The organism is Streptomyces sp. NPDC059534 (genome assembly GCF_042743475.1).
Taxonomy (GTDB): Bacteria; Actinomycetota; Actinomycetes; order Streptomycetales; family Streptomycetaceae; genus Streptomyces.
Genome location: NZ_JBHWAQ010000002.1, coordinates 106,285 through 160,876 on the forward strand (window position 1 = coordinate 106,285; position 54,592 = coordinate 160,876).

Sequence of the window (54,592 nt, forward strand, 5' to 3'; positions counted from 1 at the left end):
CACCGTCAAGATCTCCCGCGAGGCGACCTACATCGACGAGGACGGCGGCGTGCACTCCGCGTTCCAGGAGAACCTCGTCCTCCTGCTGGCCGAGGCGTACTACGGCTTCGTCCTCGGCGACGTCGAGGCGTTCGTGAAGTACCTGGCCGCCGGCGGCGCTTCCTGATGCCGGGCGTGGAGGGTGGCCGGGCGCCGATGCGGATCGTCGCCCGGCTGCACGGCTACCCGCCGCGCCACAACGCCGGGGCGGAGTGGATGGCCCACTCGATGCTCCGGGCTCTGGTCGAGCGGGGCCACGAGGTGTCGGTGTGGCTGTCGCGGTACACGGGCGACCGGGAGGCATACGACCTCGACGGCGTCCATGTGGTTCCGCTGGAGACGCGCCTGGACGCTGCCTCTGCCATCCGGCATGCCGACGTGGTCGTCGCACACCTGGAGAACGTGCCGTCGGCGGGCGCCCTGGCCCGCGGCTACGGCAAGCCGCTGGCCGTGATCGTCCACAACACGCACCTGCCGTCGTTTCGGCACATGGCCGCCGGCGACACGGCCCTTGCGGTCTACAACTCCCAGTGGATGGCACGCGAGGCGGAGCTGTTCTTCGCCGAGTACCCCAAGAGCGTCCGTCCGGCCGGCGAGATCATCGTGCGGCCGCCGGTGTTCGCGGAGGAGTACCGGGCGAAGCCCGGCTCCAAGGTCACGCTGGTCAACCTCAACGAGGAGAAGGGCGGCCGGCTCTTCGAGAAGCTCGCTCGCCGCATGCCCGACGTCGAGTTCCTGGCAGTCCGTGGCGCCTATGGCGAGCAGGTCGTCCCCGATCTGCCGAACGTCGAGGTGCTGGACCACATGTGCGGCCACGACATGCGGGAGCGGGTCTACAAGTGGACCCGGCTGCTGCTGATGCCGTCGTCGTATGAGTCGTGGGGGCGTGTCGGTGTCGAGGCCCTTGCATCCGGTATCCCAGTGGTCGCGCACCCGACGCCGGGGCTGTGCGAGTCGCTCAGCGAGGCGGGCATCTTCGTCGACCTGCATGATGTCGACGGCTATGAGGCGGTCGTGCGGAAGCTGCTTTCGAATCCGGCGGAGTACCGGCTGGCGGCCAAGCGAGCGAAGGCCCGCTCGGCCGAGCTCGACCCGACGCCCGATCTGGCGGCCTGGTGTGAGGCCGTGGAGGCCCTGGCCCGATAGGAGGCGACGATGACGTTCGTGCCGCCCACCGCCGAGGAACTGGCGCTCTATCTCGGGCTCGCCGAGATCCAGGGCGAACGGGCTGACCTCCTGATCGCCCAGGCTGTCGCGCTTGCGGAGTCGGTGGTCAAGCCGCTACCGGACCAGGCCACCGCGGTGGTTCTGTCTGTCGCTGGCCGCGCCTACACCAACCCCCAGCAGGTCACTTACGAGACGATCGGCCCGCAGTCGATTCAGCGGCCGGCAGGCTCTGGGGGCCTGTACTTGGGGAAGGCGGACAAGGCGGCCCTGAAGGCTCTGGCTGGTCGAGGCGGCGCGTTCACAGTCGACCCGACGCCGGCGGACGCCGACCCCTCGCCTACGTGGCCGGTCGATGTTCGCTACCCGGGGGAGCCTTACGAGCCGGGCTGGGGGCACTGATGCCAGGCCCGTACCCCTTTGGTGAGGACGTGGTGCGGCTGCGGCGCGGGTCGTCGCCGGGCCGGGACCCTCGAGGCCAGCCGATCCCGGGGCCGCTCGTTGAGACCACGGTCGCCGGGTGTGTGGTGACGCCGCGGCAGTCGACTCCGCAGGTCGGAGGCGATGAGCAGCAGGCCCGGGACACAGTGGTCGTCGGCTGGACGGTGTACGCGCCGTCGGGGTCGGACTGGCTCACCACCGACCAGGTCCGCATCCGAGGGCAGGTGTGCGAGATCACCGGCGAGCCGGGCGACTGGGGCCGCAGCGTGTTCACCGGCACCCCGGGCCCGGTGCAGTTCGCAGCGGACCGGGTTACTGGCTAGCCGCGCACCTGCTTGACGTCCATATCGCCCCCTGGTGAGTAGAGGTGGTCATGATGCCCGCGAAGTTCAAGATGTCCAAGCGGGGCGTCGGGCAGCTGCTCCGCAGCGACAAGGTGCTCGCGGAGATGGTCCGCCGCGCCGAGGTCATCAAGGGTGTAGCGGAAGGCATCGCGCCGGTCGGTGGGCCGGGCGACCCGCACCGCGGCCAGTACAAGGCATCGTTCTTCGTGCAGCCGGTTCGCCGCGGCGGCCGCCGGAAGGACCGGGCCGTCGCGATCGTCGGGAACACTGCCCCGTGGGGCGCCCATGTCGAGTACGGCACCGAGAGGGTCACGGCCCATCACGTGCTGTTGCGTGCGGCCCAAGCGGGAGGCCGCTGATGGCCGGTGTCGGCAGCGTGGATATCGAGCTGGAGCTCATCCAGTGGCTGCAGGCCAAGGCCGCCCCCGGCGTCGTCGTCCGGGACGAGGTCGACAACCAGTTGCTGGCCGAACTGCCCACGATCCAGGTGCAGCGACTCGCGGCGGGCGGCGACGACGGCTTCCGCCTGGACCGGGCGCTGGTCGACGTGGACGTCTACCACTCCACCCGCGGTGAGGCCATCGCCCTGGCCGCTCAGGTCCGCGGCTGGCTGCTGACGGACCTGCCGGGGGCCGTCACCGCGGCTGCCGTCTTCGGCCGCGTCAGCACCGCCTCACCCCCAGCGGTGCGCCCCTACGAGAACACCGCCCTACGCCGTGTCGGCGCCACCTACCAGATCTACAGCCACCCGGTCTCCTGACCGGTTCAGGGCCCGCGCCGGACCCACCACAACCCGCCCGAGCGCGGGCCTCTTCCATGTCTGGAGACACCATGGTCAACATCACCCGCGCCGCAGATCTCACGATGGTCGGCGCAAACGGCGGCGGCTGGGTCGCCCCGGTCGGCACAGCCTCGCCCGCCTCCCCGCTCGCGCAGCCGGCCGCCCCCTGGCAGGCACTCGGGGCGATCTCCGACGACGGCCTGGTCAACGGCTGGGACGAGGAGTCCCAGCAGTTCACCCCGTGGGGCCTGACCTCCCCGTTCCGTACCCAGATCACCCAGAGCGTGCGGACCTTCGGGCTCACGGTGTGGGAGACGTCCCGCCTGCCGGTGATGTCGCTGCACTACCGCATCGACGAGGCCGACCTCGAGCCGGACGTCGGCGGCCTCACCAAGTTCGCCGAGACCGCGTCCCCCGTCCCGGACCGGCGGAGCTTCTGGTTCCTCGTCATCGACGGCGAGAACTACCGCGGCTTCTACGTTCCCGAGGGCGAGATCAACGAGCGCTCCGACGTGACGTACAAGCAGGACGAGATGTCCGGCTTCGAATGGACCATCACCACCTACCCGGACGCCGCCGGCAACACCGTCTACCACGTCGACAAGATCCCCGCGACGCCCAGCGACCCGCTGAGCTGACCCTCGACCGGGTGGGCGGGTACACCGTCGGCGCGGGCCGCCCGCCCACCCTCCCCCTCTCCTTCCGCCCGCGCCACGACCAGGAAAGGCCCGCGCCATGACCACGACACACACTCCCGCCACCCCCGCCGAGGCCCAGGAGACGGAAGCCACCGGCCACTACGTCACCGCCGCACTGGCCGGCAAGGACGTCGAAGCCGTCCCGGGCGGAGCCTGGCGGCAGTCGACCATGCGCAAGCTGCGCACGGGCGACATCGACGGCTTCATGGAAGACGTCCTGAGCCCCGGCTCCTACGAGCTGTACCTGGAGCTCGACCCGACCAACGACGAGGTCGGCGACTTCGCCAACGCGGCCGGCGAGGCGTCCGGCGAGCAGATGGGAAAGTCCAGTGGACCGTCGGCGTCGTCGAGGCGCACGCGGAGGAAGTAGAGGCCGACCTGGCCCGCTACTACCCCCGCGACGCCGACCAGATCGACGCCTGGTGGCGTGGGGAGATGTCCTCCCGCCGCCTGCGGGTCCTGATCCAGAGCCTGCCTCCGGAGTCGGCCACGATGACAGCCCTGCGGAACGCCCTGCCCGCGGAGGACTACGAGCGGCAGGCCCGCGGAGGCAAGCCGGAGGAAGGCCGCTGGTCGATGGCCGAGCAGCTCTTGGCCGGCATCTCCGATGGCATCCGGGATCTGCAGTACATCCTCGTGGTCGCCAACTCCGACGGTAAGGGCCGTAAGCCTCGCCGTCCGGAGCCGATCCGCCGGCCGGGCGTCGCGCCCAAGCAGCAGCGCGAACCGATGACCGATGCCGCCGCCGACCGTCTCTTCCAGCTGATCAACGGGGGCGCGGCCTGACGCGCGGAAGGGAGTCTTTCCGTGGCGATCCAGGTCGGTTCCGTCGAGGTCGACGTCGTCCCCAACACCCGCGGCATCTACGCCCAGCTGCGTGCCGGGCTGGTCCCGGCCGCGACCCGCGCCGGTGAGGATGCGGGCACTGCGGCCGGGCGGAGCTTCGGCCCGGCCATGCAGCGGCAGGTCGGCGACGTAGGTCTGCGGATCGGCGAGGAGATCGGGCAGCAGATCGCCACACGGCTGACCGCCTCGCTTCGGGACTCGGTCCGGGACGGCGTGAACCAGGCCGGCCGGGCCGCCCGGCCTGCTGCCGCACGGCAGGGTGACGAGACGGCAGGCGCGTTCTCCAGGTCTCTCAAGACGCGTCTGGAGGCCGCGTTCCGGGCACTGCCGAAGCTGAACATCGACGCCGACACCTCGGAGGCCGACGCCGATCTGCAGGCCCTGCGCTTCCGCATGGAGACGCTGGCCGGCAAGCGGATCGGCATCGACATCGACTCGACCGAGGCGCGGGCCGAGATCCGGCTCATCGAGGCAGAGCTCACCCGACTTGGCGCCAGCCACCCCAACGTCCAGGTCCGGGCCGACACCGCGGCCGCCCTCGCCGAACTCGGCGCCGTCCATGCGGCGATCGACGCTGTCGACGGGAAGCGAGCCCGCGTCGACGTCGACACCGCAGGCGCAGTGTCGGCGGTCCTCCAACTCGCTGTGGCGATCGGCGGTCTCGCGGCGATTCCGGCGATCCCGGTGCTGGCGGCCGGTATCGGCGCGATCGGCTCGGCCGCAGTGGCCGCCTCGGTCGGCGTGGGCGCTCTCGCCGCGGTAGCCGTTCCGGCTTTCGTCGGTATCGCCGGCGCTCTCCAGGCGCAGAAGGCGGCGCAGGACGCTTCGACGGCGTCGTCACTGCGCGGGTCCCAGGCCGCCTCTCAGGGGGCGTCCAAGGCGCTGCAGATGGCCGGCGCGCAGCAGGCTCTGGCCGCCGCCGAGCGCAACGGGGCGCGCCAGATCGCTCAGGCGCAGGAGCAGGTACGGCAGGCCAAGCAGGCCGCCGCCGACGCCGTCGTGCGCGCTGCGGAGCGCACACAGGATGCCGCACGCGCTGTCGAGGACGCCGAGCGGAACCTGGCCCGCTCTCAGCAGGACGCCACGCGCGCTCAGCTGGACCTGACCGAGGCGCGCGAGCAGGCCGCGCTGGAGCTTGAGGACATGCAGTCCCGACTGGCTGGGGCCGAGCTCGCCCAGCGGGATGCCGCCCTTGGCGTCAAGGAGGCGCAGCTGGAACTGCAGCGGGTCACCGCGAAGGGCTCCAAGGCGACCGAGATTGAGCGGGAGCGTGCCCAGCTTGCCTATGACCAGGCCGTCCAGCGGCTCGGCGACCAGACGACGGAGACCGGCAGACTCAAGACCGAGACCGAGGAGGCCGCCCAGGCCGGCGTCGAAGGATCCGACACGGTCACCGCCGCCCAGGAGCGTCTGGCCGGTGCCCAGGAAGAGGTCCAGACCCGCACCCTGGCCGTTGCCGACGCCCAGAAAGAGGCCGCCAAGGTCCAGGTGCAGGCCGCCCGGGATGTCACCGAGGCTCAGGGGCGTGTAGCCGAGGCGACCGCCAACGTTGCTGTCGCACAGCAGGCCGCAGCCGACTCAGTGGCGTCCGCGCAGCGCCAGATAGCCTCCGCGTCGATCCAGGCGGCCGGGGGCGTCGATCAGGCTGCCATCGCGCAGGCCAAGTACCAGCAGGCGCTGGCCAAGCTGTCACCGGCGGCGCGCGGCACCATGGACGCCTTCCTGTCCCTGAAGTCTGCGTTCAGTGACTGGTCAGCCAGCCTGCAGCCCACCGTCATGCCCCTGTTCACCCGGGCTCTGAACGGGCTGAAGAACAGCCTCCCCGGCCTCACTCCCTTCGTCCTCGCTGCGGCGGACGCGATCGGACGCCTCCAGGACCGTGTCTCGCGAGGCTTCCAGAGCCCGTGGTGGAAGCAGTTCAAAACGGAGCTCGCCGGCGCCGTCGGCCCCGCCATCGAGGGCCTTGGCATCTCCTTCGGCCGCGTCTTCAAGGGCATGGCCGGCATCATCGACGCCTTCCTGCCACACATGCAGTCCATCTCCGATCGCATGCAGGCCATCACGGGACGCTTCGCGGCCTGGGGAACGAGCCTGAAGGGCACCGAGAAGTTCGAGCGTTTCCTCTCCTACTCTTCCGAGCAGGCGCCCATCATCGCGTCCGCCCTCGGCGACATCGGCAACGCCCTGTACCAGGTGGCGAAGGCATCCTCGCCGCTGTCCGGGCCCGTCCTGAAGACGCTGGGCGCGGTCGCGTCGGCTCTCGCGAGCATCGCGGAGACGCTGCCGTGGCTGATCCAGCTCATGTACGCGGCGTGGGTTGTGACGAAGCTCTGGACGCTGGCGATGATCGCGTTCAACCTCGTCATGGCGGCGAACCCCATCACGCTGATCATCATCGGCATTGTGGCGCTCGTCGCCGCGGTCATCTACGCCTACAAGAACTTCGCCTGGTTCCGCACGACGGTTCAGACCGTGTGGAAGGCGATCCAGGTCGCCGTCCAGTGGGCATGGGACAACGTCCTCAAGCCGGTCTTCGACGCTCTCGTGACTGCCTTCAAGTGGATCGGTGACACCGCGGTCTGGCTGTGGCAGAGCGTGCTGAAGCCTGTGTTCGACGCGATCGGGTACGGCGCCCGCATCGTTGCGACGATCATCCTCACGGTCCTGATCGCGCCGATCGTGATCGCCTTCAAGGCGTTCGCGGTGGTGGCGACGTGGCTGTGGGACACCGTCCTCAAGCCGGTCTTCGACGCGATCGCTGCCGCTGCCGTGTGGATGTGGGACACCGTCCTCAAGCCCGCTTTCGAGCAGCTGGTCACCGGGCTCAAGGCGATCGGAGCGGTCGCAAGCTGGCTGTGGGAGAACGTCCTCAAGCCCACCTTCACCTTCATCGGCGACAAGGCCAAGTGGCTGTGGGCCAACGTCCTCAAGCCGACGTGGGACGCCCTGCGGGCCAGCCTGCAGATGATCGGCGACAAGGCCAAGTGGGTGTGGGAGAAGGTCCTTTCTCCGACGTTCACGTGGATTGGCGACAAGGGCAAGTGGCTGTGGGACAAGGCCCTGAAGCCGGCCTTCGACAGCGTGAAGAAGGGAATCGACGCTGTCGGCAAATCCTTCGACGACGCCAAGAGCTTCATCGACAAGGCGTGGTCGAAGATCCAGGACATCGCGAAGAAGCCCGTCCGCTTCATCATCGACAAGATCTACAACGCGGGCATCGTCCCCACCTGGAACATGATCGCCAAGGCGTTCGGGGCTCCCGAGATCAAGCCCATGCGGACAGAGGGCTGGGCGACGGGCGGTGTCCTGCCCGGCTACACACCCGGCCGCGACGTCCACAAGTACACCTCCCCGACCGGCGGTTCCCTGGAGCTGTCAGGCGGAGAGGCGATCATGCGGCCCGAGTTCACCCGCGCGGTGGGCTCCGGCTTCGTCAACAGCGTCAATGCCATCGCCCGCAGCCGCGGCATGGCCGGCGTGAAGTCCGCCCTGGCGCCGGCGCTCGGGGGCAGTGCCCCCATGAGTACCGACCGCACCCTGAAGTACGCGGACGGCGGCATCTTCGGCTGGATCGGCGAGAAGGCGGCCGGAGCGGGAAGCGCTATCTGGAACGGCATCAAGACCGGCTCGAACTGGCTGATGGACACCGTCGAAGCCTCGGCGCGCGCCGGGCTCAACGGCGTCGTCGACCCGCTCCTGGCCGAGTTCCCCGGCGCCGACACCAACCTCGGCCGGATGCTGCGCCGGATCCCCACGAAGATCGTCGACTCGATCTTCGGCTACTCGAAGGAGGCCGACAAGCGGGGAGCCGGCGGCATCGGTGGCCCCCGGATCCAGTCAGCCCTGTCCTGGGCCCGCACGCAGGCAGGACTGCCCTACCAGTGGGGCGGCAACGGCAACCCGTCGTGGGACTGCTCCGGCTTCATGTCGGCGATCGAGTCCAAGATCCGGGGCGAGAAGCCTCACCGCCGGTGGGCCACGGGCGCTTTCTCCGGCAAGACGGCACCTCCCGGGTGGGTCCTGGGCGGCAAGAGTCCCTTCATGATCGGCGTCACGAACGCCGGCGTCGGCCACACCGCGGGCACGCTCGGCGGAGTGAACGTCGAGAGCCGCGGCGGAGACGGCGTTGTGGTGGGCCCCCGGGCCCGCGGCTACCACGACCCGCTCTTCAAGGACGTGTACAGCTTCCAGCCCGGGACGTTCGACTCCGGGGGCTACCTGCAGCCCGGCTTCAACCTCGCCTACAACGGCACCGGCCGGCCCGAGCCGGTCTTCACTGCGGCACAGGCCAGCGCTCTGACCCGGATGGCCGGGCAGAACAACGGGCTCGCCGACATGTCTCTGCAGGTGCTCATCGACGGCGAGCCGGTCCGCGCCATCGCCCGGGCCGAGATCCGGGCGGCGAACGGTGAGCTGATCCAGGTCCTGAACGCAGGGGGAGGAGGTCTCTGATGCCGATCCCGGGCAACTACCTGTCGGAGTCGACGTCGACCATCGAGCCCACTACGGGCGGCTGGACGTCGATGCTGAACTGCACGCTCCTGCGCGGAACGGGCGGGACAGCAGGCGACGGAACGCTGCAGATGCGTTCCGTCGCATCCGGCGAGATGCGATGCCGCACGGTGGCCTCCTACCCGGTGCTGCAGGGTGTCGAGTACCTGGCCTTCGCGGACGCCTCCGGCGCTACGGTTCCCGAGCGGATCGGCATCCGGTGGCTGACGGAGACGTCCACGGAGATCAGCATCACCTGGTCTCTGACGACGGCGGCCGCCTCGGCGACATGGCACCGGATCGCGGTGGCGGACTGGGCACCCGACGGCGCCGCGTTCGCCCAGATCCTCTTCTCCTCCACCCCTGCGGCCGGCTCCGTCAACTCCTTCTTCGACAATGTCTACTTCGGTCTCCCGCAGCGGACCACGGGCAACTTGCTGTCCGCCAACGTGGAGACCTCGGAGCGGGCGGCGCTGTGGGAGTACGGGGCTGCCTCGAACGCCTCGGTCACCCGCACCATGCCCGCGGTGAACTGGTCCCCGACCATCTACACCTCAGGCGGTCACGTCGCCACCATGACGGTGACCGCGAACGGAAACGCCGAGTTCAGGTCCACCGACCTGCCGGCTGTGACCCCGGGCCAGCAGTACCTTGCCTACGCCCACCTCGCGCCACCCGTCAGTGGCACGAGCGCGTGGATCGAGATCCGCTTCTACGACGCCGCCTTCGCTCAGATCCAGGCGACCCGCGCCGTCCTGAACGCGCCTGGAACCGGCTGGTACCGGCAGCGAGTCTCTGACTTCGCCCCGGCCGCCGCCGCATACGCCACCGTGGCGTTCGGTCTGACCAGTGCCACCGCGGGACAGGTTCTGCGCACCGACGGAGCCGTGCTGGGCATCGCGCCCGACATGGAAGCGGGCACGATCCTTCCCTACACCGACGGCGACTTCGAAGCCGGCACCGGCTCCTGGACCGTCGCCTCCGGCGTAGCCACGATCACCCGCACCGTGCCCTGGGGCACCGCGTCGAGCTCGGGCTCCTACTCGATGACGCTGGCATCGGCGACAGCCACCACCTCGGTCATTCGCTCCGGCCGCTTCCCGCTCAAGGCCCAGGGCACGCAGCGCGCACAGATCTACACCCTCGTCGCCGCCGGCAGCTGGACCCTGGCCCGCGGTATCCGCTGGTACAACGACGCCGGCACCGACCTCGGACTGAGCATGGCGGCCGCGACGGCCGTCCCCGGCACCGGCTGGTGGCGCCTCACCTTCGACGCCAACCCGGTCGTCGGCGCCACGCAGGCCGCCCTGGAGATGAGCTTTACGGCCACAGCCGTCTCCTCGACTCTGCGCATCGACCGGGCCGCGCTGTGGCAGGCCCTGCCGATCTTCGAGGTGACGCCGGTGGAGTCCACCGGCTCCGTCTCCCTCATCCTCCGCGAGCAGGTCATCGGCCGGCTGCTCAGCATGTGGCGGGTCACCCCCGACGGGACTCGCACCCTCGTGCGCGGCCCCAGCGGGCTGGTCCAGCTGATGCCGATTACCGCCACCCCGATCGTCATCGAGGACTACGAGGCGCCGATCGGGGTGCCCGTCCGGTACGAGTACGAGGTCTACAACGTCGGTAGCACCACGCCCATAGTGACCGGCGAGTCCACCGGCAAAGTCACCGTGCCGACCGGCGACCCCAATGAGACCTGGTTGAAGGACCCTGGCTATCCGCAGCGCAACATACGGGTGCTCGTCAAGCAGGCCCCGAGCTGGCAGCGACCCATCTCTCAGGGCGAGTTCCGGGTGCGGCGCAGGCACAACTCGGTGATCCTCTCCGACGTCCGCGGCGGCCTGGAAGGGGACCTCGTCATCTGGACCCGGACCGACGAGGAACGCAAGAACCTGCACTGGCTCCTCGATGACGGCCACACCCTCCTGTGGCAGGCCGCGCCCGGCATGGGCGTCGACGACATGTACGTCGCCGTAGGTCAGGCCACCGAAGGCCGCGTCGTCCCCTATGCCCGGGAGCTGTGGCGGGAGTGGACGCTGCCCTTGAGGCAGCAGGACATGCCCGTAGCGCTGGGCGTCTCCGGATCGGCAGGCCGCACCTGGCAGGACATCCTCACCGAGAACGCCACGTGGGGCGACGTCCTGGCCCGGTACGCGACATGGGAAGACGTCCTCCTCAACCGGCCGACAGGAGGGTGACGTGTATCCCGTATCCGCCCGGTTCCTGGCCACGATCGTCGAGTCGCACGCCCCGATCACCGAGGTCACGCTGTACCGCACCGACGGAAAGGTCGAGCCGCTCGACCACACAGGCGGCTCCGTGTCGGTGGACCGCAAGTCCGCCGCCCGCAGAACCTGCACCGTCACCCTGGCCGACACGAGCCTCATCCCGCGGTCCGACAGCGACCGGCTGGCCGTCTACGGCGCCAAGCTCCGCATCAGCCGCGGCGTCGACTACAGCGACGGCACCAGCGAACTCGTGCCGCTGGGCATCTTCCGCATCGACGAAGTGGGCGGCGACGTCGACGAAGGGCCGGTGACCATCCAGGGAAAAGCCTGGAGGCGGTGATCACAGACGACAAGTTCACCGCCCCCTGGCGGGCCACCGGCGGAGCGATCAGCGCCGTGACCGCACTCATCCGCCGCAGCCTCCCCGACGCCGCGATCGACAGCACCGCTGCCGTCGACGCCACCATCGGCGCCCGCACCTGGGACGTCGAAGGCGATCCCTGGCAGGCGGCCACCGAGATCGCCGCGGCCATTGGCTGCGAGGTCTACGCCGACGCGGACGGAGTCTTCGTCATCGCGCCTCTGCCCGACATCCTCGCCGCCACCCCGGCCTGGACCATCGGCGCCGGCGAAGGGGGCGCCTACGTCCAAGCCAGCCGCACCATGACCGCCGACGGCGTCTACAACGGCGTCCTCGCCCGGGGCGAGAGCACCGAAACTGCATCGGCGCCGGTCAGTGCACTCGTCGTCGACGACGACCCGGGATCACCCACCTACTGGAGCGGGCCCTACGGACACCGGCCCGCCTTCTACTCCAGCTCCACCCTCACCACCTCAGGCGCCTGCATCCAGGCCGCCACACTCCAGCTGCGGTCTGCGAAAGCCCCCAACGCCTCCGCCGACATCTCCAGCCTCCCCAACCCAGCCCTGGCCCCCGGCGACGTCGTCCGCATCGTCTACCCGGACGACAGCAAAGAGCTCCACCAGATCGCCGCCTTCTCCGTCCCCCTCGACGTGGGCGGCTCCTTCACCCTCCGCACCATCTCGGCGAAGGAGGGCACGTGACGACCACCCCTCGAGACCTTGCGGCAGCGCTCAACCGGCAGGCCGTGCGGTCCGCCGGAGCCCAGCCGGCGGTGCGAGGAGGGGATTGGCGCCTAGCGACCGTGGACACCGTCGGCTCTGACGGGACCGTCACCACCACCGACGGGATCGTCGCCCGCCGCTTCGGCACCTACCTGGACCCGGCCCCCGGCGACCTCATCAAGGTCTCCGTGTCGGGCGCTGGCAGCTGGCTCGCGATGGGGCGCCTGGGCGCCGCCGATTCGGGCAGCACCTGGACTGCGTACACCTCGAGCTTCACGGCTGCCGGCGGTGGGGCCGCGCTCGGCAACGGGGTGCTCGACACCGAGTACACGCTCCGCGGCGACGAGTGCCATGTCCGTATCTCCTTCGTGGCCGGCAGCAGCACCACCTTCGGCACCGGGGCCCTTCGCTGGGGGTTGCCGTTCACGGCGGCCGCCTTGCCCAACGCGCTGATGTTCTGGCCGGGTGCGGCGATGTGCGTCGACGCCACCGTCGCCTACTACCCGGGCGTGAGCCGAGTCCTCGGCTCGACCAACTACATCGTCGGCATCACCGGCACCGCAAGCGGCGGCACCGCCAACGAGTGGCGCGGAATCACGCCGTTCACCTGGGGAAACGGCGACGGCGCCAGCCTCGAAGTCACCTACCGCGTCGCCTGATCGGGAGACTCCATGGCCACCACAGACCCATATGGGCAGTCCATCAGCATTGCCGCGCTCACAGACGCCCCGAACGCGGCCGCGCTCGCGCAGGGCATCGCCGACGCCGTTGCGCCGCGGACCGTCATGCGCTTCACCTCCGCGTCCGTGCGGGCCGCGACGCTCGTGGGTGCCTACGCCCCCGTACCCGGCATGATCACGTACCTGGCGACGGAGGACCGCTACGAAGCCCGCATGAGCGACGGCACCTGGCAGACCATCTCGCCCGGCCCGTGGATCCCGCTCACCTTCGCGACCGGCTATTCGGCCCGGACCGGCAGCCCCGCCTACCGAATCGTCAACGGGTGCGTCGAGCTCCGCGGGACCGGCGAGAAGACAGACACGACCGCCTTCCCCAAGGGGGTCGCCTTCACCATGCTCACCCTGCCTGTCGCGGCCAGGCCGCCCGCGTACCGGTACTTCGCCGCCGCGACGGAATTCGCCAGCCACCTGTACGCGCGCGTCGAAGTCACGCCGACCGGCGACGTCACCGTCATCGTCCCCACCAGCACCGGCACCGCCGCCAGCTGGGTGTCCTTCGACAGCATCCGTTTCTCTCTCTCCTGACCGCCCCCTACCCGCACGCCCCGAGCCGCCGGCCGGGGCTTTCGTCATCTCTGGAGGCGCAGTGCCTGATGAGTGGATGCCGGGCGCGACCCGGCTCGACGTCGGCGGCCACGCGCCGACCGACGGCGGCCCGCCCAAGGCTATCGGCCACATCACGTGGGACGAGAACGCTACGGCTGCCCGACCGCTCGACCTGGTGCCCTACGAGAACCTGCAGTCCTGGTTCGGACGGAATCCCAGCGGAATCCCGTCTGCCCCGCACATTCTGTGGGATCCCTTCACGGGCCGCTTCACCCAGTTCCTGCCCGCTTCCTCGCGCTCGAAGTCGCTCGCCGACAAGGCTGGCGGCACCCGCACCAACCGGGCCGGCGACGTCGTCCTGCAGGTCGAGGCCCTCTTCTTCCCGCACTGCCGGGTCGACAGCAAGGTGTACGCGCGTCTCGTCGACACCCCCTGCAAGGGCTGGCCGGAGCTGCTCGCGTGGATCCGCTCGTGGGGCGTCCCGGACCGCTGGCCGATGGGACGACCCACCGACTTCACGTCCCGACGGAACGAGGAGATCTGGGAGGAAGAGGCCGGCTGGTACGGGCACAGCCAAGTCCCCGAAAACGATCATCAGGACCCCGGCTCATGGCCGGCGTTCACCACCGCGGAGGAAGACATGACGCCCGAGCAGGCGGCACAGCTCAAGAAGATCTATGACGCCCAGGTCCCCTACAGCGGCTGGCAGTACAAGGGCCAGGGCACGCAGGATGCCTGGGCCCTGCTCAACAACGCGGCGATCACGTCTGCGGCCGCAGTGAAGTCCGTGGCCGCGCTCAGCGCGAAGGTCGACGGACTCAAGCAGCCGATCCTGACGGCCGACCAGCTGGCCGCCCTCGCTGCGCAGGTCGCGGCCCACCCCACCCTCGCGGAGCAGATCGCCGAGCTCGTCGCCGACAAGCTCGCTGCCCGCCTCGCCGACTGACCAGGAGAACCTTGTGAGAATCTTCGGACGCGAACCGGCTTTGCTTCTCGGCTTCGCCGCTGCCGTGCTCAAGCTCGTGGCCGCCTTCGGCCTGGGCGTCTCCGCGACGCAGCAGACGCTCATCAACGCCGTCCTCGCCGCGGCGGTCGGCGTGTGGATCGCGATCGTCGCCCGTGACGGTGCTCTCGGCGCGGCCATCATGCAGCTGGCGCAGGCCGGCCTCGCGCTCTTCGTGGGCTTCGGCCTGGACTGGTCGGCGGAGAAGCAGGGCCTGATCATGGCTGCGATTGCCGCGCTTCTCGCGCTGTGGGAGCGGACGCAGGTCACGCCGCCTGTCGCCACGACCCGCCTCGAGCAGAGCAGCCCGGTCAAGCCAGCCGGCCCGGCTGGGGTGTAAGTGCCGCGCCGCGTAGCCCGGCGGCTGTCCCGGATCCTCGGCCGCCGCGGCGCTTTCCTCGCGTCCTTCGGCATGCTGTGGGCGCTCTATGGATTCGGGCAGCTCGTCGAGCCTCTGCCGGACACTCGCGGCATCCGGCTGCTGCTGAACCTGATGCCTCTCAATGTCTGGGCCTGTTGCTGGATCGCCTGCGGGCTGCTGGCCGTGGCGGCGTCAGTGCTGCCGGAAGGGCGGGACTGGCTTGGCTTCCCCGCCCTCCTGGTGATCGTCATCCCGTGGATGGTCTCCTACCTCGTGTCGTGGTGGCCTCTCGGTGACACAACTAGGGGGTGGGTGACGGCGCTGATCTGGGCGGTAGCCGCAGTGCCGGTGATCGTGGTGGCGGGTTGGCGGGAGCCTCCGCGCCCCAAGAAACTGGAGTAGCCCATGAGCGCCGAGACATGGACCGCGGTGTCCAGCTGCGTTGTGGGAGTCGCCTCTGCTGGCGCTGCTGTATGGAGCGGCCGGGCGGCACGACGGACCCGACGGGATCACCGCCGCGACGACTTCACCGTTGTCACGGACGCCATGCGGAAGGAAATCGACCGGCAGGGACAGCGGATCGAGGAGCTGGAGCAGTCTTCGGACCGGCAGGACCAGCGCCTGGAAGGCGCCGGCGTCGCGATCAGCTACCTCATCGACCGTGTCCGCGGCCTGACCGCCTGGGTCCGCGCTGCAGGAATGGAGCCCCCGGTGGCCAAGCCAATTCCCGAGCGGGCCCGCGAGTTCATCAACCACGACATGTGACCTGGATTCCTATGACTGCATTTCCTGACGACCAGCCCATCCAGCCGGTGGCCGACTTGGCTGCGGCCGACGGCGAGACCCTCGTCGACATGGGCGTCCTCGAACCGCAGCCCGAGCCCGAGCCCCAACCCGAGAACTGACACCGCCCCCTCCGCGCTCAGGCGCCGGAGGGGGCGTTCCTTTGCCCCCGGACCCTATGCGGCGAGCTCCTGCTCGGCGCGCATCGCCTCGGCCCAGGCGACGACGAGCCGCGCGTACTCGGCACGCGCCTCGACCGGCAGGGCGCCGTCGGCCCACAGTGCGCGGATCTGCCGGTTGATCGCCTCGGCGCTGGGCCGGGCCGGCGACTGCTCGGGCATCGTCATGCGGGCAAGCCTACGAGGCGGGGCTGACAGTGCACTGGAGCTAGGGGAGTAGGTCTCGCAGGCGCATGTCGAGGGCGCGGGCCACGCGGATGAGGTGGCTGAACTTGGCGTCGTTCTGGCCGCCCTCTATGCGCTGGAGGGTGGACCGGTCGATGCCGGCCATCTCGGCGAGCCGCTCCTGGGTCAGGTTGGCGTAGACCCGGGCGTCGCGGACTCGTAGCCCGAGCGCCTGCTGGGCGCTGGTAATCCATTCGGGCTGGTCGGCGGGCACGCGTCCAAGCTCGACTGGTCATGATCATTTGTCAGCAGCTACTTTGCCGCTTTTAGTGATCATGGTTCAACATCGGCCGGAAGGGTATGACCGGAATCGATCGGTCAGCCCTACGGCCTGGCATATGCCGTGGGGCTACAGGTATCGTTCTGAAATAGAACGCTTGTTCACTCGAAAGGATGAACAACCACGTGACAGGTACATCCGTTGAGCATGTAGGGGCACGCCACCTAGCGCGGCGACCTCTCAGCATTGGTGCGGCCCCGAGCCGCCACGTGGCCGCTGCAACGGAGACTGTCGTGACTCCAGACGCAATCCTCGCCCTGTATGAGTGGGTCATCGGCGCCTGCTTCCGCTGCGGTGACGCCAACCTGTTCGTCACCCCCATCGACGCCGTGGTCACCCCGCGAGGGGAGAGATACCCCCTCGCCGCGTGCGGGGGGTGCGTGCTCGACATGGAGGAAGAGCGGCGTCGCTTTGCTGAGCGCAAGGGCGAGAAGTACCACCCCGGTCGGCTTGGCCGGCCTCCGGCGTAGACACGCGCCCTGCGCCCGCTGCAGCCCACTGACCTGGGCGTAGACAGAGTGAATGCCGCTCCCCACGGGGTGGAATCTGGGGAGAATCTGGGGAGTGGGGAGCGACGGGGGAGGGGCAGAACGGAACACGCTTGCGCTTCATGCATCCCGGTCGGAACTATTGAGAACACTCCGGAACAGGTGAATCGCGAGGTCGCAGGCTCCCTGACAGGGAAGCCGGAGGCCGGAGAATCCCGGGGTACAGAACCCGGCGTACAGCCCGACTCGTCTGTCGGCCCTCGTGAGAAGGGCCCCTGATCAGGTTTCCGCCTGACCGGGGGCCCTTCTTCGTGTGTGCCGGGATGTCAGGGGGTGGGGCGCCCGACCTCGAAGTGGAAGCAGCCGTACTCGACGGCGCGGACGTGGACGAGCGCCACGGCCGGGTCGGCGAAGGCGTCGGCGAGGGCCTGGTCGAGGGCCTCGTCGGCGGCGTCGGGGAACTCCAGGAGACGGCCGCCGACGATGTGGCCGCGGGAGTCGTAGCGGCGCAGGGTACGGAGGGCGCCGGGCCGGGCGAACGGATAGCCCGCCGAGGGGGCGGGGCCCGGGCACGCGTCGGCGTGGATGAAGACGGGACCCTGCTCGTCGTACGCGCCGGGTTCCGCGCCGCTCCGGGCGGCCCAGCGGCGCAGCGGCGCGTAGGAGACGAGGGCGATCCGCTCACCGGGAGCCGAGGGGCGCAGGCAGCAGCGGAGGGGGTCGCCGCCCTCGGTGGCGGTGTGGGGGGCGGCCTTCCGCCCGGCGTCGTCCGATTCGCGCAGCTGGGCGAGGGTGCCGGGCGGGATGGGCCGGGCCAGGTAGCGGGGCGTGTGGGTGCTCATACGGCCAGGGTCGCGCGGGGCGGCCCGCGTCGCTGGCGGGATTCGGACGCGGCGGTCGGGACGCCCCGGCGGGTGGCGTCGGGACGACAGGCCCTAGAGGACCTCGATCGTCCACTGGGGGTCCCGGTCGTCCGTGCGGACGAAGACGCGCTTGGGGAGCAGGGACCGGTCCTCGAACAGGTCGCGGCCGAGGGCCAGGCCCTGCTGATCGATGACGTACGTCCCGGTACGGAGGTCGGCGAGCGAGGTGACCGTGGTGGTGCCGTCGTCGGTCACGTGCTGGATCCGCCACACGGAGGCGGCGGAGTCGTCGGGACGGACGACGACCGGGGCGCGGTCGGTGCTCGCCGAGGCGATCGTCTCCTCGGTGCCCTTCGAGGTGAACCGGAAGCCCTCGTGCGCGCGGGTCACCAGCCACTCGCCCGCCCGCCCCTGGTCCACCAGGAAGCCCACCAGCGCTCCCCCCTCGACCCCGACCGGAGCGCCCTTCGCGTACAGCTTGACGACCTTGCCGATGTCCGACATCCATCCTCCTGGGCTGATTACGGCAGTTGGGGTGATAGTGCCCGCCCGCCCCTGGGTGAGGCCAGGGAACACGCAGGTCATACGCTGTGTGGCGCTGAGAAGTCGCCAGGGAGGGGAAGGTTCCGCACGCCGTGGAGCACGAGTACGAGTACGAGCGCGATCAGAGGCAGGGCCAGGGACAGAGCCAGGGGCAAGGCCAGGGCCAGGGCGGGGAACGCTGGTGGCGGCGGCCCGGGTTCGTCGTCTTCTGCCTGGTCCTCATGCCCCCGGTGGGCATCGTGCTCGCCTGGCGGACCCGGTGGACGCCGGGCCGCAAGGTGCTGGCGACCGTCCTGTCCGCGGTCTGGTTCGTCGCGGTGGGGACGAGTCAGCCGCCGGCGGAGAAGCCCGCGGCGGCCGACGCCGAGCCCCGGGCGGCCGGGTCCCCGACCGCCTTCGCCCCGTACACCCCGCCCACGCCCACCCCGCGTCCGGTCGTACGGCGGGTCGTGGCCGACTACGCGGGCCAGAACCTGGAGACGGCGTCGCGGGCGGCCTACGAGGCGGGCTTCCGTACGCGGTCGCACGACGCGACCGAGGACGACAGGATGCAGCTCGTCGACGGCAACTGGAGGGTGTGCTTCCAGGATCCGGCCGCCGGCGCGACGGCCACGGCCGAGGAGGGGCGGCGCAGCCGCATCGAGTTCGCCGTCGTCGAGAAGAGCAGCCCCTGCCCGGCGCGCGACGGCGAGGCCGTGGTCTTCCCCAAGGTCCCGAATGTCGTCGGGCGGACCTTCGCGAACGGTTCGGCGGTACTCCGGAAGCTGGGGCTGACCCGCATCCGCGGCACCAGCGTGTACACCGACGTCGACCTGGCCACCCGTCACGACGACTGGCGGATCTGCTTCCAGGACCCGGAGGCGGGCGAGGACGTCGAGCGGCCCGAGTACACCTCCGTACGCCTCTCCCTCGCCCGCCCCGGCCTCCCCTGCCCCTCCGACGACTACGCCCACCTCCACCCCGACCCCGACCCCGACCGCAACGGAACCGGCAGCGGTTCCGGTTCGGGTTCCGGTTCGGGTTCCGGTTCGGGATCCGGCTCCGGTTCCGACTCCGGCGGCTCCGGTGGCGGCCTCGCCTACTACAAGAACTGCGACGCCGTCCGCGCCGCCGGCAAGGCCCCCATCTACCGCGGCCAGCCCGGCTACCGCTCGGGCCTCGACCGCGACGGCGACGGCAAGGCGTGCGACTGGTCCTGAACCGCGGTCCGTCGGGGTGCGGGTCCTCGCGCCGGGGAGTCGGGTGCCCTGCTGGCCCAGGTGGCCGAGCCCGCGGGCCGGTAGGTGGCACGTGTGCGGCCTCGTTCCCCCGGACGAGGCCGTGGGCGGTGTACGGCTGGGGTATGACGATTTCGGTGAATCAGCTCAGTGAGCCGGCGGTGCGCGCGTTCGTGGCGGCGCTCAACGCGCATGACCGGGAGGCGTTCCGGGAGGCGCTGGCGCCGGGGGTGACGATGTCCGACGACGGGTCGGAGCGGGATGTGGAGGCGTGGACGGAGAAGGAGGTGTTCTCGTCGCGGGGGCACATGGAGATCGAGTCGGAGAAGGGCGGCGGACTGGCGGTCGTCGCGCGGTACCGCAACGACACCTGGGGCGAGATGCGCACCAAGTGGCGGTTCACCGTCGAGGGCGGGAAGGTGACGCGGTTCGAGACCGGGCAGGCGTAGCCAGCCGGGGCGTCGGCCGGGGCGCTATCCCCGGCCGATGTAGGGCATGGCGGTGGCCATGACCGTCGCGAACTGGACGTTCGCCTCCAGGGGGAGGGCCGCCATGTGGACCACGGTGGCGGCGACGTCCGCCGCGTCCATCACCGGTTCCGGCGCCAGTCGGCCGTCGGCCTGGAGGATGCCGGTCTGCATGCGGGCGGTCATGTCGGTCGCGGCGTTGCCGATGTCGAGCTGGCCGCAGGCGATGCGGTAGGGGCGGCCGTCGAGGGAGAGGGACTTCGTCAGGCCGGTCATGGCGTGCTTGGTGGCGGTGTACGCGACGGAGTGCGGGCGCGGCACGTGGGCGGAGATGGAGCCGTTGTTGATGATCCGGCCACCCCGGGGGTCCTGTTCCTTCATGGTGCGGAAGGCGGCCTGGGCGCAGAGGAAGGCGCCGGTCAGGTTGACGTCGACGACGGCGCGCCAGGTGGCGGGGTCGAGGTCCTCGACGGGGACGCCGCCGCCGGCGAAGGTGCCGGCGTTGTTGAAGAGCAGGTCGACGCGGCCGTAGTGGTCCCGGACCGCCGTGAAGAGGGCGGCGACCTCCCGCTCGGAGGTCACGTCCGTGGGGACGGGCAGGAAGTCGCCGGACGGGAGGGCCGCGGCCGTCTCCGCCAGGGCGTCGGCCCGGCGGCCCGCCAGGGCCACCGACCAGCCGGCCGCCGCGAGGGCCAGTGCCACGCTCCGGCCGATGCCCGATCCCGCTCCCGTCACCACTGCGATGCTCATGGGCGCGCAGCGTACGCGAGACGTGTGCCCCATGAACTCATCCGTCCGACACGTGGATGTTCTGTACTCGACAATGGCCCGTCGCCCCGCCCCCGTCGAATGACGGACGGACAGCATCCGTCTGGGGAGGGGCACATGGATCACCCGCACGAGCATTCCGAGGAACTCCGGGCCGCCGCACGTCACTTCGGCCGCCGCCGGTTCCTCACGGTCACCGGCGCGGCCGCCGCGCTGGCCTTCGCCACCCAGCTTCCCGCGGCCGGCGCCGCGGCCGCCGCCGAGCTCGACGGCCGGCGCGTCACCGAGGACCCGTTCACCCTGGGGGTGGCATCGGGCGACCCGCTGCCCGGCTCCGTACTGCTGTGGACCCGGCTCGCGCCCCGCCCCTTCGAGCCCGACGGGGGACTGCCCGCGAACCGCGTCTCCGTCCACTGGGAGCTCGCCCGCGACGAGCGCTTCACCCGGACGGTGCGGCGGGGCCGGGCGACCGCGCACCCCGAGTTCCGGCACACGGTCCACGTGGAGGTCGACCACCTCGACCCCGGCCGGGAGTTCTTCTACCGCTTCAGGGTGGGCGACTGGACCAGCCCCGTCGGCCGCACCCGCACCGCCCCGGCGCCCGGCGCCCGGAACACCGGCCTGAAGCTCGCCGCCGTCTCCTGCCAGGCGTACCACGACGGGTACTTCACGGCCTACCGCCACCTCGCCGAGGAGGACGTCGACGTCGTCTTCCACCTCGGCGACTACCTGTACGAGTACGCCGTGAACGCCACCGGCGGCGCCCGCGCCTACACCGACCGGACCCTGCCGGCCCTCTTCGACCGCGAGACGCTCACGCTGGAGGACTACCGCCTCCGCTACGCGCTCTACAAGTCGGACCCCGACCTGCGCGCCGCGCACGCCGCGCACCCGTTCGTCGTCACCTGGGACGACCACGAGACCGAGAACAACTACGCGGGCGACACCCCCGAGAACGGCGTCCCGCCGGAGGAGTTCCTGCTCCGCCGTGCTGCCGCCTACCGCGCCTACTGGGAGCACCAGCCGCTGCGCGCGCCCCAGCGGCCCGTCGGCCCGGACATGCGGCTGTACCGGCGGCTGCGTTTCGGGCGGCTCGCCCAGTTCGACATCCTCGACACCCGGCAGTACCGCTCCGACCAGGCGTACGGCGACGGCTGGCAGGTCCCGGGACCGGAATCCGAGGACCCGGCGCGCACCCTGACCGGCGCCACGCAGGAGCGGTGGCTGCTCGACGGCTGGCGGGCCTCCCACGCCCGCTGGAACGTCCTGCCGCAGCAGGTCGTCCTCGCCGAGCGCCGCGACCGCCCCACCGCCGACTTCAAGCTGTCGATGGACTCCTGGGACGGCTACCCCGCCTCCCGGCAGCGGATCCTCGCGGGGGCCCGGGCCGCCGGGGTGGAGAACCTGATGGTCCTCACCGGGGACGTCCACGTCGGCTACGGCCTCGACATCAAGGCCGACTTCCGCGACCCGTCCTCCCGGACCGTGGGCACCGAGATCGTCGCCACCTCGATCGCCAGCGGCAAGGACGGCGCCGACCGCCCCTCGAACTACGACCGGCTCATGCGGGCCAACCCGCACCTGAGGTTCTTCAACGGGCGGCGCGGCTACGTGACGGTCGCCCTGGGGACGGAGAGCGCCCGCGCCGACTTCCGTACGGTCCCGTACGTGACCAGGCCGGGCGCTCCCGTCACCACCGCCGCGTCCTTCGTCACGCAGGTGGGCGACCAGGGCCTCACGCCGGCGTGAGGCCCGTCTCCTGCGGATAGCGGACGCCGACGCGCTCCCGTACGGCGTCGAGCGTCCGCATCACCGCGAGCGAGCCGTCGAGGGGGACGAGCGGGGACTCCGTCCCGCCCGAGCGCAGGCAGCGCATCACCTCGGCGGCCTCGTGCCGGAAGGAGTGCGGGTCGTCCGTCGACACGAACTCCTCCGGTGCGAGGCCGTGCCGGTGCAGGGTGAACCGCTCGGGGAAGAAGAAGCCGCGCGGGACGTCGATCCGGCCGAGCGTGCCGGTCACGGACGCGGTCAGCGGGGTGTCCGCGACGAGCGAGCAGGACAGCAGCGCCGAGGCGCCGGAATCCCAGCCCAGCAGCATGCCGGTGTTCAGGTCGACGCCCTCCGGCGAGATCAGCGCGTGCGCCTGGACCGTGTCCGGTTCGCCGAGCAGCAGCTGCGCGAACGACACCGGGTACACGCCCAGGTCGAGCAGTGCGCCGCCGCCCACGGCCGGGTCCCGCAGCCGGTGGCCGGCGTCGAAGGGGCCTTCGAGCCCGAAGTCGGCCTGTACGGTGCGGACCTCGCCGATCGCCCCGTCGCGGACCAGCTCCGCGAGCCGGCGGACGAGCGGGTTGCAGTACATCCACATGGCCTCCATGAGGAAGAGGCCGCGGTCCCGGGCGAGGGTGACGAGCTCCTGCGCCTCCCGGGCGTTCAGGGTGAGGGCCTTCTCGCAGAGCACCGCCTTGCCCGCCTCCAGGGCGAGGCCGGCCGCCTCCCGGTGGGCGTGGTGCGGTGTCGCGACGTACACCACGTCGACGTCCTCGTCGGCGAAGAGCCCGGCCCATTCCCCGTACGCCCGCGGAATGCCGAACCGGTCGGCGAAGCTCTTCGCGGACGCCTCCGTGCGGGACGCCACCGCCACGACCTCGGCGCCGTCGAGCGTCAGCAGGTCCGTGGTGAACCGCTCCGCTATGCCGCCCGTCGCCAGGATTCCCCAGCGCACCGTTTCTCTCATGTTGCCCACCCGTCCCACAGAGGTCCCGACCATGCCGATCGAGCTGAGAGCATAGGCAAGGATTCAACGAAATGGAGCAGTCGATGCCGGAGAGCGGCCAGACAACAACACAAGGGCACATAACCGAACCCGCCCCCGCCCCCGTCACCGCCGCCCGGCGCGCGGGGCTGCTCGTCACCCTCGTCCTGGGCGGGCTCACCGCCCTGCCCCCGCTCTCCATGGACATGTACCTGCCGGCCCTGCCGGAGGTCACCGGCGCGCTGCACGCGCCCGCCGCCACCGTCCAGCTCACCCTCACCGCCTGCCTCGCCGGCATGGCCCTCGGGCAGCTCGTCGTCGGCCCCATGAGCGACAAGTGGGGACGCCGCCGCCCGCTGCTCGTCGGCATGGTCGTGTACGTCCTCGCCACCGCCGCCTGCGCCCTCGCCCCCACCGCCGAACTCCTCATCGGCTTCCGGCTGCTCCAGGGCCTCGCCGGCGCCGCCGGCATCGTCATCGCCCGCGCCGTCGTCCGCGACCTGTACGACGGCGTCGAGATGGCCCGCTTCTTCTCCACCCTGATGCTGATCTCCGGGGCCGCGCCGATCGTCGCCCCGCTCATCGGCGGCCAGATCCTGCGGATCACCGACTGGCGGGGCGTCTTCCACGTCCTCACCGTGATCGGCGTCCTGCTCACCGTCGTCGTCTGGCGGTTCCTCGACGAGACCCTGCCGGCCGGGCGCCGCCAGGAGGGCGGCGTCGGCGCGGCCCTGCGCACGATGCGCGGTCTGCTCGCCGACCGGGTCTTCACCGGCTACATGCTCGCCGGCGGGTTCGCCTTCGCGGCCCTCTTCGCGTACATCTCGGCCTCGCCGTTCGTCGTCCAGGAGATCTACGGCGCCTCGCCGCAGACCTTCAGCCTGCTCTTCGGCCTCAACTCCATCGGCCTCGTCGCCGTCGGCCAGATCAACGGCAAGCTCCTCGTCGGGCGCGTCCGCCTCGACAAGGCGCTCGGCTTCGGCCTCGGCACGATCCTCCTCTCCTCGTCCGCGCTGCTCCTCATGACCAGCGGGGTCTTCGGCGAGGTCGGCCTGTTCCCGATCGCCGCCGGACTCTTCGTCCTCATGTCCGCGATGGGCCTCGCCATGCCGAACACCAACGCCCTGGCCCTGATGCGCACCCCGCACGCCGCCGGATCGGCCTCCGCCCTCCTCGGCACCTCCTCCTTCCTCGTCGGCGCCGTCGCCTCGCCGCTCGTCGGCATCGCGGGCGAGCGCACCGCCGTGCCCATGGCCGTCGTCCAGGTCGCCTGCGCGAGCCTCGCCCTCGCCTGCTTCCTCGGCCTGTGCCGCCCCTGGCAGACCACCCGCTCGGAGATCTGACCCGCGACGGGGGCCGCCCCCCGGTGGGCCGACCTGCCGGGGGCGGGCGGTGTGGCACCGCCCGCTCGCCCGCCCGTGCTGTGACCATCGGCGGCATGTGTCACTACTGCGGCTGCCGTGAGATCCCCCTGATCAAGGAGTTCATCGCCGAGCACGAGGCGGTGACCGACCTCGCCGGGGACGCCGTGCGCGCGCTCGACGCGGGCGACCACGAGCGCGCTCGGGAGCTCGTGGAGCGGATGGCCGTGCTGCTGCTCGACCACTGGGCCGGCGAGGAGCGCGGCCTGTTCGCCGTCATGCGCGAGAACGAGGAGTACACGGCGTACGTCGACGCCCTCGCCCGCGAGCACCGGGAGCTCGCCGCCTTCCTGGCCGGTCTCGACCTCGGCTCGGCGGCCCATCGGGCGGAGTTCGTCCGGGCCGTCGACGAACTCCACGACCACATCGCCAAGGAGGAGGACGGCCTCTTCCCGGCCTCCCTGACCGAACTCACCGGCGAGCAGTGGGACCGGTCCATCGACGCCTGGAAGGCGGTCCACTCGCCCTGACCGCGACGGCGCCGGTGGCGTCGGCGGCCGGAGGAGGCGCCGGCGGCGCCGCCTAGAATGTCGCGGTGAACGCCTCCCCTCCCTCCGCCGAGTCCCTGCGCGCCGCCCTCGCCCGGCTCCTCGACGGGCTGCCGCCCCGCCAGGCGGCGCGGGCCGTCGAGCGGCTGATCGCCAACTACCGGGGCACCACCCCGACGGACGCCCCCGTGCTGCGCGACCGCTCCGACGTCGCCGCCTACGCCGCGTACCGGATGCCGGCGACGTTCGAGGCGGTACGGGGCGCCCTGTACGCCCTGCGGGACGCGGCGCCCGACTGGGAGCCGCGGACGCACACCGACGTCGGCGGCGGCACCGGCGCGGCGAGCTGGGCCGTCGCCGAGGCGTGGGAGGACGCGCCGCCGCACACCACCGTCCTGGACTGGGCGGAGCCCGCGCTGGCGCTCGGCCGCGAGCTGGCCGCCGGGGCTCTCGACGCCGAGTGGCGCACCGCCCGGATCGGGGGCGCGCTCCGGCTCGCGGAGACGGACCTGGTCACCGTCTCGTACGTGCTCAAGGAGCTGACCGAGGGCGACCGGACGGCGCTCGTGGCCGAGGCGGCGCGGGTGGCGCAGACGGTGGTGATCGTCGAGCCCGGCACCCCCGACGGCTACGAGCGGATCATCGCGGCCCGCACCCTGCTCGTCGACGCCGGGTTCACCGTCGCCGCGCCCTGCCCGCACAGCGGCGCCTGCCCGATCGTGCCGGGCACGGACTGGTGCCACTTCGCGGCCCGGGTCAGCCGCTCCTCGCTGCACCGCCAGGTCAAGGGCGGCTCGCTGCCGTACGAGGACGAGAAGTACAGCTACGTCGCCGCGACCAGGTTCCCGGTGACCCCCGCGGTCTCCCGGGTCACCCGCAGGCCCCAGATCCGCAAGGGACAGGTCCTGCTCGACCTGTGCGGCCCCGACGGGCTGGCCCGCGACACGGTCACCAAGCGGCACGGGCCCCTGTACAAGCAGGCCCGCGACGCGGAGTGGGGCGACCCGTGGCCGCCGGAGACCTCCGACGACCTCGGCCGACCCTGATCCGGACGGAACCCGGGCCCTGATCCGGACGCAGCCCAGGCCCTGATCCGGACGCAGCCCGGGTCCTGCCCGGACGGAACCTAGGGCCGCAGCTCCTGGGTGCAGCACTTCACGCTGCCGCCGCCCTTGAGGAGTTCGCCCAGGTCCATGCCGACCGGTTCGAAGCCGCGGCGGCGCAGCGGTTCGAAGAGGCCCACCGCCGCCTGCGGCAGGAGGACGTGCAGGCCGTCGCTGACCGCGTTGAGTCCGAGGGCCGCCGCGTCCTCGGCGGTCGCGACGAGGGCGTCCGGGAAGAGCCGGGCGAGCACCGCGCGGCTGCCGGGGGAGAAGGCGTCCGGGAAGTACATGATCTCGTCGCGGGCGTCGTCCAGGACGCACAGCGCCGTGTCCAGGTGGTAGTAGCGCGGGTCCACCAGCTCCAGGCCGATGACCGGGCGGCCGAAGAACTCCTGCGCCTCGTCGTGGGAGAGCGGGCTGGAGCGGAAGCCGCGGCCGGCGAGGATCCAGGAGGCGGTGACGGCGAAGTCGCCCTCCCCTTCGTTCACGTGCTCGGGCACCCGCAGGGTGTCGTCCGCCCAACCGTTCCTGCGGAACCAGGACAGGTGGGCGTCGGCCTCGCGCGCCCGTTCCGCGTGGGCGAACCTGGCGCCGAGGACCCGGCCCTCGACGACGGTGGCGCCGTTCGCCGCGAAGACCATGTCCGGCAGCGCCGGGTCGGGCACCAGGAGCTCCACGGTGTGGCCGAGCGAGCGGTAGCGGTCGCGCAGGTCCTCCCACTGGGCGAGGGCGAGCGGCAGGTCGACCGGTTTGGTGGGGTCCATCCAGGGGTTGATGGAGTACGTCACGGTGAAGTGCGTGGGTGGGCACATCAGGTAACGGCGGGGCGAGGACGCGCGCGGAGTGGGGCGCAATGAGGGCTCCTCACGGACGGGTGGACGGAAGAACCGAAGATCGGTGGACCCCATGGTCCGCCCTCGGCGGCCTGAGCGCAGTGGACCGTTCGGGTGGTTCGATACCACCCGCTTGGCGAGACGTCTCGTCTCGCCTGCTGCTAGATTGGGGCCATGTCCGAGCCCAGGCCCGCGAAGGCCGCCCCCGACGCCTCCCGCCGCAGCGAACGCTCCCGCCGAGCCATCTTCGACGCCGCCCTCGCCCTCGTCTCCGAGACCGGCTACGCGAAGACCACCGTGGAGGGCATCGCCGCCCGCGCCGGGGTCGGCAAGCAGACCATCTACCGCTGGTGGCCCTCCAAGGCGGCCGTCCTCCTCGACGCCTTCCTCGACCTCGCCGCCCGCGCCAACGAGGCCCTCGGCGGCGACGCCCGGAGTGAGATCCCCGACACCGGGGACCTCGCCGCCGACCTCAGGTACGTGCTCCGCGCCACCGTCGACGAGATGAACGACCCCGCCTTCGACGCCCCCACCCGCGCCCTCGCCGCCGAGGGGATCGTCGACCCCGAACTGGGCGCCCGCTTCACCGAGGCCCTGCTCGAACCCCAGCTCCAGTACTACGTCCGCCGCATCGAGGCCGCCCAGGCGGCGGGCGACGCGGACCCGGACGTCGACCCCCGCCTCGCCCTCGAACTCCTCGTCGGCCCCCTCCACCACCGCTGGCTCCACCGCACCCTGCCGCTCACCCACGCCTACGCCGACGCCCTCGTCGACCTGGCCCTGCGGGGTCTCGCGCCGAGGACCTGACCGGCGGCGGGGACCCGCCGGGACCACCGGCGAGCACCCCGGTTCCGCACTCCGGTCACCCGAGGCGCAGGATGGTGGGACCATGGGCAGAGCCGAACGGGCGAGCATGAGGTGTGAGGGGATAGATGGGCGACGGGATCGGCCGCTACCGCGGCACGGAGAGCAAACTCGCACAGTGGCTGCGCAGGCGCCCCAAACGCACCGCGGCCGACGACGAGAACGACCGCGAGAAGCTGCTCCTGGCCGTCGCCGCCGCCGGGCTGCCCCTGGCCCCCGCCGCGTACCCCGTCGGCTACAGCTGTTCCTGTGAGCGGATCGGCTGTCCCACCCCCGCCCGGCACCCCGTCTCCTTCGCCTGGCAGACGCAGTCGACGACCGACCGCGCGCAGATCGAGCGCTGGGCCCGGAACGAGACCGAGGCGAACTTCGTCACCGCCACCGGCATGGTCCACGACGTCCTCGACGTGCCGCTGGCCGCCGGCCGCGCCGCCCTGGAGCGCCTTCTCGCCGAGGGCGTCGACGTCGGGCCGGTCGCCGAGTCCGCGGACGTCGACACCGTCGGCGGGCGGATGCTCTTCTTCACCGCCACCCGCGGTACCCCCGAGGACGAGGACGAGTGGTGGCCGTGTGAGCTCGACTGCCACCCCGAGACCATGGACGAGCATCCCGGACTGCGCTGGCACTGCCGCGGCAGCTACGTCCTCGTACCGCCCGCACGGCTCCCCGGGGACGAGGACGCCCATCCGGTCGTCGCCTGGGTCCGGGGCCCCGAGCACCCGCTGCCCGACCCGCTGAACCTTCTGGAGACCCTCCAGGACGCCTGCGCCCGCCACGCGGCCGAGCGCGAGGCGGACGGGGACGGGGAGCACACCGCGCACGAGATCGCCTGGCCCCTGACCCGCTGACGTGCGGGAGGGCCCCGATGTGCCGACGCGCGGGAGCCCGCCGGTGCGCCGACGTGCGGGAGGGCCCGCCGGCGTGCCGGGCCGGGCCCCTACGAGCCCTCCGCGCCCACCACGCCCTGGAGACGGCTCACGAACGTGACGCCGTCGCGGTCCGTGCCCGCCGGCTTCACCAGGACCGCCTGGCTGGAGACCCATTCCCGGGTGACGGTGTTCTTGATCTCGCCGGTCATCAGCGCCTTGACGTCGGAGCCGACCTTGGGCCGGTAGCCCGGCGCCGCCGTCTGCCGCTCGAAGTACCGGGTCGCGAAGAAGACGAGCGCGCCGCCGTCCCGGGTCCGCAGCCCCAGCGGCGCGAAGTCGCCCTGGTCGGTGGGCTGGTCGAGGTACTGGGTGGCGAGCCCAGGCCGCTTGGCGGCCTTCTGCCGGTCCGCCCGCCACCCGGTGGTGTGCGTGCCCGCCGCGAACGGCCCCGGCTGCCCGTCCTTCAGGTAGGAGACGTACCGCTTGCCGAGGTCGCGGGGCGCGACCGCGAGCGCGTCGCCGTCCGCGGCGACCGGCACCGCGTATCCGGCCTCCTCGGCGAACTCGGGCACGCTGCCGGCGTCGAGGATGCCGAGGTAGGCGACCTCCCACAGCTGCTGCGGCCCGTTGCGCACGAAGACCAGGAGCCAGCGCTGGTCGCCGGCGCCCCCGTCGACGTCCCGGTTGGGATCGGCGTCCGCGACGAACCAGCGCGGCCAGCCGGCCTTCCGGGGCAGCACGAACCGGGTGTCCGTCAGTTCGAGGGGCCGGTGGTTCGCGTTGCCGCCGGGCGTGGTGATCGACCGCGCCCGCAGGCCCGCCTGGTTGACCTCGCCCAGCGGGCCGGTGACCCGGCCCGCGTCCAGGGCCGGGTCGTACGCCTTGTCGGCCCGGTTGTACGCGGCCGTGAAGTCCGCGACGGCCCGCGCCGCCTCGGCCTTCGTCGCGGGCGGCAGCAGGGCCGTCTCGCCGTGCACCGTCACACAGCCGCTCGCCGTCAGGGTCAGGACGGTCGCCGTCGCCGTCGCCGCGAGCAGCCTCGCCGGTCGTACCGTCAGCCGCTCAACCGGCCGTCTCGGCGTTCGCCGCAGACTCAGCCTTCTCATCGGTCGCCTTCTGCTTCTTCACCCGCACGGACGGACCCGACCCTATCGGGGCCAGGAACAGCGCGAGCGTCGGGACCAGATACAGCGCCCACACCGTGACCTGAAGGACCGTCGGGTCCGGCTGGAAGTTGAAGACACCCTTGAGGAGCGTGCCGTACCAGCTGTCCGGCGGGATGGTCGCCGAGATGTCGAACGCCTTGTCCGCGAGGCCGCCGAGGAAGCGCGCCTCCTGGAGGTCGTGCACGCCGTACGCGAGGACACCCGCCGCCACCACGACCAGCATGCCGCCGGTCCAGGTGAAGAACTTCGCCAGGTTGATCTTCAGCGCGCCCCGGTAGAACAGCCAGCCGAGCAGCACCGCCGTCAGCAGGCCGAGCAGGACCCCGGTCAGCGGCGCGTACGTGCCGTCCGAGGAGGCCCGGACCGACGCCCAGACGAAGAGCGCCGTCTCCAGGCCCTCGCGGCCCACCGCCAGGAAGGCGGTGGCGACCAGCGCGCCCGTGCCCATCTGCAGGGCCGCGTCCAGCTTCCCGTGCAGCTCGGTCTTGAGATGCCGGGCGGTGCGCCGCATCCAGAAGACCATCCAGGTCACCAGGACCACGGCGATGACGGACAGCGAGCCGCCGAGCAGCTCCTGCGCCTCGAACGTCAGCTCCTGGGAGCCGAATTCGAGGCCGGCGCCGAAGGCCAGGGCCACACCGACGGCCACGCCGATGCCGATCCAGATCGGCTTCAGCGCGTCCCGGCGGCCGGTCTTCACCAGGTAGGCGATGAGGATGCAGACGACCAGGCTGGCTTCGAGGCCCTCGCGCAGGCCGATCAGATAGTTACCGAACACGTCGGTGCTCCTTCTCCGTCAGCTCCGTCAGGAGAACAGCGTCCGGCCCCACCAGTCGTCCTTGTCACGGACGCCCGGCGGGATCGCGAACAGCGCCGAACCCACGTGCTGGATGTATTCGTTGAGGGCGTCGGACGCCAGCGAGGTCTGCACCGGGATGAAACCGGTGCGGACGTCCTTCTGGTACGCCAGGAAGAACAGGCCCGCCTCCAGACGGCCGAGGCCGTCCGTGCCGTCCGTGAAGGAGTAGCCGCGGCGCAGCAGCGTCGCGCCGTGGTTGCTGTCCGGGTGGGCGAGCCGGACGTGCGCGTCGGGCTTCATCGCCTTGAGGAACGGCTGGTCGTGCTCCTTGGCCTTGCCGACCGGCGCACCCTCGCGCTTGTCGCGGCCGAAGATGTCCTCCTGCTCGGCGAGCGGAGTGCGGTCCCAGGTCTCGACGTTCATGCGGATGCGGCGGGCGACCAGGTACGAGCCGCCGTCCATCCAGGCGGCGCCGCCCTCGGCGTCCTTGCCGGAGACCCACACGTGCTTGGCGAGCCGCTCGGCCTCGGTGCCCGCGATGTTGCGGGTGCCGTCCTTGAAGCCGAAGAGGTTGCGCGGGGTCTGGGCGTCCGGCGTCGTCGAGGACGTCTTGCCGAAGCCCAGCTGCGACCAGCGCACCGCGACCTTGCCGAAGCCGATCCGCGCGAGGTTGCGGATGGCGTGGACGGCGACCTGGGGGTCGTCCGCGCACGCCTGCACGCAGATGTCGCCGCCGCTGCGCGCCGGGTCCAGGTTGTCGCCCGGGAACTTGGGCAGCTCCACCAAGGACCCGGGCCGCTTGTCCTTCAGCCCGAAACGCCCGTCGAAGAGCGAGGGGCCGAAGCCGATGGTGAGGGTGAGGCGGGAGGGCTTGAGGCCGAGGGCCTCACCGGTGTCGTCCGGCGGCGCCTCCGGGAGGCCGCCGTACGCGCCCTCGCCGACCTCGGCGCCGGCCGTCATCCGCTCGGCGGCCCGCGTCCAGTCCTTGAGGAGCTGGATCAGCTCCGCGCGGTCCTTCGTCTTCACGTCGAAGGAGGCGAAGTGCAGCCGGTCCTGCACGGCGGTGGCGATGCCGGCCTGGTGCGCGCCGTGGAACGGCACGGCCCCGCCGCTGTCGGCGACCGGCGCGGTGGTGTCGCCGTCCCGGGTCAGCGCGACGGCGCCGCCGGCCGCGGCGGCACCGAGCGCGAGCCCGGCACCGCCCCAGCCGATGACCTTGCGGCGGGAGGGCACGGCGGCCTCGGCCGCCGTCTGCTCCTGGATCTCCTCGGACATGTCCCTGTCCCCGTCCCTACTCTTTCGACGACTACTTGACGACCGCGGCGGCGAGCTTGGAGAGCGGCTCCGCCAGCGCGTTGACGCCGTCGGAGAGCTCCTTGCGCTCGGGCTTGCCGACCTTGTCGTACGAGGTGAAGACGTAGCTGCTCTTGTCCGTGCGGTACTTGTCGAGCAGCGTGTTCAGCGCGGCGAACTGCTTGTCCAGCTCGGCGACGAGCTTGGCGTCGTTCTTCGAGGCGACCGGCTTGAGCAGCTCGAAGGACTTCTGCGCGCCCTCGACGTTCGCCTTGAAGTCGACGAGGTCGGTGTGGGAGTAGCGCTCCTCCTCGCCGGTGACCTTGCCGCTGGCGACCTCGTCGAGGAGCTCCTTGGCGCCGTTGGCCATCGAGGTCGGGGTGATCTCGGCCTTGCCGACGCGCTTCACCCAGTCGGCGAGGTCCTTGTCGAGGGTGTCGGCGAGGGTCTTCTCGGCGGCGCCGATCTTCTTGTCCTGCCAGAGCGCCTTCTCCAGGCGGTGCCAGCCGGTCCAGTCCTTGGCCGGGTCCTGGCCCGCCTCCAGGCCGTCCTCGCGGACGTCGACCTTGGGGTCGATGTCGCCGAAGGACTCGGCGACGGGCTCGGTGCGCTCCCAGCCGATGCGGGACTCGGCGTACGCCTTCTTCGCGGCCTCGACGTCACCGGCGCGGACGGCGTCGGTGAAGACCTTGACCTTGGGCAGGGTCGCGTCGGCCTGCGCCTGGACGTACTGGCGGTAGGCGGCGACGGCGGCGTCCATCTCGGGGGAGCGCTTGGCGGTCGTGGCGCCGGCGCCGGTGACCTTGACCGGCTGGCGCAGGCCCGTGCCGGTCATGCCGGGCTTGCAGACGACGGTGTAGTCGCCGGCCTTGATCTCGGCGGTGACGGTGGCCTTGGTGCCGGGGCCGATGTTCTCGCGCTCGGTGACGATCCGGTCGTCCGGGTAGAGGACGTAGACCTCGGTGACCTTGCTGCCGCGGTTCTCGACGGCCAGCTTCACGTGCCCGGCCGGGAACTCCTTCTTCGACACCTCGCAGGAGTCGTCCTTGGCGACGACGGTGATCGCGCCGTCGTCGGCCTTGGCGTCGCTTTTCTCGGCGCAGCCCGTGACGGCGGTCAGAGCAGCCGCGGTCGCGGCGGCGGTGACGACGGAGAGGCGGACTGCTCGCATGAGGACTCCAGGAACGCGGGGACGTGGGTGAGGCGGACCTAACTTAACCGAGGCTTACCTCAGCCATACCCACCCGTCCAGTGATTCAGCTCTCAGGTCCGGCAGGCCGGACACAGCGGGGTCACAGGGACTTCATGAGGTCCTCATGGCTTGGTCAAGGGCAGGTCAAGCAAGGGGTATTGTCCTGATTTGGGTTACGCGTCGGTACGCGAACGGGCCCCGGGGGCGGTGCGCTTCGGCGCGACGAGGGGAACGCCCGTCCGCGGATGCGGGAAGACCTCCACCGGCTGCCGGTGGACCCGGCTGAGCAACTCCCCGTCCAGCACCTCCCGGGGAGGGCCGTCCGCCGCGATCCGCCCCTCGTGCAGGACCGCGATCCGGTCCGCGTGGGCGGCGGCGAGCCCGAGGTCGTGCAGGACGACGACCACCGCGTCCCCGGCCGCTGCCCGCTCCCGGCAGACCCGCAGGACCAGTTCCTGGTGGCGCAGGTCGAGCGCGGCGGTCGGCTCGTCGAGCAGCAGCAGACCGGTCCGCTGGGCCGGCACCCGGGCCAGCGCGACCCGGGCCCGCTCGCCGCCGGACAGCGCGGAGAAGGGGCGCGCGGCGAACTCCCTGACCTCGGTGGCCGCCATCGCCTCCGCGACCGCTGCCCCGTCCTCGTCCTCCCGCCCGGTCCCCGCCCACGGGGCCCGGCCCATCCGCACCACCTCGGCGACGGCGAAGGGGAAGGAGAGCGCCGCGGCCTGCGGCAGCACCGCGCGGCGCAGGGCGAGTTCGCCGGGCGGCCAGTCGCCCGCGGCCCGCCCGCCGATCCGTACGCCGACGGCCTCGGCGACGAGCGCGCCGAACGCGGCGGGGGAGGGGAGCGTACGGGTGCGCCGGTGCGGCAGCAGTCCCCGGAGGCGTACGGATGTCATGCCCAACCACCTTGCTTGCGACGGGTCCTGCGCAGCAGCCAGAAGAAGAAGGGGCTGCCGAGGAGGGCGGTGAGGACGCCCAGGGGAAGTTCGGCGGGGGCCGCGGCCGTACGGGCCGCCAGGTCGCCGGCGCGGGTGCGGCCGTCGTCATCGCCGTCCGCCGCCGCGCCATGGACTCCTGAACCGCCACTCCCACAGGGCACGACCGCACCCGATCTCCGGGTGCGGCCCTGCCGCCGTGCCGACGGATGGTTCAATTTCCGGCATGAACACGACGGCCACTGACATCGACGTCCTCCGGGTCTTCTGTGCGGGCGACGGCCGGCACGGCAACGCCCTCGGAGTCGTACGAGAAGCCCGTACGCACCCCGACGAGGCCACCCGGCAGGCGCTCGCCAAGGAACTCGGCTTCAGCGAGACGGTGTTCGTGGACGACCCCGAGCGCGGGATCGTCGACATCTACACCCCCGGCCTGCGGCTGCCCTTCGCCGGGCACCCGCTCGTCGGCGCCGCCTGGCTGCTCGACCTGGAGGTCGTCCGGCCGCCGGCCGGCGAGGTATGGGTGCGCGGCGACGGGGAGTTCACCTGGATCGAGGCGCGCGCCGAGTGGGCGCCGCCCCGGACACTGCGCCAGTACGGCTCCGCCGCCGAGGTGGACGCCCTCGACGTGCCCGAGCCGGGCGAGTGGATCTATGCCTGGGCCTGGGAGGAGGAGGCCGCCGGCCGGATCAGGGCGCGGGCGTTCCCGGGCCGCGGCGACGGCATCGACGAGGACGAGGCGACCGGCGCCGCAGCGCTGCTCCTCACGGCGGAGCTGGGCCGGGCCCTGAACATCACACAGGGCCGGGGGTCGCAGCTGCTCACCGCCCCCGGCCCTGACGGCATCGTGGAGTTGGGCGGACGGGTCCGCCTGGAAGGAACGCTCACGCGCTGAACCCCGACGCGCCGGGCGCCCGCGCGCCCGGCGCTCAAGTGCTCAAGCGCTCAGGCGCTCAGCGGGAACTCGCCGCCCAGCTGGTGGAAGACCGCGCTGTTGAAGGCGAAGGCGCGCTTGCACTCGTCGACGATCCGCTGCTTCTCCAGGTCGTCGGCGTTCACCCCGTCGAGCAGCTCCCGGTAGGTCCGCTTGAACGCGGCGGGGTTGCCGATCTCCTCGAAGACGTAGAACCGCACGCCGTCGCCCTTGCGCGCGAAGCCCCAGGTCCGCTCCGCCTTGTCGCGGATGATCTGGCCGCCCGACAGGTCGCCCAGGTAGCGCGTGTAGTGGTGGGCCACGTAACCGGCCGGCCAGTCGCGGGCGCACTCGGCGACCCGGGCGGCGTACGCGACGGTGGCGGGGAGCGGGGAGACGCCGGCGCGCCAGTCGGTTCCCCGCAGATGGGCGAGGTCCTGCTCCAGGGCGGTCGTGCGGAACAGTTCGGGCTGTATGAAGGGCCCGGCGACCGGGTCCTCGCGGAGCGCCTCCGCGCCCTCCTCCAGGGCCTGGTAGACGAACCAGAGCTGCTCGGTGTAGCGGGCGTAGGCATCGACGGCCAGCCGCCCGCCCAGCAGGTCACCCATGAAGGACGACGTCTCCGCCTCCGTGTGCTGCTCGTGCGAAGCCGTACGGATCAACGTGGAGAAGGGCGTGTCCAAGGCGTGCCTCCGAGACCGATGGGACGGGAACCAGTGACGATCCTGCCAAGTTAGGCTTGCCTAAGTCAACTGGTTCCCGACGTCCTGTCGGTAAAACGCTACCCGTTCGAGAGGTCAGGGCAACGTAAGGATTTCGGCCCCGTTCTCGGTCACGACGAGGGTGTGCTCGAACTGCGCGGTCCGCTTGCGGTCCTTGGTCACCACGGTCCAGCCGTCGTCCCACATGTCGTAGTCGTGGCTGCCGAGCGTCAGCATCGGCTCGATCGTGAAGGTCATGCCGGTCTTGATCTCGGTGGTGTGGTGGGGGGAGTCGTAGTGCGGGACGATCAGGCCGGAGTGGAACGACGAGTTGATCCCGTGCCCGGTGAAGTCGCGGACGACGCCGTAGCCGAAGCGCTTGGCGTACGACTCGATCACCCGGCCGATGATGTTGATCTGGCGTCCGGGCCGCACGGCCTTGATCGCCCGGTTCAGGGACTCCCGGGTCCGCTCGACGAGGAGCCGCGACTCCTCGTCGACGTCGCCGCAGAGGTAGGTGGCGTTGTTGTCGCCGTGGACGCCGTTGATGAACGCCGTGACGTCCAGGTTCACGATGTCGCCGTCCCGCAGCACCGTGGAGTCCGGGATGCCGTGGCAGATGACCTCGTTGACCGAGGCGCAGAGCGACTTCGGGAACCCGCGGTAGCCGAGGGTCGAGGGATAGGCGCCGTGGTCGCACATGTACTCGTGCGCGACCCGGTCGAGCTCGTCGGTGGTGACACCGGGAGCGATGTGCTTGGCGGCCTCCTCCATCGCCCGGGCGGCGATGCGGCCGGCGATCCGCATCCGTTCGATGGTGTCGGAATCCTGCACCTCGGGCCCGGTGTACGGGGCCGGTGCGGGCTTCCCGACGTACTCGGGGCGGCGGATGGAGCCCGGGACGGAGCGGTGGGGGGAGAGCTCCCCCGGTACGAGAAGCGACTGGCCAGACATGCCAGCGAGTCTAACGACCGGGTCTGGGGCAGCATGGTCTCGGAGGAAGGAGCCGACGACGATGGCCCTGTTCAAGAAGCGCACCGCGGGCAAACCGGGCGAGTGGTACTACTGCCTGGAGCACAAGAAGGTCGAGGAGGGCCCCGAATGCCCTGCCAAGAACCGGTTCGGCCCGTACGCCAGTCGTGAGGAGGCCGCCCACGCCATGGAGTCCGCCCGCGAGCGGAACCTGGAGTGGGAGACCGACCCGCGCTGGCACGACGGTCCGGGCAGGAACGAGAACCCGGAAGACACCCCCTAGGTCCTGTCGTCACATTCCCGTCTGCCCCACGACGCCTGGCACGCACTCTCGCCGCACCGGGCGAAAGCCCAAGTACGTCCAGTACGCGGACTTCCACCCGGCACGCCGAGAGCACGCACCAGACGCCGCGGGGCCGCCCTTCGGGCGACGACGGGAATCTGACGACAGGCCCTAGAGGCGCTCCCGCGGGTCCACGACCGGCCGCGGTCGGGGGCCGTCCGAGATCGGCCGGGATCGGCCGGGGCCGCTCAGGCGGTCCCGGCCGCCGTCCGCCGGTCGTCCTCCGGCAGGCCGGCGTCCGGCCCGTCCGCGTCCCGCACCGCCGCCGTCCGCCGGGCGTCCTCCTGCTGGGCCTTGCGGCGCAGGGAGTCCTCGTCGGTCGCGGAGTCGTACGTGAGGAGCTTCGGCAGGGTCAGGCTGAGCAGCCACACCGAGGCGACACAGGCCACGCCGCCCGTCCAGACCGCCGCCCGGGTGCCGGTCCAGCCGGCCATCACGCCCGCCCGGACCTGGCCCAGCTGCGGGCCGACGCTGTAGGAGAGCACCTCGATGCCGGCCAGCCGGCCGCGCAGCTCCTCCGGGATCGTCTGGTTCCAGATCGTCGCCCGGCCGAGCCCGCTCAGCATGTCGCCCGCGCCCGCGAACGCCAGGCAGAGCAGCACCAGCCAGACGTTCCCGAACCAGCCCGCCGCCGCGATCGCCAGACCCCAGCCGGCCGCGCCCCCGACCACGAGCAGTCCGTGCCGCCGCACCTTGGAGGTCCAGCCGCTCGTCAGCCCGAGCACCAGTGAGCCGACCGAGCCCGCCGCGTACATCAGGCCGAGCGACCAGTCGGCGTCCAGCTCGTCCGCGAGGAACGGGAAGATCGTGTTCGGGAAGGCGAAGAACATCGCCGCCAGGTCGATCGCGTACGTGCCCAGCAGCACCGGCCTCGACCAGGCGTACCGCGCGCCCTCCGCGATGCCCCGCAGCGAGGGCTTCTCCGCGTCGTGCGCGGCCGGCGCGGGGGAGAGCCGGCCGCACAGCAGCACCGAGACCGCGAAACCGGCGATCGTGACCCCGTACGCGGGCGCGTGCCCCGCCCACGCCACGACGAGGCCCGCGAGCGCCGGACCCGCGATCGAGCCCATCTGCCAGCGCAGCGAGTTCAGCGCGGCCGCCGCCGTCTGCTGCTCGTGCGGCACGATCCGGGCCAGCAGGGAGTCCAGCGCCGGCCGCTGCAGCCCCGCGAGCGCCGAGACCCCGGCCGCCACCACGTACAGCGGCCACAGCATCGGCTCCGGCAGCAGTGCGTTGAGCAGCAGCAGTCCGGCCAGCAGTCCGAGCCCCGCCTCCGTCCCCAGGATCACCTTCCGCCGGTCCACCGCGTCCGCGAGCGCCCCGCCGTACAGGCCGAAGACCACCAGCGGCACCAGCTCGACCGCGCCCATCGCGCCGACCGCGAGCGGCGAACCCGTCAGCTCCTTGATCTGCAGCGGCAGGGCGATCATCGCCATCGCGCTGCTGAAGTACGTGACGAGCCCCTGCACCCACAGCAGCCGGAAGTCGCGGGACGACCGCCACGGCGCCAGGTCGGGCAGCAGGGCGGAGAGCCTGGAAAGCAGGGGGGAGGAGGACACGAGGGGACATGTTCCGGCCACGGGATGCCCGACGCAATCGCATTACGGAGCCGGCCGCCGCCCCCGCCTCACCAGCGGGCCGGCGGCGGGGCCGTCAGACGGTCCGCGAGGCCCGAGAGCCGGTCCCGGAAGCGGCGGCTCCCGCGGGGCGACGGCAGACTGTTCTCGCCGGCCGCCGCGCTCACCAGGTGCTGGACCGTGTCCAGGTCCACGCCCGCGTCCTCCGTCACCGCCAGCGCCTCGTGGGCCAGCCCCCGCACCTCCGCGTCGCCGCCGTCGAGGCAGAGCACCGTCGCCCCCGCGCGCCGGGCGTCGTGCACCCGCTGGAGAAGCCCCGCGTCCGGCCGCTCCGGCGCCACCATCAGCAGCGTCGCCCCGCGCCCCGCCGCCTCCAGGCGCCCCAGCCCGACCGCCAGATGCGCCGGATCGCCCGGCCGCACCCGGTGCCGCACCAGCGTCGGCGCCAGCTCCGGCAGCCCCGACCAGGCGGACTCGTCGACCAGGTGCGCCGCCAGGTGCCAGGGCTCGTACTCCTCCGTGCCCACCAGGAGCAGTCCGCCCCGGTGCGGGACGACCGACGACCGGAGCGCCCCGGCGAACCGGCGGGCCGCCCCCGGCCACTCCGTCCCGGCGAGCACTTCCCGCAGCAACGCGACCCGTACGGCATCCATGGGCCCGCATCCTGCCGCAGCCGCGCCCGGCGCGCGGCCGGTTGCCGAGGTTCCACCCGTACGGGAGTCCGACGCCCCGACCGGTCGGTAATGTCGGGGCCATGACTTCCTCCAGCGCACCCCAGGACTCCGCCGCCGCCCCGAAGGCCGCCCCCAAGGACCCGTGGGACCTCCCCGACGTCTCCGGCCTCGTCGTCGGCGTGCTCGGCGGCACCGGCGACCAGGGCCGCGGCCTCGCCTACCGGCTCGCCAAGGCCGGGCAGCGGGTGATCATCGGCTCCCGGGCCGCCGAGCGGGCGCAGGGCGTGGCCGCCGAGATCGGTCACGGCGTCGAGGGCGCCGACAACGCGGAGACCGCCCGCCGCAGCGACATCGTGATCGTCGCCGTGCCGTGGGACGGCCACGCCAAGACCCTGGAGTCGCTGCGCGACGAGCTCGCGGGCAAGCTGGTCGTGGACTGCGTCAACCCGCTGGGCTTCGACAAGAAGGGCGCCTACGCCCTCAAGCCCGAGGAGGGCTCCGCCGCCGAGCAGGCCGCCGCGCTGCTCCCGGAGTCCCGGGTCGCCGCCGCCTTCCACCACCTCTCCGCCGTCCTCCTCCAGGACACCTCTCTGGAGGAGATCGACACGGACGTGATGGTCCTCGGCGAGGAGCGCGCCGACGTCGAGATCGTCCAGGCCCTCGCCGGCCGCATCCCCGGCATGCGCGGCGTCTTCGCCGGCCGGCTGCGCAACGCCCACCAGGTCGAGTCGCTCGTCGCCAACCTGATCTCGGTCAACCGCCGCTACAAGGCCCACGCGGGGCTGCGGGTCACCGACGTCTGAGCCGACCCGCCGGGAGCGGAGCCGGAGACCGGACGCTTCCGGGCATGGGGGACACTGGACGGGCACCATCAGCCGTACCCGGACAGGAGCCGTCCCCCATGCCCCGCCTCGCCCTCTACGCCCTCGTGGTCTGCGCCCTCGCCGTCGCCGCGGCCGTCGTCTCCTTCGTCGAGGGCAGCTTCCTCGGCGTCGTCTGGGTCCTGATCGCGGGCCTCTCCTCGAACATGGCCTGGTACTACATCCGCCGCGCCAAGGTCGAGAAGCAGGCGGCCGCGCAGGGCTAGAGCGGGCAGAACTCCGGGGTCCCCTCCCAGAACCGGAACAGCTGCGAACCGCAGCCCCGGTACCCCTCCGACACCCCGAGGGCCTGCATCAGCGCGTCGATCGTGTCGAAGAAGGCCCCGTTGATCGCCGGCACGAAGAGCAGCGCGATCACGATGAAGAAGCCGTACGGCGCGTACGGCTCGATCTGCCGCTTCACCTTGTACGACAGCCAGGGCTCGGCCACCCCGTACCCGTCGAGCCCCGGCACCGGCAGAAGGTTCAGGAGCGCGGCCGTCACCTGGAGGAACGCCAGGAACGCGAGCGCGTACCGGAACGCGGGCGGCACGCCGTCGAGCGCGTCCAGCCAGAACGGGGCCGTGCAGGCCAGGGCGAACAGCACGTTCGCCAGCGGACCGGCCGCCGAGATCAGGCTGTGCTTCCAGCGGCCCTTGATGCGGCCCTGCTCGATGAAGACCGCACCGCCCGGCAGACCGATCCCGCCCATGATCACGAACAGCACCGGCAGGACGACGCTCAGCACCGCGTGCGTGTAGGCGAGCGGGTTCAGGGTCAGATAGCCCTTCGCGCCGACCGTGATGTCCCCGCCGTGCAGCGCCGTGCGGGCGTGCGCGTACTCGTGCAGGCAGAGCGACACCACCCACGCCGAGGTGACGAAGAGGAAGACCGCGAGGCCGGGTGAGGCGGCGTAGTCCGTCCACACCGCCCAGCCGGTGACGGCCATGACGGCGAGGATCGCCAGGAAGACGGGGCTGATCCGCCGTTCGTGGCGCCGGGTGGTGGCCGTGGTCATCGCGGGAACTCCCAGGGACGGAGGGCTGGTGTGCGGGAAACGTACCGGGCCACGGGGCGAGTTCCTCCGCCGGGGACCGTCTCACGGAGAATGGGACCCGTGCGCTACTCCGTGCTCGGCCCGACCCTCGCCCACACGCCCGACGGCACCGACGTCACCGTCGGCGGCCCGCGCGTCCGCGCGCTGCTGACCGTGCTCGCCCTGCGGGCCGGCCGGACCGTGCCCGTTCCGGACCTCGTCGACGAGGTGTGGCACGGCGACGAACCGCCCGCCGACGCCGTCGCCGCCCTCCAGGCCCTCGTCGGACGGCTGCGCAAGGCCGTCGGCCGGGACCGGGTGGTCTCCGCCGAGGGCGGCTACCGGCTCGACGCCCGGCCCGAGGACGTCGACGCCCGGCGCTTCGAACGCCTCGCGGCCGAGGGCCTGGCCGCGCTCGGCGCCGGTGACCCGGCACGGGCCGCCGCCGTCCTCGACGAGGCCCTCGCGCTCTGGCGCGGGCCCGCCCTCGCCGACCTCCCGGACCGGGACGCGGAAGCCGTCCGCTGGGAGGCCCGCCGGCTCGACGCCCGCCGCGCCCGGCTCGACGCGGCCCTCGCCCTCGGCGGGGCGCCCGCCGCGCTCCCCGAGCTGACCTCCCTCTGCGCGGCCCACCCGCTGGACGAACCCCTCCAGGCGCTGCGGATCCGCGCCCTGCGGGACACCGGCCGGGCGGCCGAGGCGCTCGCCGCGTACGAGTCGGTCCGCCGCGCCCTCGCCAACCGCCTCGGCACGGACCCCTCCCCGGCCCTGCGCGCCCTCCACGCCGAGCTGCTGGCCCCCGCACCGGACCCGGCGCCCGAGCCCGCCGCGGCGCCCGCGCCCCCGCGGACCGGTCCGGGCCCGGCGGGCCTCCGGGCCTCCGGCGTCCCCGGGAACCTCCGGGCCCGGCTGACCAGCTTCGTCGGCCGGGACGAGGAGATCGCCGCGCTCCAGGACGACCTGCGGGGCGCCCGGCTCGTCACCCTGCTCGGCACCGGCGGGGCCGGCAAGACCCGGCTGTCCCAGGAGGCGGCCGAGCGGGGGGCCGACGCCTGGCCGGACGGCGTCTGGGTGGCCGAGCTCGCCCCCGTACGCGACCCGGAGGCCGTGCCCGAGGCCGTCCTCGCGGCCGTCGGCGCCCGCGAGACCGTGCTGCGCGGCGCCGGAGCCGAGGAGCTGAGGGCCGTCGACGACCCGCTCGCCCGGCTCGTGGAGCACTGCGCGGGGCGCCGGATGCTGCTGCTCCTCGACAACTGCGAGCACCTGGTGGCGGCTGCCGCCGACCTGGCCGAGACCCTCCTCGCCCGCTGCCCCGGACTGCGGGTCCTGGCCACGAGCCGGGAGCCCCTGGGCGTACCGGGCGAGGTGCTGCGCCCGCTCGGACCGCTGCCCGTCGAGACGGCGCTGCGGCTGTTCGGGGAGCGGGGCGCGGCCGCCCGGCCGGGCTTCGGGACCGACGAGGACCCGGAGGCGGCGGCCGAGATCGTCCGCCGCCTGGACGGGCTGCCGCTGGCGATCGAGCTGGCCGCGGCCCGGTTGCGGATGCTGACCCTGCGGCAGATCGCGGACCGGCTCGACGACCGGTTTCGGCTGCTGACCTCGGGTGCCCGGACCGTACTGCCCCGCCAGCAGACGCTGCGCGCGGTCGTGGACTGGTCGTGGGAGCTGCTCGACGAGTCCGAGCGGGCCGTCCTGTGCGGTCTGTCGGTGTTCACCGGCGGCTGCGACCTGGAGGCGGCGGAGGCCGTGTGCGCCGGTGTCGACGTCCTGGACGTGCTGGGTTCCCTGGTCGACAAGTCGCTCGTCGTCGCCGCGCCCGGTGACACCGGCATGCGCTACCGGCTTCTGGAGACCGTGGCGGAGTACGCGGGTGAGCGGCTCGACGAGGCGGGGGAGCGGGCGGCGACCGAGCGCCGGCACCTGACGTACTACCGCGAGCTGGCCCGCCGTACCGACCCCGAGCTGCGGGGCGCGGGGCAGGTCGCCGCCATCGCCCGCTTCGGGGCCGAGTACGGCAACCTGCGCACGGCGCTGCGCCGGGCCGTCGACGCCCGCGACGAGGACGAGGCACTCGTCCTCGTCCACTCGCTGCTCTGGTACTGGCAGATGCGCGACCTGCGCGTCGACGCGCTGCACTGGGGGCGGGCGGTCGCCGCCCTGGGGCCCGACCCGTTCGCGCCGCCCGCCGCCCCCGTCGCTGCCCTGCACGAGCCGTGCACGGCCCTGCCGCCGCCGCTCTCCGAGGAGCAGCGCTGGGAGGCCCGGCGGGGGGTGCGGCTGGTGGAGCTCCTGAACATGGACCACGAGACCGGGCGCTGGACGACCCCCGAGGGGGTGCGGCGGCTGCGCGAGATGACCGCCGTCTACGAGCCGGGCCTGCCGCAGACCTGCCGGCTGCCCGGTTCCTACGCCGTCTTCGCGGTCCTCCTCATCGGCGAGGCGGGCAGGCTGCGCGAGCTCCTCGACGCGACCGTCGCGGCCTGCCGCCGCCACGGCTACGACTGGGAGCTGGCCAACGCCCTCCAGCTGCGCGCCAACATGTTCGCCAACCGGTCCGACTGGGCCGACCGGGCGGGTGCCGACGCCGACGAGAGCCTGGAGATCTTCGTCCGCCTCGGCGACGCCTGGGGCGCGGCCGAGGCGCTCTCCTCCCGTGCCGAGTCCCGGGAGCGCCGACTCGAATTCGAGGGCGCGGCGGAGGACTTCGCCGCCGCGATCGGCTACGCGGAGCGGATCGGCGCCCAGTCGCAGATGGCCCTGCTGCGGGCCAGGTACGCGGACATGCTCGTGGAGACGGGGCGGCCCGACGAGGGCGAGGCGATCCTGCGGGAGATCGTGGACGGCGGGTACGGGCGGGGACACGAACCCGTGCTCGGTGCCCGGGTGTTCCTCGCCCTGGCGCTCGGACGCACCGGCCGGATCGCCGAGGCGCGGGAGCATCTCCAGTTGCTGCGGGGCGAGTTCGACTCCACGACCCTCTCCCTTTTCGAGGGCTTCACGCTCGGCATCCTGAGCTGGCTGGAGAACCTGGACGAGCGGTACGCCCCCGCGCTCGACCTCGCCGTGGAGGCGTACGAGCGCTCGCTCGGGCCGCTGTCGATGATGGTCGCCCCGCAGATGCCGGCGGTCCATCTGGTCACCGCGGCCTGGGCGCTGGCCGGGCCCGGCGGGGTGGAGGCGGCGCGGGCCGGGGCGGTGCTGCTCGGCGCCCGGGACGGCGTGCTGCCGGCGGAGCACCGGCCGCCGCCACTGGAGCGGGAGAACCTCGACCGGGCGACCGAGCTGGTGAGGTCCGTGATCGGCGAGGACGAGTTCGCCATGGCACACGCCGAAGGCGACGGCCTCTCCCTGGAGGAGGCCGCCGCCCTGCTCGGTCGCGCCGCCGACGCGATCAGAGAGCGCGCCGAGTCCTGAGCCCCCGTTCCGGCGTCAGGTCTTCTTGCGGAACTTGGCGACCGCCAGCGGCGCCGTGACGACCGTGATCGCCAGGGCCCAGCCGAGGGTCATCCACACGGAGTGGGCGATCGGGCCGCCGTTCATGAGGCCGCGCGCCGCGTCGGCGAGGTTCGACAGCGGGTTGTAGTCGGTGAAGGTCTCCAGCCAGCCGGGCATCGAGGTCGGCGGGGCGAAGATCGAGGAACCGAACTGGAGCGGCATCAGGACGAGCATGGCCATGCCCTGGACGGCCTGGGCCGTCTTCATGGTCAGACCGAGCAGGATGAAGATCCACATCAGCGAGGCGCCGAACACCACCGACAGGCCGATGGCGGCGAGCAGCTCGACGAACGAGGTCTTGATCTCCAGGCCGAGCAGGAAGCCGGTGCCGAGGAGGATCGCGGTGGCGATCATCATCCGGCCGACCTCGACGACGATCTTGGCGATGAGGACCGAGGACCGGGCGATCGGCATCGTCCGGAAGCGGTCCATCACCCCCTTCTTGAAGTCGTCGTTGATGCCGACGCCGACACCCATGGCGATGTTCATGCCCATCATCGCCATCAGGCCGGGGGTCACGTAGTTGACGTACGCGTCGTTGTTGCCCTTGCCGGCGATCGCGCCGCCGAAGACGTACACGAACAGCAGGATGAAGATGATCGGCATCAGGACGGCGTCGAACATCGACTCCGGGTCCTGCTTGATCTGGAGGGCGTTGCGGCGGGCCAGCGCGCCGATGTGGCGGATGTTGGCCCGCACGCCGATCCGGCCCTCGCCGCCGGCCGGGCGCACCGGCGTCCGGCCGGGCTCGGGGGTGCCGACGGGGGACTTGGACAGCTCGGTGGTCGTGGTGGTGGCGCTCATGCGGCGACCTCCTCGGGAAGCGCGTCGGACACGGTCTTCTGGCCGGTGATCGCGAGGAACACCTCGTCCAGGCTGGGCAGGTGGGTGCCGATGTGGGCGATGCCGAAGCCGCGCGCGCCGAGCAGGCCCACGACGGCGGTCAGCTGCTGGTCGGTGAGGATCGGCACGTACAGCGCGTTCTCGTCGGGCACGACGGTCGAGCCGGCGACGCCGTCGAGGCCGGTCTCGCGCAGCGCGGACGCCATGGCCCCCAGGTCGGCCGGGTCCACGGCGCGGATCTTCAGGGTGCGGCCGCCGACCTTGGCCTTCAGCTCGTCGACCTTGCCGTTGGCGATGACCCGGCCGCGGTCGATGACGGTCAGCTCGTTGGCGAGCTGCTCCGCCTCCTCCATGTACTGGGTGGTGAGGAGGACGGTGACGCCCTCGGAGACCATCCGCTGGACCTCGTCCCAGACCTCGTTGCGGGTGCGCGGGTCGAGACCGGTCGTCGGCTCGTCCAGGTAGAGGACGGCGGGCTTGCCGATCATCGAGGCGGCGAGGTCGAGCCGGCGCCGCATGCCGCCGGAGTAGGTCATCGCGGCCCGCTTGGCGGCCTCGGTGAGGGAGAAGCGCTCCAGGAGCTCGTCGGCGCGGCTCCGGGCGTCCTTGCGGGAGAGGTCGAGCAGGCGCCCGATCATGTAGAGGTTCTCGAAGCCGGACAGCTTCTCGTCGACCGAGGCGTACTGGCCGGTGAGGCCGATGGTGCGACGGAGCTGGCGGGGCTGCTTCACCACGTCGAAGCCGGCGACGGTGGCGGTCCCGGCGTCCGGGGCGAGAAGGGTGGACAGACAGCGGACGAGGGTGGTCTTCCCGGCGCCGTTCGGGCCGAGGACTCCGAGGACCGTACCCTCCCGTACGTCGAGGTCGACCCCGTCGAGGGCCTTCGTCTCGCCGAAGTGCTTCACGAGGCCCCGGACCTCGACGGCGTTGGTGTGTGATCGCGTCATGGTCGTCACTAGACCAGGTGCCACCGACAATCCTCCTACAGGCGGCCTACAGCCCGCCGATGGGGGATGTCGGCGGGCTGTAGGTGGTGCCGCAGTGGCTTGTGCCGGTTCGTCCGGACCCGGGGCCTTTGCGGCCCCGGGTCCGGGGCCGGACTAGTGGAACGTGTGTTCCTCGGCGGGGAACGCCCCGCCGGAGACGTCCTCGGCGAAGGCGCGCGCGGCGTCGCCGAGCGTCTCGCGGAGGTTGGCGTACTGCTTGGTGAAGCGCGGGACCTTGCCGCCGGTCAGGCCGGCCATGTCGGTCCAGACGAGGACCTGGGCGTCGGTGCCGGCGCCGGCACCGATCCCGACGGTCGGGATGTGCAGGGAGCGGGTGACCTCGGCGGCCAGTTCGGCCGGCACGAGCTCCAGGACGACCGCGAACGCGCCCGCGTCCTGCGCCGCCTTGGCGTCGCGGAGCAGCCGGTGGGCGGCCTCGTCGCTGCGGCCCTGCACCCGGTAGCCCATGGTGTTCACGGACTGTGGGGTGAGGCCGAGGTGGGACATGACGGGGATGCCGGCCTGGACGAGCAGCTCGGTCTGCGCCAGTGAGCGCTCGCCGCCCTCCAGCTTGACCGCGTGGACGCCCGCGTCCTTGACCAGCCGGGTGGCGTTGCGCAGGGCCTGTACGGGCCCTTCCTGGTACGAGCCGAAGGGGAGGTCGCCGACGACGAGGGCGCGCCGGGTGCCCCGGACGACGGCGGCGGAGAGGATCGTCATCTCTTCCATCGTGACGGGCACGGTGGTGTCGTAGCCGAGGTGACAGTTGCCCATCGAGTCGCCGACGAGGATCACCGGGATGCCGGCCTCGTCGAAGACGGAGGCGGTCATCGCGTCGTAGGCGGTGAGCATGGGCCACTTCTCGCCGCGGACCTTGGCGGCGGCGATGTCGTGGACGGTGATGCGGCGAGTGCCCTTGCCGCCGTACAGCGCCTTGTCGCTGTCGGCGGGCGTCTTCGGGGCAGCCTGAAGCGTCATGGTGAACGGCTCCTAGTTGTGTCATCTCGAGGCGCCCTCACGGCGTCCCCGGACCACATCCATGGTGGCACTTCGCCGGGCGGGCGGGGAAGTGGGCCGGAGTGGCGCTGTTCACACCGGGGCAACGTAAAGCCTCGGTCAGGTTTTCGATACGAGACGGTCTCGTATCGAAAATGCCTCTAGAGTGGTCGCCATGTCACCGCAGTCCCCCGCCCCCGCCCCGTCCCGCGTGCCGGAAGCCGTCCACCGGCGCCGCTGGGCGGTCCTCGGCGTCCTCATGCTCAGCCTGCTGATCGTCGTCCTCGACAACTCGATCCTGAACGTGGCGGTCAAGACCATCGCCGCCCCCGCGCCCACCGGCATCGGCGCCACCCAGAGCGAGCTGGAGTGGTCCATCAACTCCTACACGCTCGTCTTCGCCGGACTCCTCTTCACCTCCGGACTGCTCGGGGACCGGCTCGGCCGCAAGAAGGTGCTGCTCTTCGGCATCACCGTCTTCGGCATCGGCTCCGCCCTCGCCGCGTTCTCCGGCTCCCCTGACGAGCTCATCGCCTACCGGGCCGTGATGGGCCTCGGCGCCGCGTTCGTCATGCCCGCGACCCTCGCCGTCCTCATGAACGTCTTCGAGCGCGACGAGCAGCCCAAGGCCATCGGCATCTGGGCCGGCAGCGTCGGCCTCGCCATCGCGATAGGCCCCATCACCGGCGGTGTCCTCCTCGAACACTTCTGGTGGGGATCGATCTTCCTCGTCAACGTGCCGGTCGTGATCCTCGCCCTCGCCCTGATGGCCTGGCTCGTGCCCGACTCCCGGGACCCGAAGCCCGGCCGCGTCGACCTCCCGGGCGTGCTCCTCTCCGTCGTCGGCCTCGTCCTCCTCGTGTACGGGATCATCCGCGGCGGCGAGCTGGCCGACTTCACCGACGTCACCGTCCTGGTCCCGGTCCTCGGCGGCCTAGCGGTCCTCACCGGCTTCGTGCTGCACGAGAAGCGCAGCGACCACCCGGCCATCGATATGACGTACTTCAGGAAGCCCGCGTTCGCCGCCGCCGTCGCCGCGATCGCGCTGGTCTTCTTCGCGCTCATGGGCGTGACCTTCTTCTCCGCGTTCTACCTGCAGAGCGTCCGCGGCTACAGCGCCCTGCAGTCCGGGCTGCTCATCCTGCCGCTCGCCGTCGCGCAGATGGTGTTCTCGCCCCGGGCCCGGCTCGTCGTCGAACGCTTCGGCGCCAAGGCGGTGTGCACGGCGGGCATGCTGCTCGTCGCCCTCGGCCTCGCCGCCTTCACCCTCTTCGACGCCACGACGCCGGTATGGGTGCTGGAGGTCGTCTTCTTCGTCCAGGGCGCCGGCATGGCCCACATCATGCCGCCGGTCACCGTCGCGATCATGCAGACGCTGCCCCGCGAGAAGGCCGGCTCCGGCTCGGCGATCAACAACACCTTCCGGCAGGTCGGCGGCGCCCTCGGCGTGGCCGTCCTCGGCTCGGTGCTCTCCTCCACGTACCGCGGCGGGATCGAGGGGCACCTCGACGGCGTCCCGGCCGCCCTGCGCGCCCAAGCGGGCGAGTCCGTCGAGGCCACGCTGGCCGTCGCGGAGAAGCTCGGCCCGGCGGGCCGGGGCCTGGTCGCCCCCGCGTACGACGCCTTCCTCGGCGCCATGCACGTCACGGCCCTCGCCTCGACCGTGATCGCCCTGGCCGGCGCGGCCGTCGTCGCCGCCTTCCTCCCGGGCCGCACACCGGCGGGACCCGGCGCCGGACCGGCCGGCGACGCCCGGCGGGCCTCGGTCCCCGCAGGCGGCGGAGAGGCGGGAGAATCGGCCCGACGATAACCAGGTGGCCGTACCCGGACGAGAGGCGGAGCGCACGTGTCGCTGCAGGACGGCGGAACCCCGGACCCCCACGACGCGGGGCGCCCGGCCGAGCCCGCACCCGGGACCGCGCGGCGCGGACGGCCGCGGAGCGAGGCCGCCGAGCAGGCGATCTTCGACGCGGCCGCCGGCCTCCTCGCCGAAGGCGTTCCGCTCGCGGATCTGTCCGTCGAGCGGATCGCCCGCACCGCGGGCGTCGGCAAGGCGACCATCTACCGCCGCTGGGCCGGCAAGGAGGAGCTCCTCGTCGACCTGGTCCGCTCGGTGGAACCCCCGGAACCGGTACTGCCCGGCACCTCGGTCCGGGACGACCTCGTCGCGCTCCTGGAGTCGCTGCGCCGGCGCGGCCTCGCCAAACGCAGCTCCGCCGTCCTCCACCACGTGTTCGCGCAGATGCAGGGCTACCCCAAGCTGTGGGACGCCTACCACCACTCCGTCATCGAACCGCGCCGCCGCATGAGCCTGGACGTCGTACGCCGCGGCATGGAGCAGGGCGAGATCCGCGAGGACCTCGACGTCGAGTTCGTCAACGACCTCCTCACCGGCCCCCTGCTGCTGCGCACCGTCATCCGCCCCGGCGCCACCCTGGAGCCCGGCCTCGCCGAGCGGGTCGTCGACGCGGTCATGGAGGGCCTGCGCCCCCGCGCCTGACACGCCGCCGGGCGGGGGGGCACCGACCCGTACGAATGTGCGCGTTCTGTCACAGGGCCGACGCCCGCACCACCTGCAGGAACCCGCCACGCGGCTCTGTCGTCCCTGGGGGAGTACGACGAACCCGGGATCGCCTAGTGTCGACACCGGGTCACGCAAGACGGCAAGGCAGCAGTGAGGACAGTGCGATGGCGCGGGTGGACATGACGGAGACCGAACACGGCGGCGCGGGGAACGAGCGCTCCGGGTCCCGTTTCGGGGCCGCTCTCGACCGGCTCCGCCGCGACCCCGGCATCTGGCGCCGGGGCGTCCTGCTCGCCGTCGCCGCCGTGGCGCTCACCCTCCTCATGGTGTTCCACGCCGAGATCCCCAACAAGATCGGCAACCTCGGCAGCCTCACCGAGACCTTCCTGCCCTGGCTCGGCCTCTTCCTGCCGCTGTTGCTCGTCCTCGCCCTGGTGCGCCGCTCCGCCACCGCCCTGATCGCCCTGCTGCTGCCGGCCGTGGTCTGGCTCAACATCTTCGGCGGCCTCGTCGCCGACAAGTCGACCGCCGGCGGCGACCTGACCGTCGCCACCCACAACGTGAACGCCGACAACCCCGACCCCGAGGGCACCGCCCGCGAGCTCGCCGGCTCCGGCGCCGACGTGCTCGCCCTGGAGGAACTCAAGGGCGACATGGTCCCCACGTACGAGCGGGCGCTCGCGGAGGCGTACCCGTACCACTCCGTGCAGGGCACCGTCGGCCTGTGGAGCAAGCTGCCGCTGCGCGCCGCGCAGCCCGTCGACATCCGGATGGGCTGGACCCGGGCCATGCGGGCCACCGTCGTGACCCCGAAGGGCGAGGTGGCCGTGTACGTCGCCCACCTGCCGTCCGTCCGGGTCAAGCTGAACGCCGGCTTCACCGCCAACCAGCGCGACACCAGCGCCAACGCGCTCGGCGAGGCCATCTCCCACGACCCGCACGAGCGGATCGTCCTCCTCGGCGACCTCAACGGCACCATGAACGACCGCGCGCTCAACGCCGTCACCTCGCAGCTGCGCTCCACCCAGGGCGCGGCCGGCGACGGCTTCGGCTTCAGCTGGCCGGCGTCCTTCCCGATGGCCCGCATCGACCAGATCATGGTGAAGGGCGTGGAGCCGATGTCCTCCTGGGCCCTGCCGGAGACCAAGAGCGACCACCTCCCGATCGCCGCCCGCGTGAAGCTCTGACGCCGACGCCCGGACGCCCGTCCGAAACCTCGGCTTCATGCCCCGGCGACCGGCGGGAAGAGAACACCTGAGAGCCTTTGTTCCGTCGAAGAACTATCTTCAGGAAAGGCTCACCCCATGCCCCTGGCGCTGCTCGCGCTCGCCGTCTCCGCCTTCGGCATCGGCACCACCGAGTTCGTGATGATGGGCCTCCTGCCCCAGGTCGCCGACGACCTCGGCACCTCCGTCCCCACCGCCGGGTACCTCGTCTCGGCGTACGCGATCGGCGTCGTCGTCGGCGCCCCGCTGCTGACCGCCCTCGGCTCCCGCGTCCCGCGCAAGCGGATGCTGCTCCTCCTCATGGCCCTCTTCACCGTCGGCAACCTCGCCTCCGCGCTCGCCCCCGGCTTCGGCTGGCTCGTCGCGGGCCGGGTCCTCGCCGGCCTCCCGCACGGCGCGTTCTTCGGCCTCGGCGCGGTCGTCGCCGCCCGGCTCGTCCGCGAGGACCGGCAGGCGCGGGCCGTCGCCACGATGTTCCTCGGCCTCACCGTCGCCAACATCCTCGGCGTACCGGCCGCGACGCTGCTCGGCCAGCACCTCGGCTGGCGGTCCACCTTCCTCGTGGTCTCCGCGATCGGCCTGCTCGCCATGGCCGCGCTCGCCCGCCTCGTCCCGTACGTGCCCGTCGACGAGCGGCAGGGCCTCGGCCGTGAACTGCGCGCCCTCGGCAGGCCGCAGGTACTGCTGGGCCTGCTCACCGCCGTGTTCGGCTTCGCCGGCGTCTTCGCCGTCTACTCGTACCTGGCCTCGATGACCACCGAGGTGATGGGCTTCGGCGACTCCACCGTCACGATCGTCCTCGCCCTCTTCGGCCTCGGCATGACCGGCGGGGCGCTCGCCGCGGGCCCGCTGACCGACCGGGCGCTGCGCCCGACCCTGTACGGCTCGCTCGCGGCCCTCGTCCTCGCCCTGGCCGCCTTCCGCTTCACCGTCCACGTGCCGTGGCTGGCCCTGGTCACGGTCGTCGTGCTCGGCGCGGTCGGCTTCATGACCACCACCCCGCTCCAGATGCTGGTCATGAACAAGGCGAAGGACGCGCCCACGCTCGCCTCGGCCTCCAACCACTCCGCCTTCAACCTCGCCAACGCGGGCGGCGCCTGGGCGGGCGGGGCGGCGGTCGCCGCAGGCTGGGGATGGACCTCCCCGGCCCTGGTCGGCGCGGGCCTCACCGTCGTCGGCCTGGTGATCGCGGCGGTGGCGGGCCTCCTCGACCGCGCCGGCGACACGGCGGAGGGGGCCTCCTCCCGCGTCGTGGCCGGAGGCCCCCGCACGGCGGCCGCGCCGGAGGTCAGCCGGCCGGCGACTCCCGCCAGCGGTTCGTGACCGGCAGCCGCCGGTCCTTGCCGAAGCCCTTCGCCGAGATCTTGGTGCCCGGCGGGTACTGGCGCCGCTTGTACTCCGCCGTGTCCACCATCCGCAGCGTCCGCGTCACCAGCTCCTCGTCGAAGCCGGCCGCCACGATCGCCTCCAGCCCCCGGTCCTGGTCCACGTACAGGGCGAGGATGCCGTCCAGGACCTCGTAGTCCGGCAGCGAGTCCGTGTCGACCTGGTCCGGACGCAGCTCCGCGCTGGGCGGCTTGGTGATCGAGCTCTCCGGGATCGGCGGGACCTGGCCGCGCTCCTCGGCCGCCCGGTTGCGCCAGCGCGCCAGCCGGAAGACGTCCGACTTGTAGACGTCCTTGATGGGGCCGAACGCGCCGACGGAGTCGCCGTACAGCGTCGAGTACCCCACCGCCAGCTCCGACTTGTTGCCGGGCGCGAGGACGAGGTGGCCCTCCTGGTTGGAGAGCGCCATCAGGGTCGTGCCGCGCAGCCGCGACTGCAGGTTCTCCTCCGCGAGCCCGGTGAGCCCGAGCGCGCCCATGTACGCGTCGAACATCGGCTCGATCGACACGGTGCGGTAGTGGAGACCGGTGCGGCGGGCCAGCTCGGCCGCGTCGCCGCGCGAGTGGTCGGAGGAGTACTTCGAGGGCATCGACACCCCGTACACCTGGTCCGCGCCCAGCGCGTCGCAGGCGATCGAGGCGACGAGCGCCGAGTCGATGCCGCCCGACAGGCCGATCAGGACCGAACGGAAACCGTTCTTCGCGAGGTACGCCCGCAGTCCGATCACCAGCGCCGAGTACACCTCCTCGTCGTCGTCGAGGCGGTGGGCGTAGCCGCCCGTCAGCTCCGGCTCGTACGCCGCCAGCGGCTTCTCGGAGAGCACCACCCGGTCGATCCGCAGCCCGTCGTCGACCACGCCCTCGGGCGCGTCGGCCTCGGCCGCCGGCAGCTCCAGGTCGACGACCACGCTGCCCTCGACGAACTGCGGGGCCCGCGCGATCACCTCGCCGGCCGCGTCCACGACGATCGAGTCGCCGTCGAAGACGAGCTCGTCCTGACCGCCCGTCGTCGCCAGGTACGCGGTGACGCACCCGGCCTCCCGGGCCCGCCTGCGGACCAGTTCGAGCCGGGTGTCGTCCTTGTTCCGCTCGTACGGCGAGGCGTTCACCGACAGCAGCAGCCCGGCCCGCGCGGAGCGGGCCGCCGGGACCCGGCCGCCGTCCTGCCAGAGGTCCTCGCAGATCGCCAGCGCCACGTCGACGCCGTGGACCCGGACGACCGGCAGGGTGTCGCCCTGCACGAAGTAGCGGTACTCGTCGAAGACGCCGTAGTTGGGGAGGTGGTGCTTGGCGAAGCGCAGCACCACCTCGCCGCCGTACAGGACGGCGGCGGCGTTCTCCGGCGACCCGGCCGGCCGGCCGAGCCTCGGCTCGGCACGCTCCGAGCGGTCGAGATAGCCGACGACGACCGGCAGCTCCCCGAACCCCTCGTCGGCGAGGCGCCGGGCCAGCCCGCGCAGGGCCTCCCGGGACGCCTCGACGAAGGAGGAGCGCAGGGCGAGGTCCTCCACGGGGTATCCGGTCAGCGCCATCTCGGGGAACGCGACGAGATGAGCGCCCTGCCCGGCGGCGTGCCGGGTCCAGTGCACGATCGCCTCGGCGTTCCCGGCGATGTCTCCGACGGTCGAGTCGATCTGATTCAGGGCGAGGCGTAGTTGAGGCACCCGCCCAGTGTAATCGTCAGACCGACGCTATGTCCTGGGATCCGGTACGGTCCGCGGCTACTTCACCGGACCGGTCCAGATCACCGGGTCGTACGCGA

Annotated in this window: 57 protein-coding genes and 3 pseudogenes (2 of these 60 running past the window's edge); 37 read left to right on the top strand and 23 right to left on the bottom strand. The window is 72.0% G+C overall.

The annotated features are described in order from the left end of the window. From ACFVZH_RS02760 to ACFVZH_RS02850, 19 genes and pseudogenes are all read left to right on the top strand, one after another. Positions 1-166 carry the 3' end of a phage major capsid protein gene (locus tag ACFVZH_RS02760; protein ID WP_384892097.1) on the top strand. 791 nt of this gene lie to the left of the window's left edge, so the window shows 166 of its 957 coding nt (coding positions 792-957); its start codon lies beyond the left edge, outside the window; it ends in the stop codon at positions 164-166. A gap of 29 nt (positions 167-195) precedes the next feature. Further along, complete coding sequence (locus ACFVZH_RS02765) at positions 196-1,185, top strand: glycosyltransferase family 4 protein (protein ID WP_384892100.1); 990 nt, start codon at positions 196-198, stop codon at positions 1,183-1,185. A gap of 9 nt (positions 1,186-1,194) precedes the next feature. Next, complete coding sequence (locus ACFVZH_RS02770; RefSeq protein ID WP_384892103.1) at positions 1,195-1,605, top strand: hypothetical protein; 411 nt, start codon at positions 1,195-1,197, stop codon at positions 1,603-1,605. A 122-nt stretch (positions 1,606-1,727) separates the two neighbouring features. Continuing rightward, positions 1,728-1,967 (top strand): hypothetical protein, encoded by a 240-nt coding sequence (locus ACFVZH_RS02775; RefSeq protein WP_384892106.1) that lies wholly within the window; start codon positions 1,728-1,730, stop codon positions 1,965-1,967. Between the two features lie 53 nt (positions 1,968-2,020). Then, positions 2,021-2,347 (top strand): HK97 gp10 family phage protein, encoded by a 327-nt coding sequence (locus ACFVZH_RS02780; protein WP_384892109.1) that lies wholly within the window; start codon positions 2,021-2,023, stop codon positions 2,345-2,347. Continuing rightward, positions 2,347-2,748: a hypothetical protein gene (locus tag ACFVZH_RS02785; RefSeq protein ID WP_384892112.1), complete on the top strand. Its 402-nt coding sequence runs from the start codon at positions 2,347-2,349 to the stop codon at positions 2,746-2,748. The genes ACFVZH_RS02780 and ACFVZH_RS02785 overlap by 1 nt, the downstream gene beginning before the upstream one ends. A 71-nt stretch (positions 2,749-2,819) precedes the next feature. Next, entirely contained in the window at positions 2,820-3,407 is a 588-nt protein-coding gene (locus tag ACFVZH_RS02790; RefSeq protein WP_384892115.1) for a phage tail protein, read from the top strand. A gap of 97 nt (positions 3,408-3,504) precedes the next feature. Beyond that, the gene (locus tag ACFVZH_RS02795) at positions 3,505-3,837 is read left to right on the top strand and encodes a hypothetical protein (RefSeq protein ID WP_384892118.1); all 333 of its coding nucleotides are present in this window, start codon (positions 3,505-3,507) and stop codon (positions 3,835-3,837) included. 65 nt (positions 3,838-3,902) lie between these two features. Next, positions 3,903-4,253 (top strand): hypothetical protein, encoded by a 351-nt coding sequence (locus ACFVZH_RS02800; RefSeq protein WP_384892121.1) that lies wholly within the window; start codon positions 3,903-3,905, stop codon positions 4,251-4,253. 21 nt (positions 4,254-4,274) lie between these two features. Beyond that, on the top strand, positions 4,275-8,765 hold the full coding sequence (locus ACFVZH_RS02805; RefSeq protein WP_384892124.1) for a hypothetical protein: 4,491 nt from the start codon (positions 4,275-4,277) through the stop codon (positions 8,763-8,765). Continuing rightward, complete coding sequence (locus ACFVZH_RS02810) at positions 8,765-11,002, top strand: hypothetical protein (protein WP_384892127.1); 2,238 nt, start codon at positions 8,765-8,767, stop codon at positions 11,000-11,002. The genes ACFVZH_RS02805 and ACFVZH_RS02810 overlap by 1 nt, the downstream gene beginning before the upstream one ends. 127 nt (positions 11,003-11,129) lie before the next feature. Beyond that, positions 11,130-12,097 (top strand): annotated as a pseudogene (locus tag ACFVZH_RS02815) (DUF5047 domain-containing protein). Beyond that, on the top strand, positions 12,094-12,777 hold the full coding sequence (locus ACFVZH_RS02820; protein ID WP_384892130.1) for a hypothetical protein: 684 nt from the start codon (positions 12,094-12,096) through the stop codon (positions 12,775-12,777). Before ACFVZH_RS02815 ends, ACFVZH_RS02820 begins: the two are co-directional and overlap by 4 nt. A gap of 12 nt (positions 12,778-12,789) precedes the next feature. After that, positions 12,790-13,383, top strand: coding sequence for a hypothetical protein (locus ACFVZH_RS02825; RefSeq protein WP_384892133.1), 594 nt, complete (start codon positions 12,790-12,792; stop codon positions 13,381-13,383). Between the two features lie 61 nt (positions 13,384-13,444). Further along, positions 13,445-14,350, top strand: coding sequence for a hypothetical protein (locus tag ACFVZH_RS02830; protein WP_384892137.1), 906 nt, complete (start codon positions 13,445-13,447; stop codon positions 14,348-14,350). Between the two features lie 13 nt (positions 14,351-14,363). Next, complete coding sequence (locus ACFVZH_RS02835) at positions 14,364-14,747, top strand: hypothetical protein (RefSeq protein WP_384892140.1); 384 nt, start codon at positions 14,364-14,366, stop codon at positions 14,745-14,747. After that, positions 14,748-15,170: a hypothetical protein gene (locus ACFVZH_RS02840; protein WP_384892143.1), complete on the top strand. Its 423-nt coding sequence runs from the start codon at positions 14,748-14,750 to the stop codon at positions 15,168-15,170. A 144-nt stretch (positions 15,171-15,314) separates the two neighbouring features. Further along, positions 15,315-15,533, top strand: coding sequence for a hypothetical protein (locus ACFVZH_RS02845; RefSeq protein WP_384892146.1), 219 nt, complete (start codon positions 15,315-15,317; stop codon positions 15,531-15,533). An 11-nt stretch (positions 15,534-15,544) separates the two neighbouring features. Further along, positions 15,545-15,673 (top strand): hypothetical protein, encoded by a 129-nt coding sequence (locus tag ACFVZH_RS02850; RefSeq protein WP_384892149.1) that lies wholly within the window; start codon positions 15,545-15,547, stop codon positions 15,671-15,673. Between the two features lie 54 nt (positions 15,674-15,727). Here the strand turns inward: ACFVZH_RS02850 and ACFVZH_RS02855 are convergent, their stop codons facing one another. Beyond that, positions 15,728-15,898, bottom strand: coding sequence for a hypothetical protein (locus ACFVZH_RS02855; RefSeq protein ID WP_384892152.1), 171 nt, complete (start codon positions 15,896-15,898; stop codon positions 15,728-15,730). A gap of 40 nt (positions 15,899-15,938) precedes the next feature. Continuing rightward, positions 15,939-16,169: a helix-turn-helix domain-containing protein gene (locus ACFVZH_RS02860; protein ID WP_384892155.1), complete on the bottom strand. Its 231-nt coding sequence runs from the start codon at positions 16,167-16,169 to the stop codon at positions 15,939-15,941. 299 nt (positions 16,170-16,468) lie between these two features. On the opposite strand from ACFVZH_RS02860, the gene ACFVZH_RS02865 reads away from it, so the two are divergent. Next, on the top strand, positions 16,469-16,705 hold the full coding sequence (locus ACFVZH_RS02865; protein ID WP_384892158.1) for a hypothetical protein: 237 nt from the start codon (positions 16,469-16,471) through the stop codon (positions 16,703-16,705). A gap of 344 nt (positions 16,706-17,049) precedes the next feature. On the opposite strand, the gene ACFVZH_RS02870 is transcribed toward ACFVZH_RS02865, so the two are convergent. Both ACFVZH_RS02870 and ACFVZH_RS02875 read right to left on the bottom strand, forming a co-directional pair. Then, on the bottom strand, positions 17,050-17,565 hold the full coding sequence (locus ACFVZH_RS02870) for a DUF1203 domain-containing protein (RefSeq protein ID WP_384892161.1): 516 nt from the start codon (positions 17,563-17,565) through the stop codon (positions 17,050-17,052). Positions 17,566-17,658: 93 nt separating this feature from the next. Further along, a complete protein-coding gene (locus ACFVZH_RS02875; protein WP_384892164.1) occupies positions 17,659-18,090 on the bottom strand; it encodes an I66 family serine proteinase inhibitor in 432 nt (143 codons plus the stop codon). Positions 18,091-18,221: 131 nt separating this feature from the next. On the opposite strand from ACFVZH_RS02875, the gene ACFVZH_RS02880 reads away from it, so the two are divergent. Then, on the top strand, positions 18,222-19,328 hold the full coding sequence (locus ACFVZH_RS02880; protein ID WP_384892167.1) for an excalibur calcium-binding domain-containing protein: 1,107 nt from the start codon (positions 18,222-18,224) through the stop codon (positions 19,326-19,328). Positions 19,329-19,471: 143 nt separating this feature from the next. Continuing rightward, positions 19,472-19,795, top strand: a complete 324-nt coding sequence (locus ACFVZH_RS02885) for a nuclear transport factor 2 family protein (protein ID WP_384892170.1) — start codon at positions 19,472-19,474, stop codon at positions 19,793-19,795. A 24-nt stretch (positions 19,796-19,819) separates the two neighbouring features. Here the strand turns inward: ACFVZH_RS02885 and ACFVZH_RS02890 are convergent, their stop codons facing one another. Then, complete coding sequence (locus tag ACFVZH_RS02890) at positions 19,820-20,596, bottom strand: SDR family oxidoreductase (RefSeq protein WP_384892173.1); 777 nt, start codon at positions 20,594-20,596, stop codon at positions 19,820-19,822. A gap of 102 nt (positions 20,597-20,698) precedes the next feature. On the opposite strand from ACFVZH_RS02890, the gene ACFVZH_RS02895 reads away from it, so the two are divergent. Next, positions 20,699-22,330: an alkaline phosphatase D family protein gene (locus tag ACFVZH_RS02895; protein ID WP_384892176.1), complete on the top strand. Its 1,632-nt coding sequence runs from the start codon at positions 20,699-20,701 to the stop codon at positions 22,328-22,330. Here ACFVZH_RS02895 and ACFVZH_RS02900 read toward each other — a convergent pair. Then, a complete protein-coding gene (locus tag ACFVZH_RS02900) occupies positions 22,317-23,318 on the bottom strand; it encodes a Gfo/Idh/MocA family protein (RefSeq protein ID WP_384892179.1) in 1,002 nt (333 codons plus the stop codon). The two genes, ACFVZH_RS02895 and ACFVZH_RS02900, sit on opposite strands and share 14 nt — an antisense overlap. Before the next feature lie 83 nt (positions 23,319-23,401). On the opposite strand from ACFVZH_RS02900, the gene ACFVZH_RS02905 reads away from it, so the two are divergent. The 3 genes from ACFVZH_RS02905 (at position 23,402) to ACFVZH_RS02915 (ending at position 26,291) form a co-directional block, all read left to right on the top strand. Further along, the gene (locus tag ACFVZH_RS02905; protein WP_384892918.1) at positions 23,402-24,679 is read left to right on the top strand and encodes a Bcr/CflA family multidrug efflux MFS transporter; all 1,278 of its coding nucleotides are present in this window, start codon (positions 23,402-23,404) and stop codon (positions 24,677-24,679) included. 95 nt (positions 24,680-24,774) lie between these two features. Then, entirely contained in the window at positions 24,775-25,227 is a 453-nt protein-coding gene (locus tag ACFVZH_RS02910) for a hemerythrin domain-containing protein (protein WP_384892181.1), read from the top strand. Positions 25,228-25,292: 65 nt separating this feature from the next. Then, the gene (locus ACFVZH_RS02915; protein ID WP_384892184.1) at positions 25,293-26,291 is read left to right on the top strand and encodes a small ribosomal subunit Rsm22 family protein; all 999 of its coding nucleotides are present in this window, start codon (positions 25,293-25,295) and stop codon (positions 26,289-26,291) included. 80 nt (positions 26,292-26,371) lie between these two features. On the opposite strand, the gene ddaH is transcribed toward ACFVZH_RS02915, so the two are convergent. Next, entirely contained in the window at positions 26,372-27,202 is an 831-nt protein-coding gene (gene ddaH, locus ACFVZH_RS02920) for a dimethylargininase (protein WP_384892187.1), read from the bottom strand. A gap of 153 nt (positions 27,203-27,355) precedes the next feature. Here ddaH and ACFVZH_RS02925 point away from each other — a divergent pair, with 153 nt between their 5' ends. Together ACFVZH_RS02925 and ACFVZH_RS02930 are read left to right on the top strand one after the other, a co-directional pair. Further along, positions 27,356-27,988, top strand: a complete 633-nt coding sequence (locus tag ACFVZH_RS02925) for a TetR/AcrR family transcriptional regulator (RefSeq protein WP_384892190.1) — start codon at positions 27,356-27,358, stop codon at positions 27,986-27,988. Between the two features lie 125 nt (positions 27,989-28,113). After that, positions 28,114-28,893 carry a bifunctional DNA primase/polymerase gene (locus ACFVZH_RS02930; protein ID WP_384892193.1) on the top strand — a complete coding sequence of 260 codons (780 nt, stop codon included), beginning with the start codon at positions 28,114-28,116 and terminating at the stop codon, positions 28,891-28,893. Between the two features lie 89 nt (positions 28,894-28,982). On the opposite strand, the gene ACFVZH_RS02935 is transcribed toward ACFVZH_RS02930, so the two are convergent. The 6 genes and pseudogenes from ACFVZH_RS02935 to ACFVZH_RS02960 all read right to left on the bottom strand — a co-directional run. Then, positions 28,983-30,020: a hypothetical protein gene (locus ACFVZH_RS02935; RefSeq protein WP_384892195.1), complete on the bottom strand. Its 1,038-nt coding sequence runs from the start codon at positions 30,018-30,020 to the stop codon at positions 28,983-28,985. Then, positions 29,977-30,858 (bottom strand): iron uptake transporter permease EfeU, encoded by an 882-nt coding sequence (gene efeU, locus ACFVZH_RS02940; RefSeq protein ID WP_384892198.1) that lies wholly within the window; start codon positions 30,856-30,858, stop codon positions 29,977-29,979. Before efeU ends, ACFVZH_RS02935 begins: the two co-directional genes overlap by 44 nt. A gap of 27 nt (positions 30,859-30,885) precedes the next feature. Beyond that, the gene (efeB, locus tag ACFVZH_RS02945) at positions 30,886-32,154 is read right to left on the bottom strand and encodes an iron uptake transporter deferrochelatase/peroxidase subunit (RefSeq protein ID WP_384892201.1); all 1,269 of its coding nucleotides are present in this window, start codon (positions 32,152-32,154) and stop codon (positions 30,886-30,888) included. Positions 32,155-32,185: 31 nt separating this feature from the next. Beyond that, the gene (efeO, locus tag ACFVZH_RS02950; protein WP_384892204.1) at positions 32,186-33,343 is read right to left on the bottom strand and encodes an iron uptake system protein EfeO; all 1,158 of its coding nucleotides are present in this window, start codon (positions 33,341-33,343) and stop codon (positions 32,186-32,188) included. A 194-nt stretch (positions 33,344-33,537) separates the two neighbouring features. Continuing rightward, positions 33,538-34,164, bottom strand: a pseudogene (locus tag ACFVZH_RS02955) (ATP-binding cassette domain-containing protein); the annotation flags it as partial. Positions 34,165-34,256: 92 nt separating this feature from the next. Next, positions 34,257-34,391, bottom strand: a pseudogene (locus tag ACFVZH_RS02960) (iron chelate uptake ABC transporter family permease subunit); the annotation flags it as partial. Between the two features lie 134 nt (positions 34,392-34,525). On the opposite strand from ACFVZH_RS02960, the gene ACFVZH_RS02965 reads away from it, so the two are divergent. Further along, positions 34,526-35,194, top strand: coding sequence for a PhzF family phenazine biosynthesis protein (locus ACFVZH_RS02965; RefSeq protein WP_384892206.1), 669 nt, complete (start codon positions 34,526-34,528; stop codon positions 35,192-35,194). 50 nt (positions 35,195-35,244) lie between these two features. On the opposite strand, the gene ACFVZH_RS02970 is transcribed toward ACFVZH_RS02965, so the two are convergent. Further along, a complete protein-coding gene (locus tag ACFVZH_RS02970; RefSeq protein WP_384892209.1) occupies positions 35,245-35,895 on the bottom strand; it encodes a heme oxygenase (biliverdin-producing) in 651 nt (216 codons plus the stop codon). A 114-nt stretch (positions 35,896-36,009) separates the two neighbouring features. Next, positions 36,010-36,867, bottom strand: coding sequence for a type I methionyl aminopeptidase (gene map, locus ACFVZH_RS02975; RefSeq protein ID WP_384892212.1), 858 nt, complete (start codon positions 36,865-36,867; stop codon positions 36,010-36,012). A 61-nt stretch (positions 36,868-36,928) separates the two neighbouring features. Between map and ACFVZH_RS02980 the strand changes: the two genes are divergently transcribed. Next, positions 36,929-37,168 (top strand): hypothetical protein, encoded by a 240-nt coding sequence (locus ACFVZH_RS02980; RefSeq protein WP_384892214.1) that lies wholly within the window; start codon positions 36,929-36,931, stop codon positions 37,166-37,168. Positions 37,169-37,416: 248 nt separating this feature from the next. Here ACFVZH_RS02980 and ACFVZH_RS02985 read toward each other — a convergent pair whose 3' ends face one another. Together ACFVZH_RS02985 and ACFVZH_RS02990 are read right to left on the bottom strand one after the other, a co-directional pair. Continuing rightward, positions 37,417-38,772, bottom strand: coding sequence for an MFS transporter (locus tag ACFVZH_RS02985; protein WP_384892920.1), 1,356 nt, complete (start codon positions 38,770-38,772; stop codon positions 37,417-37,419). Between the two features lie 83 nt (positions 38,773-38,855). After that, positions 38,856-39,458, bottom strand: coding sequence for a hypothetical protein (locus tag ACFVZH_RS02990; RefSeq protein WP_384892217.1), 603 nt, complete (start codon positions 39,456-39,458; stop codon positions 38,856-38,858). A 101-nt stretch (positions 39,459-39,559) separates the two neighbouring features. Between ACFVZH_RS02990 and npdG the strand changes: the two genes are divergently transcribed. Next, positions 39,560-40,282, top strand: coding sequence for an NADPH-dependent F420 reductase (gene npdG, locus ACFVZH_RS02995; protein ID WP_384892220.1), 723 nt, complete (start codon positions 39,560-39,562; stop codon positions 40,280-40,282). A 44-nt stretch (positions 40,283-40,326) separates the two neighbouring features. After that, positions 40,327-40,566, top strand: a complete 240-nt coding sequence (locus tag ACFVZH_RS03000) for a hypothetical protein (RefSeq protein WP_384892223.1) — start codon at positions 40,327-40,329, stop codon at positions 40,564-40,566. Here the strand turns inward: ACFVZH_RS03000 and ACFVZH_RS03005 are convergent. Beyond that, positions 40,563-41,357 carry a site-2 protease family protein gene (locus tag ACFVZH_RS03005; protein ID WP_384892225.1) on the bottom strand — a complete coding sequence of 265 codons (795 nt, stop codon included), beginning with the start codon at positions 41,355-41,357 and terminating at the stop codon, positions 40,563-40,565. The two genes, ACFVZH_RS03000 and ACFVZH_RS03005, sit on opposite strands and share 4 nt — an antisense overlap. Positions 41,358-41,447: 90 nt before the next feature. Here ACFVZH_RS03005 and ACFVZH_RS03010 point away from each other — a divergent pair, with 90 nt between their 5' ends. Continuing rightward, the gene (locus ACFVZH_RS03010; protein ID WP_384892228.1) at positions 41,448-44,789 is read left to right on the top strand and encodes a BTAD domain-containing putative transcriptional regulator; all 3,342 of its coding nucleotides are present in this window, start codon (positions 41,448-41,450) and stop codon (positions 44,787-44,789) included. A 15-nt stretch (positions 44,790-44,804) separates the two neighbouring features. Here ACFVZH_RS03010 and ACFVZH_RS03015 read toward each other — a convergent pair whose 3' ends face one another. The 3 genes from ACFVZH_RS03015 to panB all read right to left on the bottom strand — a co-directional run bounded on the left by ACFVZH_RS03015 (position 44,805) and on the right by panB (position 47,677). Next, positions 44,805-45,674: an ABC transporter permease gene (locus ACFVZH_RS03015; RefSeq protein WP_384892231.1), complete on the bottom strand. Its 870-nt coding sequence runs from the start codon at positions 45,672-45,674 to the stop codon at positions 44,805-44,807. Further along, positions 45,671-46,660: an ATP-binding cassette domain-containing protein gene (locus ACFVZH_RS03020; protein ID WP_384892234.1), complete on the bottom strand. Its 990-nt coding sequence runs from the start codon at positions 46,658-46,660 to the stop codon at positions 45,671-45,673. Before ACFVZH_RS03020 ends, ACFVZH_RS03015 begins: the two co-directional genes overlap by 4 nt. Positions 46,661-46,813: 153 nt before the next feature. Next, the gene (gene panB / locus ACFVZH_RS03025) at positions 46,814-47,677 is read right to left on the bottom strand and encodes a 3-methyl-2-oxobutanoate hydroxymethyltransferase (protein ID WP_384892237.1); all 864 of its coding nucleotides are present in this window, start codon (positions 47,675-47,677) and stop codon (positions 46,814-46,816) included. Positions 47,678-47,870: 193 nt separating this feature from the next. On the opposite strand from panB, the gene ACFVZH_RS03030 reads away from it, so the two are divergent. The 4 genes from ACFVZH_RS03030 to ACFVZH_RS03045 all read left to right on the top strand — a co-directional run bounded on the left by ACFVZH_RS03030 (position 47,871) and on the right by ACFVZH_RS03045 (position 52,768). Next, positions 47,871-49,505, top strand: coding sequence for an MFS transporter (locus ACFVZH_RS03030; RefSeq protein ID WP_384892240.1), 1,635 nt, complete (start codon positions 47,871-47,873; stop codon positions 49,503-49,505). Positions 49,506-49,541: 36 nt separating this feature from the next. Beyond that, on the top strand, positions 49,542-50,195 hold the full coding sequence (locus ACFVZH_RS03035; protein ID WP_384892242.1) for a TetR/AcrR family transcriptional regulator: 654 nt from the start codon (positions 49,542-49,544) through the stop codon (positions 50,193-50,195). 188 nt (positions 50,196-50,383) lie between these two features. Next, complete coding sequence (locus tag ACFVZH_RS03040; RefSeq protein WP_384892245.1) at positions 50,384-51,406, top strand: endonuclease/exonuclease/phosphatase family protein; 1,023 nt, start codon at positions 50,384-50,386, stop codon at positions 51,404-51,406. Between the two features lie 117 nt (positions 51,407-51,523). Continuing rightward, complete coding sequence (locus ACFVZH_RS03045) at positions 51,524-52,768, top strand: MFS transporter (RefSeq protein ID WP_384892248.1); 1,245 nt, start codon at positions 51,524-51,526, stop codon at positions 52,766-52,768. Here ACFVZH_RS03045 and ACFVZH_RS03050 read toward each other — a convergent pair. Together ACFVZH_RS03050 and ACFVZH_RS03055 are read right to left on the bottom strand one after the other, a co-directional pair. Further along, positions 52,734-54,494, bottom strand: a complete 1,761-nt coding sequence (locus tag ACFVZH_RS03050; RefSeq protein ID WP_384892251.1) for an NAD+ synthase — start codon at positions 54,492-54,494, stop codon at positions 52,734-52,736. The genes ACFVZH_RS03045 and ACFVZH_RS03050 overlap by 35 nt on opposite strands. Before the next feature lie 57 nt (positions 54,495-54,551). Further along, a protein-coding gene (locus ACFVZH_RS03055) for a DUF4190 domain-containing protein (RefSeq protein WP_384892253.1) crosses the window boundary here: on the bottom strand, positions 54,552-54,592 show its 3' portion. The gene runs 1,093 nt beyond the window's last position; only the last 41 of its 1,134 coding nucleotides appear in the window; the start codon falls outside the window, past its right edge — the gene reads right to left on this strand; its stop codon occupies positions 54,552-54,554.

Bases quoted from the DNA above. Each gene is read 5' to 3' on its own strand.
- ACFVZH_RS02765 (WP_384892100.1), top strand. From the start codon at position 196: ATGCGGATCGTCGCCCGGCTGCACGGCTACCCGCCGCGCCACAACGCC.
- ACFVZH_RS02770 (WP_384892103.1), top strand. From the start codon at position 1,195: ATGACGTTCGTGCCGCCCACCGCCGAGGAACTGGCGCTCTATCTCGGG.
- ACFVZH_RS02780 (WP_384892109.1), top strand. From the start codon at position 2,021: ATGCCCGCGAAGTTCAAGATGTCCAAGCGGGGCGTCGGGCAGCTGCTC.
- ACFVZH_RS02785 (WP_384892112.1), top strand. From the start codon at position 2,347: ATGGCCGGTGTCGGCAGCGTGGATATCGAGCTGGAGCTCATCCAGTGG.
- ACFVZH_RS02790 (WP_384892115.1), top strand. From the start codon at position 2,820: ATGGTCAACATCACCCGCGCCGCAGATCTCACGATGGTCGGCGCAAAC.
- ACFVZH_RS02795 (WP_384892118.1), top strand. From the start codon at position 3,505: ATGACCACGACACACACTCCCGCCACCCCCGCCGAGGCCCAGGAGACG.
- ACFVZH_RS02800 (WP_384892121.1), top strand. From the start codon at position 3,903: ATGTCCTCCCGCCGCCTGCGGGTCCTGATCCAGAGCCTGCCTCCGGAG.
- ACFVZH_RS02810 (WP_384892127.1), top strand. From the start codon at position 8,765: ATGCCGATCCCGGGCAACTACCTGTCGGAGTCGACGTCGACCATCGAG.
- ACFVZH_RS02825 (WP_384892133.1), top strand. From the start codon at position 12,790: ATGGCCACCACAGACCCATATGGGCAGTCCATCAGCATTGCCGCGCTC.
- ACFVZH_RS02845 (WP_384892146.1), top strand. From the start codon at position 15,315: ATGCGGAAGGAAATCGACCGGCAGGGACAGCGGATCGAGGAGCTGGAG.
- ACFVZH_RS02850 (WP_384892149.1), top strand. From the start codon at position 15,545: ATGACTGCATTTCCTGACGACCAGCCCATCCAGCCGGTGGCCGACTTG.
- ACFVZH_RS02855 (WP_384892152.1), bottom strand. From the start codon at position 15,898: ATGACGATGCCCGAGCAGTCGCCGGCCCGGCCCAGCGCCGAGGCGATC.
- ACFVZH_RS02870 (WP_384892161.1), bottom strand. From the start codon at position 17,565: ATGAGCACCCACACGCCCCGCTACCTGGCCCGGCCCATCCCGCCCGGC.
- ACFVZH_RS02875 (WP_384892164.1), bottom strand. From the start codon at position 18,090: ATGTCGGACATCGGCAAGGTCGTCAAGCTGTACGCGAAGGGCGCTCCG.
- ACFVZH_RS02885 (WP_384892170.1), top strand. From the start codon at position 19,472: ATGACGATTTCGGTGAATCAGCTCAGTGAGCCGGCGGTGCGCGCGTTC.
- ACFVZH_RS02890 (WP_384892173.1), bottom strand. From the start codon at position 20,596: ATGGGGCACACGTCTCGCGTACGCTGCGCGCCCATGAGCATCGCAGTG.
- ACFVZH_RS02895 (WP_384892176.1), top strand. From the start codon at position 20,699: ATGGATCACCCGCACGAGCATTCCGAGGAACTCCGGGCCGCCGCACGT.
- ACFVZH_RS02900 (WP_384892179.1), bottom strand. From the start codon at position 23,318: ATGAGAGAAACGGTGCGCTGGGGAATCCTGGCGACGGGCGGCATAGCG.
- ACFVZH_RS02905 (WP_384892918.1), top strand. From the start codon at position 23,402: ATGCCGGAGAGCGGCCAGACAACAACACAAGGGCACATAACCGAACCC.
- ACFVZH_RS02910 (WP_384892181.1), top strand. From the start codon at position 24,775: ATGTGTCACTACTGCGGCTGCCGTGAGATCCCCCTGATCAAGGAGTTC.
- ACFVZH_RS02925 (WP_384892190.1), top strand. From the start codon at position 27,356: ATGTCCGAGCCCAGGCCCGCGAAGGCCGCCCCCGACGCCTCCCGCCGC.
- ACFVZH_RS02930 (WP_384892193.1), top strand. From the start codon at position 28,114: ATGGGCGACGGGATCGGCCGCTACCGCGGCACGGAGAGCAAACTCGCA.
- ACFVZH_RS02935 (WP_384892195.1), bottom strand. From the start codon at position 30,020: ATGAGAAGGCTGAGTCTGCGGCGAACGCCGAGACGGCCGGTTGAGCGG.
- efeB (WP_384892201.1), bottom strand. From the start codon at position 32,154: ATGTCCGAGGAGATCCAGGAGCAGACGGCGGCCGAGGCCGCCGTGCCC.
- efeO (WP_384892204.1), bottom strand. From the start codon at position 33,343: ATGCGAGCAGTCCGCCTCTCCGTCGTCACCGCCGCCGCGACCGCGGCT.
- ACFVZH_RS02965 (WP_384892206.1), top strand. From the start codon at position 34,526: ATGAACACGACGGCCACTGACATCGACGTCCTCCGGGTCTTCTGTGCG.
- map (WP_384892212.1), bottom strand. From the start codon at position 36,867: ATGTCTGGCCAGTCGCTTCTCGTACCGGGGGAGCTCTCCCCCCACCGC.
- ACFVZH_RS02980 (WP_384892214.1), top strand. From the start codon at position 36,929: ATGGCCCTGTTCAAGAAGCGCACCGCGGGCAAACCGGGCGAGTGGTAC.
- ACFVZH_RS02990 (WP_384892217.1), bottom strand. From the start codon at position 39,458: ATGGATGCCGTACGGGTCGCGTTGCTGCGGGAAGTGCTCGCCGGGACG.
- npdG (WP_384892220.1), top strand. From the start codon at position 39,560: ATGACTTCCTCCAGCGCACCCCAGGACTCCGCCGCCGCCCCGAAGGCC.
- ACFVZH_RS03000 (WP_384892223.1), top strand. From the start codon at position 40,327: ATGGGGGACACTGGACGGGCACCATCAGCCGTACCCGGACAGGAGCCG.
- ACFVZH_RS03005 (WP_384892225.1), bottom strand. From the start codon at position 41,357: ATGACCACGGCCACCACCCGGCGCCACGAACGGCGGATCAGCCCCGTC.
- ACFVZH_RS03010 (WP_384892228.1), top strand. From the start codon at position 41,448: ATGGGACCCGTGCGCTACTCCGTGCTCGGCCCGACCCTCGCCCACACG.
- ACFVZH_RS03015 (WP_384892231.1), bottom strand. From the start codon at position 45,674: ATGAGCGCCACCACCACGACCACCGAGCTGTCCAAGTCCCCCGTCGGC.
- ACFVZH_RS03020 (WP_384892234.1), bottom strand. From the start codon at position 46,660: ATGACGCGATCACACACCAACGCCGTCGAGGTCCGGGGCCTCGTGAAG.
- panB (WP_384892237.1), bottom strand. From the start codon at position 47,677: ATGACGCTTCAGGCTGCCCCGAAGACGCCCGCCGACAGCGACAAGGCG.
- ACFVZH_RS03030 (WP_384892240.1), top strand. From the start codon at position 47,871: ATGTCACCGCAGTCCCCCGCCCCCGCCCCGTCCCGCGTGCCGGAAGCC.
- ACFVZH_RS03040 (WP_384892245.1), top strand. From the start codon at position 50,384: ATGGCGCGGGTGGACATGACGGAGACCGAACACGGCGGCGCGGGGAAC.
- ACFVZH_RS03045 (WP_384892248.1), top strand. From the start codon at position 51,524: ATGCCCCTGGCGCTGCTCGCGCTCGCCGTCTCCGCCTTCGGCATCGGC.